Below are 49,015 nucleotides of genomic sequence, written 5' to 3' on the forward strand. Positions count from 1 at the left end.
ACAGGAACGGGTGGTCGTAGACGAACTCGCCCGGCTTGCTGTAGTCGCCGTAGCGCTCAGTCTCGGCGCGCATCGGGCGGATCATCTGCGAGTGGCAGCCGACGCAGCCCTCGCGAATGTACAGGTCTCGGCCCTCGAGTTCGAGCGGCGTGTAGGGGTGCACGGTGGCGATCGTCGGGATGTTGGCCCGGATCAGCGCCGTGGGGATGTACTCCACTGCGCCGCCGATGATCACCGCCACCAGAGAGAGCACCGCAAACTGGGTCGGGCGTCCTTCCAGGGCACGATGCCACGCGGCGCCGGCCTTCTCGGGATCAGCCGACAGCGGAGCGGCCTTGGCTTCCTCGCCGGGCTGGAACACGCCCGACTTCGCGGTCTTGTACAGGTTGAAGAGCGCGAGCAGCGCGCCAACGAGGAAGATCGTGCCGCCGCCGATGCGCAGCCAGTACATCGGCAGGATGCGGACGACGGTCTCGAGGAAGTTGCCGTAGCGCAGGGCGCCGTCGGCCGTGAACTCCTTCCACATCAGCGCCTGCGTGATGCCCGCGATGTAGAGCGGGATCGCGTAGAACAGCACGCCGAGCGTCGCCAGCCAGAAGTGCGTGTTGGCCAGTTTCACCGAGTAGAGCGTCGTGCCGTAGATGCGCGGCACGATGTAATAGAGCATCGCGAACGAGAGGCCGCCGTTCCAGCCGAGCGCCCCCACGTGCACGTGGCCGATGACGTAGTCGGTGTAGTGGGTGATGGCGTTGACGTTCTTGAGCGACATCATCGGCCCCTCGAACGTCGACATGCCGTAGGCGGTGACGCCGACGACCAGGAACTTCAGCACCGGATCCTCGCGCACGCGATCCCAGGCGCCGCGCAGCGTCAGCAGGCCGTTCACCATGCCGCCCCACGAGGGTGCGATGAGCATGAAGGAGAAGACCGTGCCGAGCGTCTGGGCCCAGTCGGGCAGCGCCGTGTACAGCAGGTGGTGCGGGCCCGCCCAGATGTAGATGAAGATCAGCGCCCAGAAGTGGACGATCGACAGCCGGTACGAGAAGATCGGGCGGTTGGCGGCCTTCGGGATGAAGTAGTACATGATCCCGAGGAACGGCGTGGTCAGGAAGAACGCGACCGCGTTGTGCCCGTACCACCACTGCACCAGCGCGTCCTGCACCCCGGCGTAGAACGAGTAGCTCTTGAGGAACGACACCGGCAACTCGAACGAGTTGACCACGTGCAGCAGTGCCACGGTGATGAACGTGGACAGGTAGAACCACACCGCCACGTACATGTGCCGCTCGCGCCGCTTGTAGACGGTGCCGAGCATGTTGATGCCGAACACCACCCACACCAGCGTGATGGCGATGTCGATCGGCCACTCGAGCTCGGCGTACTCCTTGCTCGTCGTGAAGCCGAACGGCAGGGTGAGCGCCGCCGACACGATGATCAGCTGCCAGCCCCAGAAGTGGATCGTGGAGAGCAGGTCGCTGAACATGCGCGCCTTGCACAGGCGCTGCAGCGAGTAGTACACGCCCACGAAGATCGCGTTGCCCGCGAAGGCGAAGATCACCGCGTTGGTGTGCAGCGGCCGCAAGCGGCCGTACGACAGCTGCGGGATGAAGTTCAGGAACTCCGGCATCACGAGCTTCAGGGCGACGATCAGCCCCACGAGGAAGCCGACCACGCCCCAGATCGAGGTCGCGATGATGAAGTTCCTGACGATCGCGTTGTCGTACGCGAAGGTCTCGACGGCAGCGCCGCTCGGCGCGTTGGGCCCGGCACCGGGCGACTGATTCACATCATGCATGGATTGGAACCCTTCACTTCGGTTGAGGGGCGGACCGGCCTGGCTCGTCGAGGATCACCCTGACAGCCGGCGTGGTGGTGTCGTCGAACTGCCCTGACCGCACGGCCCAGACGAAGGCGGCCAGGAAGCCGCCGGCGACCACGGCGCCGGCAGCGATGAGGAAGAAGATCACGTTCATCGCGCTGCCCCTCCCGGGGCCCTGAACCGCATCAGACCCACGCCCACCCCCACGACGGTCATGGAGCTGACCGGCATCAGGATGGCCGTGGCGAGCGGGGTAAGCCGGCCGGTGAGCGCGAGCCACAGGCCGAACACGTTGTAGAGCACCGATACCCAGAAACTGAGGAGAATCGCCAGCCGCGCCCGTCGGGCGTAGGCCAGCACCTCGGGCAGGAGCGCCAGTCGGTCGCCGCGGATCACGGCGTCGCACGCCGGAACCAGGCAGGCCGTCTCGTCGCTCACGGCCATGCCGACGTCGGCCGCCGCCAACGCGCCCGCGTCGTTGAGGCCATCGCCCACCATCAGCACGTGCCGCCCGGCCGCCTGCCGTTCCCGCACGGCCGCCAGCTTGTCGTCCGGGGCCTGCCGGTACCGCATGCGATCGCCGAACACGACGCGCCACCGCGCCGCCTCGCCGTCGTGATCGCCCGACAGCAGCCACGTCTCGTACGAACGGGCCAGGCGCGCGGCAACCGAGGTCATGCCAGAACGCTCGGGCGTCTCGTGCGTGAGCCAGCCGACGCGACCATCCACGACCACCCACGTCCGCCCCGGCTCGGTGCCGGCCTCGGTCCCCACCCCGGTCCCGGCGACGCGTGACACGAACGAGGCGGCGCCGAGCGCCACCCGCGCGCCATCCACCGTGCCCTCGATGCCCTCGCCGACGCGCTCGAGCACGTCGTGCACCGTGCCCTCGACAGGGGCGCGTCCCGCCAGGGCGCGGCTGACCGGGTGGACCGACTCGGCCGCGAGCCGCCGCACGCGCGCCCAGTCCACCGCATCGAGCCCGTGCAGGTCGACCGACGCCGCAGCCTCGGCCGTCGTGAGCGTGCCCGTCTTGTCGAAGGCCACCGTGTCGATGCGACTCAGGTCGAGCGCCACGGCGCCCTGCTTCAGGTACACGCCGGCCTCGCCCAGCTTGCCGAGGGCCGTGCCGAGCGTGATCGGCGCGGCGAGCGTGAGGGCGCAGGGACACGCGATGATGAGCACCGCCGTCGCGACCTGGGCGGCCATGCGGGCATCGGGCCACCAGGCCCAGAACCCGATCGCGGCCAGCGCCACGGCGCCAATCGTGAACCAGTGCCCGAAGCGGGCCGACACGTCGGTGAGCCAGTGCGCGTCGCGCGCCGCAAACACCGGGTTGTTCCACAACTCCGCCAGCCGGCTGTGCGACACGCGGCGAAGCACGCGCAGGTGCAGCGCCTCGCCGACCACGCGCCCGCCCGCACCGATGGTGTCACCGGCATGCACCGCCACCGGCTCCTGCTCGCCCGTGACGAACGCCAGGTCGATGCGCCCGCGCGCGTCGAGCAGGCACGCATCGGCGGGCACGACCTCCTGCGGTCGCAGGACGATCTCGTCGCCGGGCGCGAGTTCCTCGATCCGTCGCATGGTCATCGTGCCGTCCGTGACCACTCGCACCGACAGGGGCAGGAACGACTTGACCGTGCGATCGAACGCGATCCGGTCGAACGCCACCTGCTGGAAGAGCCGGCCGATCAACAGGAAGAAGACCAGCCCGGCAAACGAGTCCAGGAAACCTTCCCCGCTGCCGGTGACGATGTCGTGGAGGCTGCGGCCGAACAGCACCGAGAGGCCCATGGCCACCGGCACGTCGAGCGTGATCGCCCGCATGCGCAGGCTGTGCCAGGCCGAGCGGAAGAAGTCCGACGCGCTGTACAGCAGCACCGGGATCGCGAACAGCACGTTCAGCGTGTCGAACAGCCGCTGGAAGGCCGGCTCGAGCGGCGCGCCGTTGGCGTAGCGCGGGATGCTGAACAGCATCATGTTGCCGACCGCGAAACCGGCGATCCCGAGCTTCAGCAGCAGGTCGCGGCGGGCGGCAGGCATCCGGCCGGCGGCGCGCTCGGCGTCGATCACGGGCTCGTAGCCGAGCGAGGCCAGGCGCTCGGCCACCGCGCGCAGCGTCGTGTGCCCCGGCCGGAACGCCACACGCACCGTACGGCGCATCAGGTCGGCCTCGCTGCGGCCGACCCCCTCGTCGAAGCGCCACAACTGCTCGAGCAACCAGAGACACGAGGCGCAATGCAGCGACGGGACCGAGAAGGTGGCGTGCGCCCACGTGCCGTCGTCGGCGTCGATGAAGCGCTGGGCGATGAGCGGGTCGTCGAGCGGGGCAAAGCGTGCCGCATCGCGCGACGTCGCCGCCCGCTGCGACAGGCCGGCGCCCGTATCGCAGGCGTAGAACTGCGTCAGGCCGTGCGTCTGCAACAGGGTGAACACCGACTCGCAGCCGGTGCAGCAGAACGTCCCGGCCGGGGTCCGCACGCCGGCGTCGGCGCACGTGTCTCCGCAGTGGCGGCAGAGCACGGGCGCCTCGGGCAGGGCTCCGGTGCAGTCGAGGGTGGTGGAAGACGCAGTCGTCACGCAGGGAACCCACGCGGGAGGGCGCGGGTACGACTGCAGGAGGCAACATCCGGGCCAGACGTGACAACGCGATTGCAGGCGACCTTACGCACGGAGTTGCCGGCAGGGCGCCGCAAGCCCGGCATTATTCCCCACCGACTGCCGAAAATTCGGCGGATCGATTGCGCTGGAGCGTCACCACCCTTCGATAGTCCCTGCCGGTGGTCAGCGTGCGACGGTCCCATGCACCCGCGCCAGCCCGATCCCGGAAAGCGCCGACGCGCTACAGTGGTCCAGCAGCCGCCCGTTCGAGGGCGGCAGGGAGTCGCTCATGCCAGGCCTCAAGCTGGACCCCCGCGGCCTCATCACCTCGTGCCCATCGTGCGGTGCGGCCAACCGCCTCCCCTTCGCGCACCTCGGCCAGCCCACCCGGTGCGGCAAGTGCCACACCGACCTCGGCCCGCCGGCCAAGCCGGTCGACGTCCCCTCGGCCGCCCTCTTCGATGCCCTCGTCTCGTCGTCGGCGCTGCCGGTGCTCGTGGACTTCTGGGCCGAGTGGTGCGGGCCGTGCCGGATGGTCGCGCCGCAGGTGGCGATGGTGGCGCAGCGCAATGCGGGGCGCCTCGTGGTGGCCAAGGTGGACACGGACGCGTTGCAGGACCTCTCGGGTCGGCTCGGCATCCGGTCGATCCCCACGCTGGCCGTGTTCGACCGGGGCGACCTCGTGAGCCGCACCGCCGGCGCGATGTCGGCCGAGCAGATCGAGGCGTTCGTCAGGGGCGCGGTCGCCGACGGCGACTGAGGCGCACGACCGGTCAGGGCTGCGAGAGGGCCCTGGCCAGTTCGAGCATCTTCTCGCGCGGCACCTTGTAGGTGATCCTTCGCACCACGCCGGCGGCCCGCTTGATGACGAGGTAGAACGCAGCGTCGCCAGCCGAGGTGGTCGCGGCCTTGATGCCGATGGCCGGGCCGACGGCGCGGTTGGACACCGCTACTTCGGGGGACCGAGCGGGCTCGGGGTGCACCCCTCCCGCTCCATGGTGTAACTGCCGCCCGTGAGCTTCCAGCCGTCGGCAGCCTTCACCAGTTCGAAGCTGTCGATGCCGCAGTGGCTGAACGCACCGTTCAGCCAGAAATCGTAGGGAGTCCACACCGTGGCGATGCCCTTGTGCACCCGCACCTGCGGTGTCCACATCCGCTCGAGCATCTTGCGGCCGCACTTGCCGAAACTCGTCGCGAACTCGTCGAGCGTCACGCTGCGCATGGGCGTGTCGGCGCCGACGCTGACCCGATAGAGCCGGCCCTCCGGCACCGTGATCGCGCGAATGGCAGCCTCGTCGCAGGACGCCATCGCGTCGAACAGCTTCTGGATCGTCGCCACGACCTCTCGCTCGTCGGGCGAGGGTGCCTGGGCGCGGGCAGGCAGCGACACGGCGAGGACGCCGACCCCGATCAGGGCCAGGCGCCCGAGGCGCAGGAGCAGGCTGGACATCGTGCGGAGATTGTACGTTGTGAGCGGCCGGCTGGCGGTCGTCACCGCGGAGACGGTGGACGCGAAGGCCGGGTTGGAAAGGTAGGGCGCGGCGGGACACCGCGCCCTACCCGTGTCATCCCGCTACTGCAACTTCGTCGCGAGCGCGTTGGTGCCGGCGGCCCAGTTCACCCCGCCCGCATCGGAGTACATGGCCCGTTCGACCACGATCTGCGCCGGCGTGCCGCCGATGCTCTCGATCAGCATGCCGAACCGCTTGCCGCGCGTCTCCGGGAAGAACTCGTCGGCCGCGGGCGCGATGTTGAACCGTGCGCTGGCGCCAATCGCGTACTCGCGGGTCACTGCCGGCGTGCCGTCCTCGAAGAGCACCGTGGCCCTGATGGTGCCGGCAAACGGCGAGGTATTCGCGATCAGCACGTAGGTGTCGGTATCGCGCGGTCCTCCGCTCTCCCCTTCGGCCATGGCCCAGCGCGTGCCGGTGGTCGTCTCGCCCGGGCTGTTGTGTGCTTCCTGCCAGGTCGCCGACGTCGGGCCCGGCCACCACATCGAGCGCTCGACGATGATCGGGACGCCGTTGGTCGAGCGGACGCGCGTGGACACGGCCACGTCGGCCAGTCCGGGCTCCTGGTCCACCCAGATGTTGAAGCGGCTGTTGCCGGGCACCGTGTACGACCGGGTGATCACCTGTCCGGTGGTCAGCAGGTAGTCGGCTTCGATGGTCGCCGGCGTGGGGTTCGGGTTGGCGATCAGGATGAACAGGTCGAAGTAGCTGCCCGTGGAGCCCTCCGCGAGGAACCACTGCGTGGCCGGCGCGGTCACGCCGGCGCTCTCGTGGCCGGCCCCGAGCGCCCGTCCCGGCTGGTCGAGGTACATGGCCCGCTCGGCGATGATGGGCACGCCATTGGTCGACTCGATGATGGCCGAGAGCTCCGCGTTGGCCAGGGCCGCGAGCGCGGGGTCGGTCACGCCCTCGTTGTCGACCCAGATGTTGAAGCGGCTCTGTGCCGCCACGGTGTAGGTCTTGGTCAGCGGCGCGCCCGTCCCGAGCAGGTACGTCACCCGCAGCTGCGCGGGTGTCGCGTTGGGGTTCTGCACCAGGTAGAACAGGTTGAAGGGCCCGAACGTCGCACCCTCGGCGAAGTACCAGCGGGTGGCGGTCCGCGTGAGGATCCCCCGTTCCGCGTGGCTGCCGTAGCCGTTGCCATCCCAGCTCATGGTCCTGTCGGCCACCACCTGGACGTCGGCCTCGACCAGGGTCGAGAACTCGGCGCCTTCGAGGCCCGCCAGCGTCTCCACATCGATGGTCGAGCGGCTGAACGGCGGGATCACGCGATAGTCGCTGATCGTGGTGCCGTCGCCCTTCTGGAACCGTGTGAGCACCAGGGCCTGCGTGCCCGTCGGGTTCGCGATCGCGAGGCGCGTGTCGAAGAAGCCGCCCGTCGCGCCCTCGGCCAGGAAGGTGATCACGAAGCCGCGCGGGTGCGTGCCTTCGGCCTGCTCCTGCGCGTTGGTCTTGCCGTCGCCGTCCGGGTCGCCCGCGGCGCCCTCGCCCGGGCTGTTGTTGAGCCCGTTGAGTCCGAACTTCTGCTCGAACCCGTTGCTGAGACCATCGCCATCAGCGTCTCCCGCCGCGTTGGTCAGCGTCGGCGCGCCGTTGCCGACGTTGCCCGTGTTGTTGCCGGGGTTCGGATCGGTCGAGCCGTTGTGGGCGACAGTGGCGGTGTTGGTCCAGACCTGTCCCGGACCGACACCGGCCGCGACCGTCGTCGCGATGGTGATGGTCGCCGAGGCACCCGACGCGAGCGACGGGATCGTGATCGTGCGGTTGTTGCCCGATCCGCTGCACACGCCGCCCGCCGTCGAGGCGCACGACACGAAGACCACTTCGGCCGGCAGGTTGTCGGTGACCACCACGTTGCGCACCGTGTCGCCGGTGGCGTTGTTCACCACCAGGGTGTAGGTCATCGACTCGCCGGGCAGCACGGTGACCTGGGGGTACGGCTTGTCGACGGACTTGGTGAGGGTCAGGTCCGCCTGCAGGCCGATGCGCTGCAGCGTCGCATCGGCATCGCCGCCGCCGTAGCTGGCCTGGAAGGGCGTCACGACCGCCAGGCGGTCGGTGCCCCCGGACGAGGACCCGCCCACCCACACCTCGTCACTGCCGGTCACGGCCACGCCGACGGGCCCGCCCCGACCGCCGCGGCCGCCGATCGGCGACGACATCAGCAGTGCCGTGCCTGCGGCGTTCAACTGCACGATCATCTGGTGCTGGCCGTTGCCCGATCGCGTGTTCTGGACCGGATTGACGACCGGGAAGTCCTGCGCGGCATTGGGCGTGGGCGACAGCGACCCGCTGTTGACGCCGACCCAGGGCTGGTTCTGCGAGTCCAGCGCGATGTCGTAGCCCGTGTCGGTGTAGAACCCGTTGATGCGCGCCGCGAACACGAGGCTGGCGGCGCTCGACACGGCCGGGTTGAACTTCGCGACGACCACGTCGGTGCCGCTCGGCGCGACCGACCCTGGCACGGTGACCGCCTGCGGGAACGTCGCGCTCGAGGAACTGGTCGATCCGGCGACATACACGTTGTCGCTGGCATCGAGCGCCATGGACGCGACGGTCTCCTCGCCGGTGCCTCCGAAGTAGGTGCCGTAGGTCGCCTGGGCGGCGCCGGTCAGCGCAAGATTGAGCCGGAGGACGAATCCGTCGCGGCTCCCCGAGTTGCTCGACGGCAAGGCCGGCGTCAGCCCACCGGGAAACAGGTTCGTGCTGCGGGTGTCTCCGACGACATAGACCACGTTCGGCGTGGTGCGCGACACCCGCACGTCGGTCGAGTCCTGCGCCTCGCTCGAGGATCCGCCGATGTAGGTGCCGTAGGTCAGCTGGCCGGCGGCGCTGAACCGCAGCAGGAACGCCTCCGTGTTCTGGAGCGTCGTGTCGAAGGCATCACCGGTCAGCGTGAAGCCCCCGACGGACGGGTCGGCGGTGGTCGTCGACGACGTCTCGCCGACGATGTAGGCGTTGCCGGCGGCATCGACGTCGATCCCGTGCGGTTGATCGTTAGCGCGCCCGCCGAAGTAGGTGCCGTAGAGCAGGGCGCCCGTCGACGAGAGCTTCACGTAGAAGCCGTCGGCGACGTTGCTGGGCCGCGGATCGCTGTTGTAGGTCGTGTCGAAGGCCCCCGTCGTCGTCGGGAAGTCGCCCGACTGCGTCGTGCCCGTCACATGGATGTTGCCCGCCGTGTCGAGGGCAAGGCCCCCCTCGTAGTTGTAGGCGTCGAACAACTCGTAGTCGCTGCCACCCAGCAGCGTCGAGAACAGCAGCGTGGTGCCAGACGGATTGAACTTCGTGACGAACACGTCGAAGTCGAACGCACCGTTGCGCGTCCGCTTCACGGCACCGTCGGTCGTCGGGAAGTCGACCAGGACCGCGGCGTCCTGCACGAAGCCGAAGAGGACGAGGTTGCCTGCGCCATCGATGGCGATGTCGAGGATGCCTTCCTCGCTCTGTCCGCCGAGCCAGGAGGCGTACGCGACCACCGGGTCGATGACCAGGGCGCGTGCACGGTCGTACTCGCCGACCTCGAACCGCACCCGCGTGCCCTCGAGCACGAAGCGGCTCGACACCTCGCGGCGCTGCCCGTCGACCACCTGGTAGGTGTAGGGCGCCGCCTGCTCGAGGACCCGACCTCCCGCGGCCATCTGCAACTGCCCGTCGTCTCCGAGCGACACACGCTCGGCGCCCTCGACCCGGAAGGCGACCTGCGCGGGATCGGCCCCGGGGGCGACGATGAAGTCGTACTGCAAGCGCTGCTGGTTGCCGTAGTAGACGACGTCGACGCCATCGAACACGTTGGCGTACCGCACACGCGCGTGGGTCGTGGCGCCCACCTGCCACGCGGCGGGGTCGTTGCCACGGTAGTAGGACGTCGTCCCCGGCAGCGTGTCGAGCGGCTCGGCCACGAGGCCGGTCCTGGCGCCCTCGAGCGCGAAGCGGAAGGTGCCAGAGACGCGGTCGCGGTCGGTCAGCACGACGGTCGCGCTGCCCGACGACAGGCCCACGCGGTAGCCGGCGCCGGTGGCCACGAAGTCGAGGTCCTGGCCGGCCTGCCCGATGTTCCGCTCGAAGTGGAGCGGCACGCCGGCGATGCGATCCAGGGCGCGCGACCTTTCGCCCGGCGAGAGCCGGCGCACGGCGCCCTGGTCGGTCGGCAGCGATGCCGGGGGAGCCGTGGCGCCGACGTCGCCCGCGCGGGGCGTCTGCCACCACGTCGGCACCGTGATGGCCAGCGCGAGGCTGAGGAGCGCGTGCGCGAGGAACGATCGACGAACGAAGGCGACTGACGCCACATGACCTCCTGAAGGGACCGCGGTTGCCGGATTGAGCCGTGGAGAGGTGGCTGCCAGCACGGGAAACGTGACAGGCCTTCGCCCTCCAGCCATCGGCGGACTCCGCCCTGGGGGACCGGGCCGGCCGAGCCCCTCCCTCCGGGCGTCGTCGGGACAGCAGCCCTTCCACGCGCCCTTGCGGCACTTCGGCATCGCGGCATCGCGGCATTGCACGAGGCGGCGCCCCGCCGCCTCGCGGATATACTTCGCCGCACTCGATGAGCAGCGCGCCCCCCACCCCGCATCCCGGCCAGACGCACGGCCTCGTGCGCCAGTTCGGCCTCCTGCAGGCCACGGCGCTGAACATGTCGAACATGATCGGGATCGGGCCGTTCATCACGATCCCGCTCCTGATGACGGCGCTGGGCGGGCCGCAGGCACTGCTCGGGTGGCTGGTGGCGCTGGTCATCGTGATTGCCGACGGGCTCATCTGGAGCGAACTCGGCGCGGCGATGCCGGGGTCCGGCGGCACCTACCAGTACCTGCGCGAAGGCTTCGGGCGCGAGAAGCTGGGCCGCCTGATGGCGTTCCTGTTCATCTGGCAGTTCATCCTGTCGGGGCCGCTCGAGATCGCCTCGGGCTACATCGGCTTCGCGCAGTACGCGCGCTACTTCTGGCCGGAGATGCCTCGCACCTGGGTGGTGGCGCTGGCGATGGCCGTCGGCGTGGTCAACATCGCGCTGCTGTACCGACGCATCGACTCGGTGGGCCGGCTCACGGTCACGTTGTGGGTGGGCACGCTGCTGACGACCCTGGCCGTGATCGTGAGCGGGGCGCTGTTCTTCCAGTCGTCGGTGGCCTTCGACTTCCCGCCCGGGGCCTTCAACTTCTCGATCGGGTTCCTGCTCGGCCTGGGCGGCGCGGCCCGCGTCGGCATCTACGACTACCTCGGCTACTACAACATCTGCTACATCGGCGACGAGGTGCGCGAGCCGGGCTACGTGATCCCGCGGTCGATCATCTTCAGCGTCTTCGCCGTCGCGCTGATCTACATCGCGATCAACCTGTCGATCATCGGCGTCGTCTCGTGGCGCGAGTTCGTGCCGGCCTCGGCCAACCCGAAGTCGGACTTCATCGTGTCGGTGTTCATGGAGCGGCTGTACGGCACCTCCGTCGCGAGCGTGTTCACGCTGCTGGTGCTCTGGACGGCGTTCGGCTCGGTGTTCGCGCTGCTGCTCGGCTATTCGCGCATCCCGTATGCGGCAGCGCTCGACGGCACGTTCTTCCCGGTGTTCGGGCGCCTGCACCCGACGCAGCACTTCCCGCACGTGGCACTGCTCACCGTCGGCGTGCTCGCGATGATCGGCAGCACGCTCAGCCTCGGCATCGTCATCGATGCCCTGGTGACGATGCGCATCCTCGTGCAGTTCATCGGACAGATGGCCGCGCTCGTGCTGCTGCGCCGCCAGCAGCCGGACCTGCCCCGCCCGTTCCGCGTGTGGCTCTATCCCGTGCCGCTGGTCGTCGCGCTCTTCGGCTGGCTCTTCCTGTTCGCGACGACCGACCCGTTCGTCATCCTGTTCGGCCTCGCGCTGCTGGCTGCGGGTGGCGTGGCGTTCCTGGTCTGGTCGAAGCAGACGCGGCGCTGGCCCTTCGCCGTCGCGTAGGCCTGGGCCGGGCTGGGACAGCCGGCCCTACCTTTTGTCCTTTGTCCTTTGTCCTTTGTCCTTTGTCCTTTCGTCCTTGCCCCTTAGGCATGAGACATGAGGCATGAGGCATGAGGGGCCCCGCCCTGCCCCTTCGGCATTCGGCCTCGCGGCATTCGGCATTACACTGCGGCCATCCCGGAGTTCCGCATGCCAGTCACGCCTCCTCCCGCTCCCGTTCCCGGCCTGCCGGTCCTGGCTGGCCTGTGCTCGATCCCCCAGGCCACCGCGCCCGGCCTGAGCGTGGATGCCACGGTGGCGCGCCTCAAGCGCCTGCACGGCACGGCGCGCGCGGCACACGGCACGCTGGTCTCCCGCCTCACGGCGGAACCGCAGTACGAACTGAAGATGCTGTACAGCCACCACGCGTGGCTGCTGGCCGACCTGGTCGCCGCCATCCGGAGCCGTGTGGGCGAGATGCGCGAGCCGCCGCTGGGCCTCGACGACCCGCTCGATCCGGCGCTGCAGCTCGCGCTGGACGAGGTGCGACATGCGCCCGACGGCACGCATCTCTGCGCCGGGCTCTACACCGTGTTGCTGCCGGCGCTCGACGAGGCCTGCGCCGCCCTGCACGCCGATGCGCACCCGCTTGCGGATGCGCCGACGCGCCACCTGCTGCGGCACGCACGACTCGACCTTGCCGACCTGCTGGCCTCCGGACAACAGGCGGCTGCGGCCCTTGCGGCCGTCGACGCACCTGAGGCGACGTGGCTCGAGGCCCTGCGCACGACCCTGGCGGCCGCGCACGGCCTCGACGGCACGGCCGAGGACGCGCCAGACACGCCAGCGCCCCGCTTCTCGGCCACGCCACGCGCCTTCGACCCCGTGCCGCAGCGCGATGCCCGGTTCCCCGATCCCTACAACATGGCGGTGAACGCGGAGGCCTTCATCTACGACACGTCGTTCCCGCCCGAGCCGAAGCTCCTCATGCTGGCCTACAAGCGCCTGCGCGAGATCGACGTCCCCGAGATGATGGCCAGCATCATCGTCGAGACGCCTGGCAAGCCGTGGGGCTACGTGCGCGACATGACGCGGCAGCTGTGGGACGAGGCGCGCCACGCGATGATGGGCGAGGTGCTGTTTGCCGAGCTCGGCGTCGACTGGCCCGCGCTCGTGAAGGTGAACTTCACGTGGTCGCTCGGGCTCAACACGCAGATCGACGCGCTCGACCGTCACGCGGTGCTGTACTTCATCGAGCAGGGCCTGATGCCCCGCCACGGCAAGCGGTACGAGTGGGAGATCGCGCAAGCCGCGGGCTCGCCACTGGCGGCGACCTTCCAGGACTACGACTGGGCCGACGAGGTGCTGCACGCCCGCATCGGCAAGCAGTGGTACGTGGGGGCGATGCCGAGCCAGCAGGAAGCGCTCCGCGCCGGCGACCGCGCCTGGTCGCGCGTGTTGATGGACTGGGGCGCCTGGAAGCGCGACGGATTCACGAACCACGACAACTGGTGGCCGGCGCTCTACGCCGATGCGTGCCGCCGCCTGGGCTGGACGCACGACCCGCGCGTGGCCGCCTTCGACACGTCTTACGCGGAACAACGCGCCGATCTCAAGTCGGTGAGCCACTCTGGATAGCGACCACCATGCGTGAAGCCCTCGCGGAATTCCTCGGCACGGCCCTCCTCCTCACCTTCGGCCTCGGCGTCGTCGCACAGACGGTCACCAGCGCCAATGCCGCAGGCAGTCCGCTCGCCATCCACCTGTGCTGGGGCCTGGCCGTGATCCTCGCCGTGTATGCCTCGGCCGGCGTGAGCGGCGCGCACCTCAATCCGGCGGTCACCCTGGCGCTCGCCGTGCGACGCGGCTTCCCGTGGAGCAAGGTGCCGGTCTATCTCGTCGCGCAGGTGCTCGGCGCCTTCGTCGGCGCCGCGGTCGTGTACCTCACGTATCGCGAGGCGATTGCCGCCTTCGACGGCGGCGTGCGACAGGTGCTCGGCGCGCAAGGCACGGCCGGCATCTTCGCAACCTACCCTGCGTCGTACACCACCCTCCTCGGCGGCTTCATCGACCAGGTGGTGGGCACGGCCCTGCTCGTGGCGATGGTGTTCGCCATCGGCGACGAGCGCAACGCGCCGCCCGCGGCCTCGCTCGCGCCCGTGTTCGTCGGCCTCACCGTGATGGCCATCGGCATGGGCTTCGGCGTCAACGCCGGCTACGCGATCAACCCGGCGCGCGACTTCGGCCCGCGGCTCTTCACGGCCGTGGCCGGCTGGGGCGGCGGCGTCTTCACGGCCGCCAACGGCTGGTGGTGGGTGCCGATCATCGGGCCGTGCGTCGGCGGCGTGCTCGGCGGCACCGTGTACGACATGTGCATCCGCGCGCATCACCCCGCGGAGACCACCCGCGTCGCCGCTCCGATCCGCCGCGTCGAGTAGCAGCGCCCCTTCGAGACGGTGGGGCCCATTCTCCCGGCGTGGCCCTGACCGCAGGCCGGGCTCGGAGAGCCTGCCCTACCCTGACCAGCCATTCCCGACTCCCGACTCCCGACTCCCGACTCCCGACTCCCGACTCCCGATTCCCGATTCCCGATTCCCGATTCCCGATTCCCGATGTCCTACATCCTCGCGCTCGATCAAGGCACCACGTCCAGCCGCGCCATCGTCTTCGGCAGGGACGGTCGCGTCGTCGCCTCGGCCCAACAGGAGTTCCCGCAGATCTTCCCGGGACCGGCGCTCGTCGAGCACGACCCCGAGGCGATCTGGTCGTCGCAGATCGCCGTGGCGAAGGAGGCGATCGCGAAGGCCGGGCTGACGGCCGCCGACATCGCCGCGATCGGCATCGCCAATCAGCGCGAGACGACGGTGCTGTGGGAGAAGGCCACCGGGACGCCCGTGGCCAACGCCATCGTGTGGCAGAGCCGCGTCAGCGCGGGCATCTGCGATCGCCTGAAGCAGCAGGGTCACGAGGCGGCCATCCGCCAGAAGACCGGCCTGGTCGTCGACGCCTACTTCTCGGGCACCAAGGTCAAGCACCTGCTCGACACGCACGATGGCCTGCGCGCACGGGCGGCCAGGGGCGAGGTGCTGTTCGGCACGATCGAGACGTTCCTGCTGTGGCGCCTGACGGGCGGCGCGGTGCACGTCACCGATGTGAGCAACGCCTCGCGCACGCTGCTGTTCAACATCCACACGCTCGACTGGGACGACGAGCTGCTGGCGATGATGGACGTGCCGAGGGCGATGCTGCCCGCCATCCGGAGCAACAGCGAGGTGTACGGCCACACGGTGCCCGAGATCTTCGGCAGCGCCATCCCGATCGCGGGCGCGGCCGGCGACCAGCAGGCGGCCCTCTTCGGCCAGGCGTGCTTCGAGCCCGGCAGCGCCAAGAACACGTACGGCACCGGCTGCTTCCTGTTGATGAACACCGGCGCCACGCCCAAGCCGTCGAGCCATGGCCTGCTGACCACGGTGGGCTGGCAACGCAACGGCGAGGTCACCTACGCCCTCGAGGGCGCGGTGTTCATCGCCGGCGCCGTGGTGCAGTGGCTGCGCGACGGGCTGAAGCTGATTCCGACCTCGGCCGACGTCGAGCGCCTGATGCTGGAGTCGACCGACGCCGACGGCGTGCTGCTCGTGCCGGCGTTCGTCGGCCTCGGTGCACCGTACTGGGATCAGTACGCGCGCGGCCTGATCATCGGCCTCACCCGCAACACCACCGCGTCGCACCTGGCTCGCGCCGCGGTCGAGTCGATGGCGTACCAGACGCGTGACGTGCTCGACGCCATGCAGCAGGACTCCGGCATCACGCTGTCGAGCCTCAAGGTCGACGGTGGCGCGACGGTGAACACGCACCTGCTCGACTTCCAGGCGGATCTGCTCGGCGTCCCGGTGCGTCGACCGGCCGTTGGCGAGACCACCGCCCTCGGCGCTGCGTACCTGGCCGGCCTCGCCGTCGGCTACTGGAACGACCTCGACGACGTGCGGCGCAACTGGGCGCTCGATCGCGAGTTCGCCCCGAGGATCGACCAGCACGAGCGTGACCGACGGTACAAGCGCTGGACGCGCGCCGTCGCGCGCGCCCGCGACTGGGCCCGCGACGACGCGTAAGGCGATCGCCGTCGTTCGGTCTGGCCGCGCCTGGCGATCGGACGGATGAGGCGTGCTAGCCTGAACGAGCGGCATGCCTGTTGTCCTGTCGGCCTCCCGGGAAGCCGCCCGGCGCCTCGTCGCCGGGTGTGCGCTGACGCTCGCCGCGAGCGTCGGCCTGGGCGACGACGTGCGGAGCGCCCCCGATGCGCGCCTCGGCGCGCGGGTGGTCCGCCTCGACCTGCCGCACCTGGGCACCACCGAGGTGCAGGTGCCCCGTGCCACGCCGACCGGCGTGGTGCTCCTGTTCCATCGCGGCGCGACCACGGCCGAGCGCGCGGCGCTCGCCGAGGCCGTGCCCTGGCATGTGCTGCTCGTGGAGGTGGATGCCGAGCGCCTCGAAGGCACGCGCGCGCTCACCTGCCGCCGGCTCGGCGAGCAGCTCGAGGACATCTCGCGCCGGGCCCAGCGCGATGCGGGCTTGACCGCGTACCTGCGCCCGGTGGTCGTCAGCACGGCGGACGCGCTCCCCATGGCCCGCGCGGCCGTCGCCGCCGTGCCGCTCCAGGCCGTGCCTGCGGCGGTCTCGATCGGGCTGGAGGCCGCCAGCGCGCCGGCGTCCTGCGAGGCGCTCGACAGGCACGGGGAGCCGCCGGCGGCCTGGGCCTTTGCCGACACGCCGCGCAACCTGCGCGCGCCCCTCGAGGCGGCCCTCGCGACGGCGACGCAGGAACCGCCGCACGAGATCACGCCCATCCAGCGCTGGCTGCAGCACTTCGACCTGCCGCTGACGGCCGCCTGGTCGTCGCAGCCGAGGGCGATGCTGGTGCTGGTGTCGTCGGCGCGCGGGTGGCGGCAGCCCGAGGAGGCGCTGGCCCATCGGCTGGCCGACGCCGGCGTCCACGTGGTGGGCATCGATGCGCTGCGGGCGTTCTGGCAGCGCCGGTCACCGCGCGACGTCGCGCTCGAGCTGCAGCGCCTGACCGATGCCCTGGCCAGCGCCGGCCTGCCGGTCTACATCGGCGGGCGGGAGTTCGGCGCCGAGACCATCGCCGTGGCCGGGGATCGGATGGCACCGACGCGACGCATCGCCGGGGTGGTGCTCGTGGACCCCGGGCCGACGGCCTTCTTCGAGGTGGAACCGCCGGCGTTGCCATTGCGGGCGATGAGCCCGTCTGACTGGTCGACGCAGGCCGCCGTGGCCGAGCTCGACAAGCCGACGCTGTGTGTGACGCACGCGGCGGGCGCGGACGCCGGCGGCGTCTGCCGGTCGCTGTCTGCCGACAACGGTACGCGCGTGGTGGATACGGGCGCCGATCCCGAGGCCCTGGCCACGCAGATCGCCACGTTCGTGAAGACCCGCCGCCACTGAGCCGCGGGCACGCAAGGACGTTGGGGCCGGGTTGAGACAACCGGCCCTATCTTCCTCGCAGGAGCCCGACCTTCGAATTTGTCCGACCTTTCACCTTGTCGGACCTTCGGCCTTCCCGCTCTGCCTTCTACTCTTCTACTCTTCCGTTCCTTCAGTCGATGAACGGGAGGGCGCGGCCGCGGGCCTCGTGGGGCACCGCCAGCACCGGTACGGGTGAGGCGCACAGCACGCGATACGCCACGGCGCCGACACGCGCCCCGAGCAGGCCGGGCTCGCCGCGCAGGCCGAGCACGATGAGGTCGACGTCGGCGCGATCGGCCACGCGGGCGATCTGCTCCGCGGCCGGCCCCTCGACCACTTCGAGCGTCGGCCCCGGCGTCCCGCCCAGCGCCTCGGCCAGCCGCTCGAGCGCCGCCTGCGCGCTCTCCGCCTGCCGGGCACGGCTGCCCCCGAGGGCCTCCTCGAACTGCGCGGCGATCGACTGCCGCAGCACCGTCCAGCGACTCGCATCGCCGCCGCCGATCACGTGCAGCAGGCGCAACCGGGCGTGGCTGGCCCGCGCCACGCGATGCGCCAGCCGCGCGTCGGCCTCGGCATGCTCGTGGAAGTCGATCGGGGCGAGCACTTCCTGCATCGCGCCCAGCGTGCGCATGGGGCCGTCGGCGACGGCCGGCGGCACGACGAGCACCGGCCGCGGACTCGTGCGCAGCACGCGCTCGGCCACCGACCCGAACACGAACTTCGCCACGCCGCTCGCCCCCTGCGTGGCCAGCACGACGAGGTCGGCGTCGAGGGCGTCGGCGTGCGCGAGAATCTGGCCCGCGGGATCGCCCACCGGGACGACAAGGTCGTAGCGGGCCGACGCGCCGGCGCCGAGGGTCTCGTCCACGAACTCGGCCAGGACGCCGGTGAGCACGGCCAACGGGTCGGAGCCGGACTGCATCTGCTCGGCCGCCGCCAGCAGCGGATCGGCGACGGTCAGGATCGTGAGGGGTTGCCGGAACGTGGTCGCGATGCGGGACGCGGCCGTGAGTGCGAGGGCGGACGGCGACGAGAAGTCGACCGCGCAGAGGATCGCCATGCGAGGAGCGTCCTCCAATGGCACGAGCGCGTCAAGTAACGGGGTGCCGGGTACCGGGTACCGGGTACCCGCTGCCGGGTACGCGAGCTAGCGTTGGAGGAGGGCGCGTAGTTGCGACCAGCGCCGACGGGCCTGCGCCCCGCGGACGGCGATGCCCAGCGCGCGTGGCTGCCCCACCAGCACCACCAGCCGCTTGCCGCGCGTGACGCCGGTGTAGAGCAGGTGGCGCTGCAGCATCGGGTAGTGCTGTGTCGTCACCGGGATCACGACGGCCGGGTACTCCGAACCCTGTGACTTGTGCACCGTGGTCGCGTAGGCGAGCACGAGGCGATCGAGATCGCCGAAGTCGAACGTCACGGCTCGACCATCGAACTCCACCGTCATCGTCTCGTCGTCGACGGCGATGGCACGGACGACGCCGAGGTCGCCGTTGTAGACCTCCTTGTCGTAGTCGTTCTCGATCTGCATGACCTTGTCGCCAACGGCGAAGCGCTGGCCGTAGCGCTCGATCACCGGCGCGCCGTGGGGGTTCAACAGGCGCTGCAGGTCCTGGTTGAGCGCCTGCGCGCCGAGGCCGCCGCGGTTCATCGGGCAGAGCACCTGTACGTCGCGCACGGGGTCGAGGCCGAACCGCTGCGGGATGCGCTCGGACACGACCTGCAACAGCCGCTGCCTCGCCTGCTCCGGATCGGCCGCCTCCACGAAGAAACAGTCGCCCTGGCCGGCCTGGCTGAAGGCGGGCATCGTGCCGGCGTTGATCGCGTGCGCCGCGATGACGATGCGGCTCTCGGCCGACTGGCGGTGAATCTCCGTCAAGCGCGCCACGGGCACGCGGCCCGATCCGATCACGTCGGCGAGCACCTGGCCCGGGCCGACCGAGGGCAACTGGTCCACGTCGCCCACCAGCAGCAGGCCCATCGTCTCCGGCACGGCCTGCAGCAGGTGCGCCATCAGGACAACGTCCACCATCGACGACTCGTCGACCACCAGCAGGTCGCCCTCGAGCGGGTTGCCGGGCCGGCGGCGGAAGCGCCCATCCTGTGGGTTGATCTCCAGCAGCCGGTGGATCGTCTTCGCCTCGAGCCCCGTGGCCTCGGTCATGCGCTTGGCGGCGCGCCCCGTCGGTGCCGCCAGCAACGGGCGCACGCCCTTGGCCATGAGGATGCCGAGGATGGCGCGCAGCACGGTGGTCTTGCCGACACCCGGCCCTCCCGTGAGCACCAGCAGTCGAGACTCCAGGGCCTGCGTCACCGCGACGCGCTGGCTGGCCGACAGCGCGAGGCCGAGCCGCCCCTCGATCCAGGGCACGGCCCGCTCGGCATCGATGTCGGGCCACGGACGCGGACGCCCCGCGAGCGACTGCAGGCGCGCCGCCACGGTGCGCTCCGACGCGTCGAGCGAGGCCAGGGCGTGCGCCGGGGCGCCGTCGAGGTCCACGGGCACCAGCGAGCCGGCCTCGACCTCGAGCACCAGCGCCTCGTCGATGGAGGGCGGCGTCAGCTCGACCAGCGCGGCCGTGCGGTCGCGGAGTTCCGTGGTCGGCAGCGCGCAATGGCCTTGATCGACCGCCTCGCCGAGCACGTGCTGCAGCGCGGCCCGGCGGCGGCTCATGGCGTCGGCAGGCACGCCGACCTTGCGCGCGATCTGGTCGGCGGTGAGGAACCCGATGCCCCGGATGTCGCGCGCCAGCCGATACGGGTCCTCGGTGAGCACCTGGACCGCCTCGGCGCCGTACGTGCGGTGGATGCGCACGGCACGGCTGGTGCTCACGCCGTGCGTGTGCAGGAAGACCATGATCTCCCGCACGGCCCGCTGGCCCTGCCAGTTGTCGACGATGCGGCGTGCGCGCACGCGCCCGATCCCCGGGATGTCGAGCAGGCGGTCCGGCTCCCGATCGATGACGTCGAACACCCCCGTGCCGAACGCCTCGACGAGTTGCCGCGCCAGGTGCGGACCGACGCCCTTGATCAGGCCGGAGCCGAGGTACCGCTCGATGCCCTCGGGCGAGTCGGGCGGGGAGAGGCGGATCCAGTCGGCCTTGAACTGCTGGCCGTGCGTGCGGTCGTGGACCCACGCGCCCGTCGCATGGATGTGTTCACCCACCGCGACCTGTGCGGCGTGCCCGACCACGGTCGCCGGCTCGCGTCGACCGCGCAGCGCCACGCGGAGCACGCAGAAACCGCCCTCGGGATCGTGGAACGTGATGCGCTCCACCTGGCCCGAGACGTATTCTGCCTTGTCCTGGAGGCCCTCGATCATCGGCGACCGAAGGGGTCCTGTATCATGACTCCGACTCATGCGTGACGAACTCGCTCGTGTTGCCGGGGCGCCCCTGCGTGTCGTGGCCGCACTGTACTTCCTGTCGGGCATCAGCGGCCTCATGTACCAGGTGCTCTGGCTGCGCCTGCTGTCGGTGGTCTTCGGCGTCACCGCCTATGCCGCGAGCACGGTGCTGGCCAGCTTCATGGGCGGGCTGGCGCTCGGGAGCCTCATCGGCGGGCGCCTGGCCGACCGCGCCCGTCGTCCGCTGCGATGGTTTGCCGCAATCGAGGCCGGCATCGGCGTCAGCGCCCTGCTGACCCCGTGGCTGCTCGACGCCGCCCAGGGCCTCTATGCCGGCGTGGCGCGGTCCGTCCCAGACACGACGCTGGCGCTGACGCTCGCGCGACTGGCCTGCTCTGCCGTGATCCTGCTCCTGCCGACGGCACTCATGGGCGCCACGCTGCCCTTCGTCGTGAGGTCGGTGGCCACCCGCGGCGACATGGGCCCGCGCGTCGGCCTGCTGTACGCGGTCAACGCCGGGGGCGCCATCACGGGCGCGATCCTGGCCGGATTCTATCTGATTGGCGGCATCGGCCTGCGCGGCACCTTCCTCGTCGCCGCCAGCCTGAACCTGTTGGTGGCCGTCGGCGCGTGGGGGCTGTCGTCGCGCGCCACGCCGGATGCCGCCACGACCGGCACCGGCGATGCGGCGTTGCCCGGCGTCACCGGGGCCCGCTCCGTGCATGCCCCCGTGTCGGGCCTGACCGCCCGGCTGGTGCTGCTCTTCTTCCTGCTGTCGGGGCTGGCCTCGCTGGCGCTCGAGGTCATCTGGTTCCGGATGCTGGTGCTGATCCTGCCGGCCACGACCTACGCCTTCACCACGATGCTCGCCACCGTGCTGGGCGGCATCTCCGCGGGGAGCGCGATCGCCACGCGGATGCTGCGGCGCGAGCGGGACTGGGTTGCCACGCTCGTACGGCTCAACGTCGGGACGGCCATCGCGGTCCTGGCCTCGCGCCTGATCCTGACGACGACGTATGGGCTCGGCTGGCGCACGTCTGGCACGATCCAGGCGTCGGTGGTCGCCATCCTCCCGAGCGCCCTGCTGATGGGGCTCGCCTTCCCGATTGCGCTCCGCGCCTGGTCGGGCAGCGGCGATCCGGACGACCCGGCCCTGGCACGCCGCATCGGCGTGGCGTACGCCGTGAACATGGCGGGGGCCATCGCCGGTGCCATCCTCGGCGGCTTCGTGCTGCTGCCCCTGCTGGGCAGTCAGGTCAGCCTGGAGCTCATGGCTGCGGTGTACATCGCCAGTGGCCTGATGCTGGCCACCCGCGTCGCCGCGCCGCGCCGGGTCCTGCTGTCGGTGGCCGCGGCCGTCGTGCTGTGCGCCGTGCTGGGCCGGATGCAACAGGACCTGTTCGACGTCACCATCGGTCGCCGCTACCCGCATGGCGAGCGTGTGCTCTGGCGCGAGGAGGGGGTGCAGACGACCGTCTCGGTGAACCGGGCGCCCGGTGGCACGCAGGTCATGTACCTCGACGGCCTGCACCAGGCCAACGACTCGTTCTCGATGGTGCAGGTGCACTCGCAGATCGGCCTGTTCCCGCTGGCGCTGCATCCGTCGCCACGCGAGGTGCTCGTGATCGGCCTGGGCGGTGGGGTGACGGCGGGCGCCGTGAGCCGGCACGGCGGCGTGGACGTCGACGTGGTCGAGCTGTCGGACAGCGTGGTGAAGGGCGCGGCCAGGTTCGCCCATGTCAACAACGACGTGCTCCGCCAGCCCCGGGTGCACATGCGCGTGTCCGACGGCCGCAACTATCTCGCCCTGACCGACCGGCGCTACGACGTGATCACCGCCGACATCATCCAGCCGCAGCACGCGGGCGCCGGCCTCGTGTATTCACGCGAGTACTTCGAGCTCGCGCGCGCCGCGCTCAAGGACGACGGGATCATGCTGCAGTGGATCGGCCATCGCGCGAAGGTCGAGTACGACCTGATCATGCGGACGTTCCTCGAGGTGTTCCCCGACGCCACGCTGTGGAACGGCGGCACGCTGATGGCCGGGACGCGGCGGCCGCTCACGGTGAGCCGCGCCGCCTTCGACCGCAAGCGCGCCGATCCCGCCACCGCCGCGGCGCTCGACAGCGTCGGCCTCGGCACCTACGAGGCGCTGATCGGCCAGTTCAGCGGCGATGCAGCGGCGATGCGGGCCTTCGTCGGCCCGGGCCCGCTGCTCACCGACGATCGCCCGCGCATCGAGTACCACAAGTCGCTGCCGGACCGCAGCCAGATGGTCGATCTCTCGGCGTTCCGAGGCGAAGGACGCCAGCGCGTCGAAGCACCTTAGTCATGTCTCATGAGTCATGACTCATGACTCATGACTCATGCAACAGCAGCAGGCCGGCCACGGGCGTTACACCTCGACGGTGTTGCCGCTGCGGGCGGCCTTGAGGAGTGCGGTCAGGGTCTCGACGTGGTCGAGGCTCTCGTCGAGGGTCACCAGCGGCGGGCGCCCCTCGCGCGCCGCGGCGCGCACGTCGTCGACCTCGCCCTGATAGAGCGCCGGCCCCTCGACGGTGACGATCGTCGTCTCCCGTGCCGTCATCACCTCGATCGTCTCGGACATCTCGGGCTTGAAGGGGTGCCGGACGAGCAGGCGGCCCTCGCTGCCGATGATCTCCATCTCGGTCTTGAACGGCGACTCGAAGCTGCTGTGGACGTGGGCGACCACGTCGTCGGGAAACAGGATCTGGCCGAAGAACGAGAGGTCGATCTTCGCGGGTGACCAGTTGGCAGCGGCCTGCACCGACAGGGGACGCGTGCCGACGATGGTGCGCGCGAAGGAGACGGGATAGCAGCCGACGTCCCAGAGGCTGCCGCCGCCGTACTCGGGATCGAGCCGGGTGTCGCCCGGGCGATCGAGGGCGAACGAGAAGGTGCCGCGCACCCCCTGCAGGCGGCCGATGGTGCCGTCGTGCGCCAGTTCGCGCACCTTGGCCACCAGCGGATGGTGGCGATACATGAAGGCTTCGGTGATCACGACGTCGTGGCCGCGGGCCGCCGACTGCAGCGTGCGCACGCCCGAGCCTTCGAGGGCGATCGGCTTCTCCACGAGGACGTGCTTGCGTGCCTCGGCCGCCTTCACGGCCCACTCGACGTGCAGCGAGTGCGGCAGCGGGATGTACACCGCGTCGATGTCGGGATCGGCCAGCAGTTCCTCGTAGCTGCCGTAGGCGCGCGGGATGCCCTGCACCTCCGCGTACGTCTTCGCACGCGCGAGGCTGCGCGAGGCGATCGCGAGCAACTGGTGGCCGTTGGAGGCGAGCGGCCCGACGAGGGAACGGTTGATGCGGGCGACCCCGAGGATCCCCCAGCGGAACGGCGTGGCAGTGTCGGTCACAGGAAGGATGGTACCCAGAAATGCCGCGATGCTGGGTATGCCGGAATGCCGGGAGGCTGCTCAGCGCTCGACAGGCAAGGCGAAGGACTGAAGGCTGGGCGGGCCGATCCATAATCGCGGCATGGAACGGGTCCCCGGAACACCGGGCGCGCGGCCGACACGGGTGCAGTTGCTGGTCACCTGCCTCGTCGACCACTTCTCCCCCGACACCGCCGAGGCCGTGGTGCGGATCCTCGAGGCTGAGGGCGTGGAGGTGATCGTGCCCGCCGACCAGACATGCTGCGGCCAACCCGCCGCCAACGCCGGGGCGCGCCCCGACGCGGCGGCCATGGCGCGGCATACGATTGCGCTGCTCGAGCGCGATCCCGCGCCGGTCGTGGTGCCTTCCGGGTCCTGCACGGACATGCTGGTCCACCAGGCGCCCGCCCTGCTGGCCGACGATCCCGCGTGGGCGGCCCGCGCCGCGGCGGTCGCCGCGCGCACCTACGAGTTCACGCAGTTCCTCGTCGACGTGCTGGGCGTCTCGCGGCCTTCGCTGGGCAAGGTCGCAGGGGTGCCCGGCCAGGCCGAAGGCGCGCTCGCCTACCATGCGTGTTGCCACGGCCTGCGAGGCATCGGCGTCGACGCGCAGCCGCGCGCGCTGCTCGAGGGGATCGATGGCGCCGCCGTGGTCCCGCTGCCCGAGCACGACACGTGCTGCGGGTTCGGCGGGCTCTTCGCGGTGAAGCTGCCCGACATCTCGGGCGCCATGCTCGACCGCAAGTGCCGCCAGATTGCGGCGTGCGGCGCCGACACGATCGTGGTCACCGACATCAGTTGCGCGATGCACATGCAGGGTGGCCTGGACCGCAAGGGCCAGCCGGTCGCCGTGCGCCATATCGCCGACGTGCTCGCCGGGAGCCGGCGATGAGCCACGTCTCTCCCCTGCCCTTCTACACGCGGGCACGCCAGGCGCTGGCCGACCCGCAGTTGCAGACGGCCCTGGATCGCGCCACGCCGCGCATGGTCACGGCACGCCGTCAGGCCATCGCGACCATCCCCGACGGCGAGGCCGCACGCGATCATGCCCGGCTCGTCCGGGCACACACCATCGCCCACCTCGACCGGTACCTGACGCAGTTCGTCGACGCGGCGCGCGCCAACGGCACGCACGTGCACTTCGCGACCGACGCCGCCGAGGCGACGCGCCTGGTCGTCGACATCGCCCGTCGCCACGAGGCCCGGCGCGTCGTCAAGGGCAAGTCGATGGTCTCGGAGGAGATCGAGCTGAACGCGGCGCTCGAGGCCGCGGGCATGCGCGTCGTCGAGACCGACCTCGGCGAGTACGTGATCCAGCTCGATCACGACGTGCCGTCGCACATCATCGCGCCCATCATCCACAAGACGAAGGAGCAGGTGGCGGCCACCTTCCGCCGTGAGCTCGGCGCCAGCGAGGCCGAGGTGGCCGACATCCCGCAGATGACCGCCTTCGCGCGCCGCATGCTGCGCGCGGAGTTCCTGGCGGCCGACCTCGGCATCAGCGGCGTCAACTTCGCCGTGGCCGACAGCGGCAGCCTCTGCCTCGTCGAGAACGAGGGCAACGGCCGGCTCTCGACCACGGTGCCGCGCGTGCACGTGGCGCTGATGGGCATCGAACGGATCGTGCCCACCGCGGCCGACCTGGCCGTCTCGCTGCGGGTGCTCGCACGCAGTGGCACCGGACAGGCGCTGACGGTCTACACCAACGTGATCACCGGCCCGCGCCGCGAGGGCGACCCCGACGGGCCGTCCGAACTGCACGTGGTGATCGTCGACAACGGGCGCTCGCAGATGCTGCGGACGGAGCTCGAGGAAATCCTCTACTGCATCCGCTGCGGGGCCTGCCTGAACGTGTGCCCGGTGTACCAGGAGATCGGCGGCCACGCCTACGGGAGCGTCTATCCCGGCCCGGTGGGCGCCGTGTACACGCCGGGCGCCTTCGGTCTCGAACCGTGGGCCGACCTGCCGCAGGCCAGCAGCCTGTGCGGCGCCTGCAAGGACGCGTGCCCGGTCCGCATCGACATCCCGCGGATGCTGCTCGCGTTGCGGGCCCGCGCCGAGGAAGGCGGGCACACGCCGCGCTGGGTCGGCGACGGCCTGCGCCTGTTCCGCTTCATGGCCACCCGCCCGCGCCTGTTCCGGATCGCGTCGTCGATCGCCCGGCGCGTCTCGGGATGGGCCGGGCCGCGCGGCTTCGATCGGCTGCCGGGGCCGCTGGCGGGATGGACGCGCCACCGGCACTTCCCGCCCATGGCTGCCGAGACCTTCACCGAGCGCCGACGCCGCCGGACCCGGACATGACACACGATCTCTTCCCGCGCGGCTGGCTCGAGCGCCTCGCCCCGACGCGGGAGGTGCCACATCCGGGCGCCTTCCCCACCGCGCCGTTGCCTGACGGTCCGGACGCCGTCATCGCGCAGTTCACCGCGGCGATCGAGGCGGTGGGCGGGCGCGTGTCGCGCGCGGCGTCGACGGCCGAGGCCGCCGACGTGGTCCTCGGCTACCTCGACGCCCCGGAGTGGCGCACGCACGATCAGCAGGAACCCGGTCCGTTCGTCGCGTGGGATGCCGCGCATCTCCCGCTGCCCGACGTCGCCGGATACGTGGAGGCGCGCGGGGCGCGCAGGCTCGACGCCGGCGTGGGGGCCAGCCAGGCCGATCGCGACGAGGACTACCGCCGCCTCGATGCCGCCATCGTCGGGCTGACGGGCGCGCACGCGGCCCTGGCCGATACGGGGTCGGTCGTGCTGGTCCACGGCGAGGGACGAGGCCGCATCGTCTCCCTCCTGCCTCCGGTGCACGTCGCGCTCGTCGACGTGGCACGCCTGCACGCGACGCTCGGCGCCCTCTGGGCCGCCGAGCCTGACCTGCTGCGACAGGCGGCCAACCTGGTCGTGGTGACCGGGCCCAGCCGCACGGCCGACATCGAGATGACCCTGACACGCGGCGTGCACGGGCCACGCATCGTCCACGTGGTGTTCGTCGGATGAGCAGGCCGGACGAGCGTCGGGAATCGATCATCCGCGGCGTGGGCCTCGCGTGCAGCACGGCGGCGATGGCCGCGCTCGCCTGGCTGTTCGTGCACCAGCCCGAGAGCCTCGAGCAGTTGACCGGCGGCGTGGCCGCGGCCGTGGGCGTGTACGAGATCGATCAGGTCGCCTTCGATCAGGGCCGCGAGTTCTTCCGACAGGACAGGTTCGAGGAAGCGCGCGCCGCGTTCCAGCGGGCCGATCCGGCCACGCGGCACGCGCTGACGCAGTTCTACGTCGCCTACAGCTTCTACCGGCAGGGCTGGGGACGCGTCTACAGCGACGACGCCCTGTTCGCGCAAGGCGTCGCCGCGGTCGACAGGGCGATCGCGCTGGCGCCCGGCGGGGCCGTGCGCGTGGACGATCCGGCGCTCGACATGCACACGACCGACGAGTTGAAGGCCGAACTCGAACAGGGCCTCCGCCGCGACGCCTCCGACTTCAATCCCCTGCGCGTGCTGCGCCAGCGCCGATGACCACGCCCGTCGCGCGCCTCGTCACGCGTGAGGCCCTCCTCCTGCCCCTGTTGCTGACGGCGGTCGCGGCCGGCGGCGGCTTCCGATCGGATGTGCTGACCGGCGCCTGGCGCTTCCTCCCGCCCTCGCCGATGGCGCTGGTGCTGGGTGTGCTGCAGGTCGGCATCCTGATCCGCACCGGCGTGCTGGCGCCGTGGGCGCTGATCGGTCCGCACCGGAGCGGCCTGGCCAACGCCAACGGCGCGATGGTGCTCCTCACGCTGTTGATCGCCTCCGCGCAGGTGTTCACCGCGCTGTCACCGGAACGCGGCCTGCTGCACGTGCTCGCGACGGTGTTCTTCCTGCTCATGCTGGTGAACACGCTCGCGGCGGTGCCGACGCGCGCCCGCGCGATGCAGAGCCTCGGCGTGGTGCTGCTCTCGGCCTTCGTGCTGAAGCACGTGGTGCTGGACGCGCTGTACGCACCGGAAGGCAGCCTGGCGCGCAAGGTGGTGACGACGCTGCTCGAGGGCGTGTCGCTGGGGGCGCTGGGTTACACGGCGCACGGGCCAGCGACGGCCTACGTGGCCTTCGTGGTGATCGCCGCGTACCTGTTCGCGCTGGTGCTGCTGCCGGGCGACATCGACGCCGGCCTGGCGGTCGCGCCCCCGCGGACCAGTCGCGATCGGCGGATCGAGGACGAGACGCCGGCCGTGGCGGCGGTACTGCCGGCGACGCCCTCGAAGCGCTCGCTCACGACGACGAGCCTGACGCCCTCCAGCGACGCACGAGCGGGACGGCCAGATCCGGACGATCGGTAATCACGCCGCGCACGCCCCAGCCGAGCAGGCGCTCCATGGCCACGGGGTCGTCAACGGTCCAGACCGCCACCGGCAGGCCCGCGCGACGGGCCGCACGCACGAACCTGCGCGAGACCACGCGCGTCGGCCCCGACGTCTCCGGCACCTGGAAGGCGCGATAGGCCGTCTCACGCGGTGCCAGGCCCACCCACGAGCGGTAGAGGAACCAGCGGATCTCCTCGCGCGCGGCGCTCGTCGTGACGTCGGCGCCGGTCTCCCGCGCCGCCCGCACGACCGCGTCGGTGAATCCGCCGAAGCACACGCGCGACAGTGCGCCAGCCTCGCGCACGGCGGCCGCCGCGACACGCCCGACCTCGGGATCGGTCCCCTTGAGCTCGATGATGCAGGGGCACGCCGGATAGCGCGCGAGGACCTCGGTGAGGCGCGGGATGCGCGCGCCACGGCCGCGCCACGCGACGCCGTCGAGGTCGAGGAAGTGATGGCCGGCGTCGAGGCCCTGCAGGGCGTCGGCCGTGAGGCGCGACAACGGCCCTGTGCCGCTCGTGGTGCGATCGAGGGTCTCGTCGTGATGCACCATCGGCACACCGTCGCTGGACAGGCGCACGTCGAACTCGAGGCCATCGGCCCCGAGCGCGAGGCCGTGGTCGAAGGCGACGGTGGTGTTCTCGGGCCGGAGCCGCGATCCGCCGCGGTGCGCGAAGACGAGAGGCGCGTCGAGCGACAGGACGGGATGAGGCGCGTCGTGCGGAGCAACCATGCGGGCCGTGTGGGAGTCCTAGGGAGAGGTCGCTGCCGCGTTCGCGCGGCGTCGAGCCATCCCGGCTCGACTGGAATCGACCTGATACTATCGCCCCATGTCCCGACCGACAACGCTGGGTGCACTCAGGCAGGCGATTGCGGCCGGACAGGTCGCGCGTCGTCCGGTACGCACCGAACTCCGCGAGAACCTCCTGGCCCGCCTCAAGGAGGGCGGCCCGATCTTCCCGGGCGTGCTCGGCTACGACGACACGGTCGTGCCCCAGGTGGTCAACGCGATCCTGGCGCGGCACCACTTCATCCTGCTCGGCCTGCGCGGCCAGGCCAAGAGCCGCCTGCTCCGCGCGCTCACCACGCTCCTGGACGAGGCGATTCCGGTGATCCCGGGGTCCGAGATCAACGACGACCCGATCGCGCCCCTCAGCGCCTTCGGTCGGCAGCGCGTGGCCGAGGCGGGCGATGACCTGCCCATCGAATGGCTGTCGCGCGATCGTCGCTACGTCGAGAAGCTCGCGACGCCCGACGTGACCATCGCGGACATGATCGGCGACATCGATCCGATCAAGGCGGCGCGGAGTGGCCTCGCGCTCGGCGACGAGCTGACGATGCACTACGGGCTGCTGCCGCGCGCCAACCGCAGCATCTTCGCCATCAACGAACTGCCCGACCTCGCCGGGCGCATCCAGGTGGGCCTGTTCAACATCCTCCAGGAGGGGGATGTGCAGATCAAGGGCTTCCCCGTGCGCCTGCCGCTCGACATCCTGCTGGTGTTCAGCGCCAATCCCGAGGACTACACGGCGCGCGGCAAGATCATCACGCCGCTCAAGGACCGCATCGGCTCCGAGATCCGCACGCACTATCCGGCGACGCTCGCCGAGGGCGTGGCGATCACGGAGCAGGAAGCGTGGACGGCGCGCGAGATCCCCGGGGGCCACAAGATCGACGTGCCACGGTACGTGCGCGAGGTGGTCGAGGAAGTGGCCTTCCAGGCGCGCAAGGAGCCGAAGGTCGACAAGCGGTCGGGCGTGAGCCAGCGCCTGCCGATCACCGTGCTCGAGCACGTGGTCTCCAATGCCGAGCGTCGTGCCGTGCTCAACGCCGAGGGCATCGCGGTGCCGCGCGTCTCCGACGTGCATGCCGCCCTGCCGGCGATCACGGGCAAGCTCGAACTCGAGTACGAGGGCGAGCTGAAGGGCGCCGACAAGGTCGCCGCCGACATCATCAGGGCTGCGGTGGCCCAGGTGTTCGAGGCGCACCTCGGCTCGGCCAACGTCCGGCAGGTGGTCGAGTGGTTCGACATGGGCGGATCGCTGCAACTCGACGACACGGCCTCGGCCCGCACCCTGCTCGACGCCACGCGCAAGGTGCAGGGGCTCACCGACCTGGTCGAGGAGCTCGGCATTCCGGGCGGCGCGCCGGCCCCGGTGGTGGCCTCCGCCCTCGACTTCATCCTCGAGGGCCTGCACGCCCAGAAGCGCATCAGCCGCAGCGAGTCCGGCAAGTACACCGCCGGTGAGGAACCGGTCAGGCGCGGTGGCAAGGCCGACAAGCGGCGCGAACGCCAGATGCGCGAGGACGATGACGACGACAGCGGGTTCGGCGGCGGGGGCGGGGGGCGGTATTACAACTGATTCTTGTAATGCCGTGATGCTGCGATGCAGCAATGCCGAAGGTCGAAGGTAGAAGGTAGAAGGTAGAAGGTAGAAGGTAGAAGGTCGAAGGTCGAAGGTCGAAGGTCGAAGGCGGCAGCGTACACGCAACTCGTCCGCCGTAGCTCGGCGGCCACAAGCACAGACGGTGGCGAAGGCGGATGAAGTACAAGTACACGAAGTTCATCCCGGACGACCTCGAGGGCATCGACCTCGAGCAGCTGTTGTCGAAGCTGTCCGACCTGCTGCTGTCGAGCGGGTTCGAGAACCCGTACGAGCCCGACCCGAACGCGCATGGCCACACGCGCGACGAGTTGCGCGACGCGATCATGGAGGCCCTGCTCACCAACGGGCTCCTGTCGCCCGAGCAGATGGAGCGGCTCCTCGGTGAACCCGCCGACGGCGACAGTACGTCGGGCCTCGAGCAGTTGCTCGACAAGCTGATCGACCGCATGGGCCAGCAGGGGTACCTCACGCCGCAGCCCGAACAGGGCACGCTGAGCGGGGGCCAGCAGGGCAAGGACCTGCCGCCAGTGAAGTTCGAGGTCACCGACAAGGGGATCGACTTCCTCGGGTACCGCGCGCTACGCGACCTGCTCGGGTCGCTCGGGCGCAGCAGCGCCGGCCGGCACGACACGCGCGACATGGCGACGGGCATCGACGCCGGCGGGGCGATCAAGCCCTACGAGTTCGGCGACACGCTCAACCTCGACCCGGCCGCCACCCTGCTCAGCGCGGTGGGTCGGAACGGGCTGCCACGACCGGGCGAGGGCTTCGATCTCGACTACCAGGACCTGCACGTGACCCAGGGCGAGTACCAGAGCTCCTGCGCCACCGTGGTGATGCTCGACTGCAGCCACAGCATGATCCTCTACGGCGAGGACCGGTTCACGCCCGCCAAGCGCGTCGCCCTGGCCCTGGCCAATCTGATCCGCCACCAGTACCCCGGCGATGCGTTGAATGCCGTGCTGTTCCACGACTCGGCCGAGGAGGTCCCCGTCGAGCAGCTCGCGCGCGTCCGGGTGGGGCCGTACTACACCAACACGCGCGAGGGCCTGCGCCTGGCGCGCCGGATTCTCGAGCGCCAGAAGAAGGACATGCGGCAGATCGTGATGATCACCGACGGCAAGCCGTCGGCGATCACGCGCCCCGACGGGCAGATCTACCGCAATGCCTTCGGCCTCGACCCGTACATCGTGTCGGAGACGTTCGCGGAGGTCGCGGCCTGCCGCAAGGCGGGCATCATGATCAACACGTTCATGCTCGCGCGCGACTACGAGCTGATGGCGTTCGTGCGGCGCGTCGCCCAGATCTGTCACGGCAAGGCGTACTTCACCACGCCGATGACGCTGGGGCAGTACGTGCTGACCGACTACATGAACAACAAGACGCGCACGGTGCATTGAACCTGGTCCCGAGTACCGGGTGCCGGGTGCCGGCTGTCAACGTGGTGCGGTGTGATGACCCTCCCAGACGAGATTCCCCTCTTCCCGCTCTCCAACGTCGTGCTGTTTCCCGACGTGTTCCTGCCGCTCCACATCTTCGAGGAGCGCTACCGCGCCATGACACGCGAGGCCCTCGCCAGTCAGGGCCTGATCGGCATGACGGTGCTGCGCGAGGGCTGGCAGCAGGAGTACGAGGGCACGCCGCCGATCTACGCCACGGGCTGCGCGGGCACGATCGTCCACCACGAGCGACTCGACGATGGACGCTACAACCTGGTGTTGCAGGGCGTGGCGCGCTTCGAGGTGGAGCAGGAGCGCGACGCCGGTACGCCATACCGACTGGCGCGGGTGCGCTGGCACCGCGAGCCCGATGCCGACGGCCATCGCCCGACCGTGACGCGCCTGCGCAGGCAGGTGGAGACGCTGCTGCTGCCGGCCGTGGCCCGCGGCGAGGTGCGCCTGCCGGCCGGCCTGACCGACCAGGCACTCGTGAACGCCGTCTGCCAGGCGCTCGACGTCCCCATCGTCGAGAAGCTGGCGTTGCTGGAGAAGCCCGATGTCGTGACGCGCGGGCAGGCCCTGCTGCCGATCCTCGAACGCCTGCTGATCAGGCTGTCGGGGTCGGGACAGGTACATTAGCCATTCAGAGTTCAAGATTCAGAATGAAGCGCAGCTCGACGCGCCGCCACGCTGCGCGGGAGTCACGATTGCCGACCGGAGCCCAGACCCGCGGGCTGCCGGGAAACGTTCTCGGCAGATGGCGGTGCGGGCCGCGCGCTTCATTCTGAACTCTGAATTCTGAATGACTACGTGCGCTGGATGAGCTGGAGGAACTCCCCGCGGGTGCGGGCGTCGCTGCGGAACGTGCCGAGCATGGCGCTGGTGACCGTCGCCGAGTTCTGCTTCTCCACGCCGCGCATGGCCATGCACAGGTGCGTGCCCTGCATCACCACGGCGACGCCGAGCGGGTCGATGGCCTCGCGGACGCATTCGGCGATCTCGTTGGTCAGGCGTTCCTGCACCTGCAGGCGCCGGCTGAAGACGTCGACCAACCGGGGGATCTTGCTGAGGCCGATGACCTGCGTCCTGGGCATGTAGGCGACGTGGCACTTGCCGAAGAACGGCAGCAGGTGATGCTCGCACAGGCTGTAGAAATCGATATCCCTGACGATCACCATCTCGCTGTAGTCGACGGTGAACAGGGCGCCGTTCAGGATCTGGTCGATGTCGGCGGCATAGCCGCTCGTGAGGAACTTCATCGACTTCTCGACGCGTTCCGGGGTCTTGAGCAATCCCTCCCTGCTAGGATCTTCTCCCAGTTGCTCCAGCAGGGACCGGATGAGAGTCTGCATCACGTCAGTCTACCTTCTTGCGGCCGCCATGGCCCTCTGTGTGGACGCCACCCTCGTGGCGCAGGTTCCGGCGTCGGCCGACGCGCTGTTTGCGCGGCGTGAGGATCCCGTCGCCGCACGGCAGGCGGCCGACCAGTACCAGGCGCAGCACCGTGCCGCACCGCGCGACTTCGTGGCCGCGTGGAAGCTGGCGCGCGCCAGCTACTACCTCGGGACGCAGGGGCCGGCGCCCGAGCGCCGCATGTGGCTGGAGACCGGACTGGCGGCGGCCACCGATGCCGTCTCGTTGAATGAGGTGCGCCCCGAGGGGCACTTCTGGCTGGCGGCCAACATGGGGGCGCTGGCCGAGTCGTACGGCCTGCGGCAGGGACTCAAGTACCGGACACGCATCCGCCAGGCCCTCGAGCGGGTGCTCGGCATCGATCCGGCCTTCATGGAAGGGTCGGCGGACCGCGCACTCGGCCGGTGGTACCACAAGGTGCCGGGACTGTTCGGGGGCAGCGCCGCGAAGGCCGAACAGCACCTGCGCCGCAGCCTGACCTACAACCCGCAGTCGACGGTGAGCCTGTTCTTCCTCGCGGAGTTGTATGCCGACGAGGGGCGCCCGGCGGAGGCGCGACGCCTGCTCCAGCAGGTACTCGAGACGCCGGTGCACAAGGAGTACGCGGCGGAGGACCGCGCCTACAAGGCGCAGGCCCTCGAACGCCTGCGTGGCCTCAGCTCACGACGTTGACCCGCCCGGCTCGGGCTGCCACAACTGCCGGACCTCCTCGATGGCCGAGCGCCGGCGCTGCTCGTGCTCGAGATCGGCTTCGATGAAGCGCAGGCCTTCGAGCACCCAGCGGGCCATGTCGGGGTTCACCAGGCGGTAGTACACGTGCCGGCCTTCGCGTCGCTCGGCCACCAGGCGGTGGGCGCGGAGAATGGCGAGGTTCTGGGACGTCCGGGAGTGGGTGGTGTCGAGCGCCGCCTGCAGGGCGTTGACGTCGCGCTCGCCGTCGCGCAACTCCTCGACGATGCGGATGCGGTCGGGATGGCTGAAGACGCTGAAGAGCTGCCCCAGTTCCTTGGCGACCAGTTGGCGGTGTGGCATGGCTCAGAGTTGCTCACATGCAGACATTTGCATGTGAGGACACAAACGAGCGTACGCCTCCGGCTGGGCCGGGGTCAAGGCGCGGGGCCCCGCTGGAGGGCCAACGACATGACCTTGGCGTCTGAGGTTATGCATAGGAAGGACGGGAATGGCGACCAAAAATGGTTGACATGCGTCCTACATGTCACGTATGTCTGTATGTGCAAATGTTTGCACATTACGACACCTAGCCATGAGTGACCTGATGCCCACCCCCACCGCCTTCGACCCGGCCGCGTGGCGCGCGCTCGTGCGCTGGATGCTCGAGACCCATCACGTGGAGGCCTCGCCCGAGCACCTCGACGCGGCCGTCCGTCGCCTCGAGTCCAGGGCTGCCGACGCGCCCGTCGACCAGATGGTGTGGGTCCTGCAGCGGGTCGGCCTCGACGGCATCCTCGTCGATCGCCCCTTCGACGAGGTCGTCCGCGACGCCGAACCCACGCACCCCTGGGTCACCTTCGGGGCCCGTCACGACCGCCTCGCGCCCGTCGCCGTCCTCGGTGCCGCGCGCGGCGGACGCGTGACCGTCGTCGACCCGATGAACTCGCCGCGGCCGCGCACCGTGCGCATCCAGGACCTGGCCGCGCAGCTCGGGCTGCCGGACATGAGCGCGCACGTCCGCTGGATGGTGGCCGAGTCGGTCGCCCCGCTGGCGGCGATGCGGTCGCGTGGCGATACGCCGATGGACCCGATCGCGCGGCTGAAGGCCCTGCTCCAGGGCGAGCGCCAGACGCTGTGGGTCGCCGTCGTCTACTCGGTGGTCATCGGCCTGCTGTCGCTGGTGGTGCCCATCGCCGTGCAGTCGCTGGTGAACACCATCGCCTTCGGCTCGGCGACGCAGCCGCTGGTGGTGCTGACGCTGCTCGTGGCGGTCGGTCTCGGCTTCTCGGCGGCCATCAACGCGCTGCGCGCCGGCGTGGTCGAGATCATCCAGCGCAGCCTGTTCGCGCGCACCGCCATCGACGTCACGCACCGCCTGCTGCGCGTGCGGGCCGAGGCCTTCGACCGCTATCACGGGCCCGAGCTGGTCAACCGCTTCTTCGACGTGGTGACGGTCCAGAAGTCGGCCGCGCTGCTGCTCATCGACGGCCTGAGCGTCGTCATGCAGACCGTGATCGGCATGGTGCTGCTGGCGCTCTACCACCCCTGGCTGCTGGCCTTCGACGTCCTGATGGTGCTCGCGATGCTCGTCATCGTCTTCGTGCTCGGGCGCGGCGCCATCTACACGAGCATCGGCGAGTCCAAGGCCAAGTACGCCCTGGAGGCGTGGCTCGAGCAGATTGCCTCGCACCTGGTGACCTTCAAGTCGAAGGGCGGCGCGGAGTACGCGACGCGCAAGTCGCAGGCGCTGCTCGAGGACTACCTCATCTATCGCGCCAAGCACTTCAAGATCCTGCTGCGGCAGATCATCGGCTCGTTCGCGCTGCAGGCGGTGGCCAGTTCGGCGCTGCTCGGCATCGGCGGCTGGCTCGTGATCGAGCGACAGCTCACCCTGGGCCAGCTGGTGGCCAGTGAGCTCATCGTGGCGCTGATGGTCAGTGCGTTCACCAAGTTCGGCAAGCAGCTGGAGGTCTTCTACGACCTGGCGGCGGCGATCGACAAGCTGGGCGCGCTGGTCGACCTGCCGCTCGAGCGCACCGGCGGCGAGGCGACGCTGGCGCCATCGGGCCCGGCATCCCTGTCGCTGCAGGGCGTGCAGGTGCGCTACCCCGACAGCGACGTCGCCGCCCTCAGCGTGGCACGCCTCGACGTGGCGGCCGGCGAGCGCCTCGGTGTGGCCGGCCCGATCGGCTCGGGCAAGAGCACGCTGGCCGACATCCTGTTCGGCCTGCGGGCGCCGGCGCGGGGTACGCTGCTGCTCGACGGCTACGACACGCGCGACATCCCGCTGGCCGACCTCCGCCAGTGCGTGTCGCTGGTGCGCGGCATCGAGGTCTTCCCGGGCTCGGTCATCGACAACGTACGGCTCGGGCGCGAAGATCTGAGCCTGGCCGACGTCAACGATGCCCTCGGCCGCGTCGGCCTGCTCGACGAACTGCAGTCGCTCCCCGAGGGGCTGGCGACCAAGCTGCACCCCACGGCCCGGCCGCTGTCGTCGCGGCAGGCGTGGCGGCTGATGGTGGCGCGCGCCATCGCCGGCCAGCCGCGGCTGCTCGTCGTGGACGGCGTGCTCGACCAGATCGACTATTCCGATGACCGCGAGCGGTTGATGCAGATTCTGTTCGGCGCCGATGCGCCGTGGACGTTGGTGTGCATCACCGACGGGCCCGATCTGCTGGCCCGCTGTTCGCGTGTGGTGACCCTGCAGGGCGGCCAGGTCCGTGAAGGCCGCCCCGACATGGGGGAGGTGGACGCATGAAGCCCGTGACGACCTCGCACCAGTGGCGCACCGAAGGCCGCGTCGCGCTGCAGGCGCTGCACGCGCCCCGCGCCTCGCGCGTGCTGGCGCGCCTGCTGCTCCTGCTCATCGGGTTGGGGGCGTTGCTGCTGGTGGTGACCCCCTGGCAGCAGAACATCCCGGGCACGGGCCGCGTGCTCGCCTACAACCCCGAGGAGCGCCCGCAGAACGTGCAGGCGCCCATCGATGGCCGGATTGCGCAGTGGTATGTCGTGGAAGGCACGCCGGTGAAGAAGGGCGACCCGCTCGTCGACCTCACCGACAACGACCCGGCAATCATGCAGCGCCTCGGCGAGGAACGCGAGTCGCTCGAGCGCAGCATCACCGAGACCGAGCGGCGCATGCGCGCGATCGAGCAGCGCGTCTCTGGCCTGAAGGACACGCAGGTGACCGGCGTCGAAGCCGCGGACCTGCGCGTGCGCATGGCCCGCGAGCGCGTCTCGGCGGCCGACCAGGCGTTGTCGGCCGCGAAGGCCGCCAAGCTCACCGCCGACCTGAACCTGGAGCGCCAGCGGGCGCTCGCGAAGAAGGGCCTCACCTCCACGCGCTTCGTGGAACTGGCCGAGCTCGAGACGGCAACGCGCGTGGCCGATGTGGATCGCGCCGTCGCGGCGCTCAATGCCGCCCGCGCCGAGCAGAGCTCGCTGGATCAGGAACGGCTGCGTACGGGTGCCGATGCCGGCACCCGCATCGACGAAGCGTGGGCGTCGCACGCCTCGGCCGCGAGCGACCTGGCCAAGGCCCGGGCCGACCTGACGCGGCTCGACGTCCGCGTCGCGCGACAGTCGACCCAGAAGGTCTCCGCCCCGGTCGACGGCACCGTGTGGCGCGTCGTGGCGCGACAGAACGGCGAGTTCCTCAAGGCGGGCGCCACGCTCGTGGTCATCGTGCCGACGACCACGCGCACGGTGGTCGAGCTCTACCTGAACGGCAACGACGTGCCCATGGTCAGCGCCGGCCGCACGGTGCGGCTGCAGTTCGAGGGCTGGCCCGCGCTGCAGTTCAGCGGCTGGCCGTCGGTCGCCGTCGGGACGTTCGGCGGGCGCGTGCTGCTGGTGGACGCGACCGACGATGGGAAGGGCAAGTTCCGGGTGCTGGTGGAGCCCGATCCGGCCGACGACCCGTGGCCGGCGGCCCAGTACCTCCGCCAGGGCGTGCGCGCCAACGGCTGGGTGCTGCTCGACGTCGTGTCGCTCGGCTACGAGCTGTGGCGGCAGTTCAACGGCTTCCCGCCCGTCGTCGCGATGGAGGAGTACGGCGACGGCAAGGACAGCGACGGCAACGTCGTGAAGGTCAAGGGCGCCAAGTGATGCGCGTGTTCGTGATGGCCGCCCTGCTGGCGGCCGTGGTGGGCGCCTCGCGCCCCGCGGGGGCGCAGTCGCCCCTGACGGTCGAGGAAGTGCTGGCGGCCGTGGACCGCGCCTACCCGCTGCTCGACGCGGCGCGGCAGGAGCAGGAAGCCGCGGCGGGCGAGGCCACGGCGGCCCAGGGCGCGTTCGACCTGCGCCTGCTGGCCGGCGGCGACATGTTCCGCGGGAACGTGTACGACAACGAGAGTGCGTCGGTGAATCTGTACCAGCCACTCACGTTCGCGGGCGCCAACGTGTTCGGCGGGTACCGCATCGGCCGGGGCACCTACGCGCCCTACGATGGCAAGTCGCAGACCCTGACCGACGGCGAGTGGAAGGCCGGGGTCTCGCTGCCGCTGTTGCGCAACCGCGCCATCGACAGCCGGCGCGGCGCGCTCGAGCGCACCGAGCTCGGCCGCCAGCTCGCCGACCAGCGCGTGGCCGCCTCGCGGCTGCGCTTCCTCGGCGAGGCCGCCGTCCGGTACTGGGACTGGGTCGCCGCGGGGCGCCAGCAGGCGGTGGCCACCCAGCTGCTCCAGATCGCGGAGGTGCGCGACCGCGACCTGGCCGACGCCATCGACCTCGGCTCGGTCGCCCCCGTGGAACGCATCGACAATCGCCGGGCCATCCTGCAGCGCCAGAGCGGCGTGGTGTCGGCCCGCCGAAGCACCGAGCGCCAGGCCATCAACGTGTCGCTGTACTACCGGGCGATCGACGGCACCATGGTGCAGCCGACCGAGACCCGCCTGCCGACGGCCATGGCCCCGCCGCCGCCGCGCCTGACGCGCGAGCAGGTGGACGCCGACATCCGCCAGGCGCTGGAGTCGCGACCTGATGTGCGGGCGATTGTGCTCAGCCGCCAGCAGCAGGAGGTCACCCTCGAACTGGCGCGCAACGAGCTGTTGCCGACCTTCGACGTCTTTGCCGAGGTCTCGCGGGACGTGGGGGACGGGTCGCGGACTCTCCAGGGCACCGAACTCGATGCCGGCGCCACCTTCCAACTGCCGATCCAGCGACGGCAGGGCAAAGGTCAGACCCGCGTGGCGTTGGCGGCGCTGGGTCGGCTCGATGCCGAACTGCGCTTCGCCCGCGACCGGGTGCGGGCGGAGGTCGAGGACGCGGCCAGCGCGCTGGCGGCGGCGCTGGAGGTGGTCGAGGTGGTGCGCATGGAGGTCGGCGTCGCACGGGAACTGGAACAGGCCGAACGCGACAAGTTCACGCTAGGTGATTCGACCCAGTTCCTGGTCAACCTCCGTGAACTGGCGACCGCCGATGCCGCCTTCCGGGAGATCAGCGCCACGGCCGAGGCACACAAGGCCCGCGTCGCCTACGACGTGGCCACCGCTCGTCTCGGACTGCTGGTGGGGCGCCCCTGACACAGGCCGCCCTGTCCCTGCAGAGCGCCACCTCACCCCGCCCTTGGTTCAACAATTTGAATACCCGTCATCCATCATCATGGATCTGATGAACTGATCCCGCCGGAATATCGCAAATAGTCACGTTTCCATCACATCGGCGATCCGGTACACACCGTGCAACTGCCTTTCCGTCCCACGGAAGGGACGAGCCGGCACATAAGTTCCATTCGGCTTCCTTTCCCTTGCGGACGTCGCCCCCACATTAGGTGGGGTCGCGGACTTCAGGAGGGTAGGACATGATTCGTCGCGCACTCTGGGTGCTGCTTGCCGCGGTGCTCTGCGCAACCCCGGCGCTCGCCCAGGAAACCACGGGCCGCATCGAGGGTACGGTGGTCGACACCTCAAATGCGGCCATCCCCGGCGCCACCGTCAAGATCGAGGGTGGGGCGGTCAACCAAATGGCCGTGACCGACGGGGAGGGTAAGTTCTCCTTCGCCGCGCTGCCCCCGGGTACGTACCGGCTCACGACCACACTGCAGGGCTTCAAGACGTCGGTGGTTGACGACCTGCAGGTCGCGATCGGCAAGTCCTCCATGCTCAATGTGTCGCTGAGCGTGGGCGGCGTGGCCGAACAGGTGACGGTCGAGGCGTCGGCGGTCCGCGTGGACACGGCGCAGACCACCATCCAGACCAACGTGACGGCGGCGGCCATCGAGAACCTGCCCAAGGGCACCAACATGGGCAGCCTGCTGAAGCTCTCGCCGGCAGCCCGCGCTGAACCCCTCAGCGGGCAGTACCAGATCGACGGCGCCAGCGGCTCCGAGAACTCGTTCGTGATCGACGGGCTCGAGACCAGCAACTTCCGGACGGGCGTGTTGAACGTCAACAACAACCTCCCGTTCGAGTTCATCCAGGAGATGTCGATCAAGACGTCCGGCTTCAACGCCGAATTCGGCGGGGCGACGGGCGGCGTGATCAGCGTGGTCACCAAGAGCGGCACGAACCAGTTCCGTGGCATGGCCGGCGTGGAAATCGAGACCGATGGCCTGAACGGTGACCCGCGCGGCCGCCTCAACCGCTTCCGCAGCGGCACGGGCGCCAACTTCGTCCAGGTGAACGAGTACCTGAACGACAAGACGGACAAGTACAGCAACTACTACCCGGCGTTCGGCCTCGGCGGTCCGATCCTGCGCGACAAGGCCTGGTTCTTCGCCAGCTATTCGCCGCAGATCTTCAACGAGGAGCGCACGACCGAGTACTTCACGTCCGATCCCCGCACGCGCACCAAGACGAGCGAGACGACCTACGAGCGTCAGCGCAAGGCCGAGTACTTCCAGGGCCGCGTCGACGCACAGCCGCTCAACACGCTGCGCCTGACCGGTACCTACACCTACAACCCGTACATCGAGGACGGCCTCTTCCCGCACAGCCAGATCTCGCTGGGCAACTCGGCGCCGTCGGTCAACTTCGGCGGCTCGACGGGCATCCTCACGGGCAATGACCTCACCTCGAAGCAGGGCGGCAAGCAGGACGGCAACAACTTCTCGGTGGGCGCCACCTGGACGCCGGGCAGCCGCGTGGTGTTGAGCTCGCGCGTCGCGCGGGGCTACCTCAACGAGCGCCTGAACTCGCAGATGATCCCTAACGAGACGCGCTTCCGCTGCGTGGGCGCCGCCCCGCCGACCGGCGCGGGCTGCTCGCTCGGCTTCGACAACCTGCCGTCGGGCAATTCGCAGGTGACCGAGGACAGCTCGGAGCGCTGGACCGTGGACTCGAGCGCGGCGTTCTTGGTGGACGGCTTTGCCGGCCGTCACGAGTTCAAGGTCGGCCACCAGTACTCGCGCGTGGCCAACGACGTCAACCGCGGCTACGCAGACCTCGGCCGCATCGACATGTACTACGGCTACTCGATCAACGACCTGACGGGTCGTGACGACCCGGACACGCCGGGCGCCATCGGTGCCGGCCTCGCGCTCCGCTTCGGCACGGTCGGTGCGGCCGCCAACACGGCCAACTCGATCTACTTCCAGGACCGCTGGCAGCCGACCAACCGCCTGACGATCAACGCAGGTGTGCGCATGGAGAAGGAAGACCTGCCGTCCTTCAACGGCTACGCGCCGCCGATCAACTTCGGCTGGGGCGACAAGGTGGTGCCGCGCCTCGGCGTGGCCTATGACCTGACCGGTGACGGCCGCACGAAGCTGTTCGGCTCGTTCAACCGCTTCCAGGACCGCCTGAAGTTCGAGCTGCCGCGCGGCTCGTTCGGTGGTGACTTCTACCGGGTCGACTACTTCGAGATCTTCCCGCAGAACGCCAACTACAACTACTACACGCTGAGCCGCGTGCTGGGGAACAACACGGACGTCATGGGCGGCAAGTGCCCGATCGTCGGTGGCTCTGGACTCTCGCGCTGCCAGTACGACTACCGCATCGCGTCCAACGACCCGAACGCCGACATCTACACGGGCAAGGTGGACCCGGATCTCGAGCCCTTCACGCAGACCGAGTACACCGCAGGTCTCGAGCGCGAGCTCTTCAGCTCCTACCTGGTGAGCGTCCGCTACACGCGCAAGACGGTGGACAACGCCATCGAGGACGCCGGCTTCCCCACGGCCGAGGGCTCCGAGGCGTACATCATCGGCAACCCGGGCCGGGGCCTGCACGCCTCCACGGCGCAGCAGTTCGGCTACGCCAAGACGACGACGCCCGAGCGCATCTACGACGCGCTCGAGACGCGCCTCGAGCGCCGGTTCGCCAACAACTTCCAGTTCACGGCGGCCTACACCTACAGCAAGCTCCAGGGCAACTACTCGGGTCTCGCGAGTTCGGACGAGAACGGCCGCACCTCACCCGGTGTGAACCGCTTCTTCGACCTGCCGCACCTGGGCTTCACCACGTCGGGCGCCCCGGACAACGGCGTGCTGGCGACGGACCGTCCGCACGTGCTGAACCTGTTCGGCTCGTACCTGTTCAACTGGGGCGGCAGCCAGTCGACCAACATCGCGGCCTTCACGACGTTCCAGTCGGGCACGCCGCAGACGACCTTCTACACGTTCTACGCCGCGGCAGTCGCCTACGGTCGTAACGACATGGGCCGCACGCCCATGTTCACGAACACGGACCTGATGCTCTCGCACCGGATGCGCTTCGGCAGCCGCTCGGTGTCGCTCGAGCTCAACATCCTCAACCTGTTCAACGAGGCCAACGTGCTCGGCTTCTACAGCAACAACGCAGGCGTGAACCCGTCGCTCGGCACCCTCGGCCTCCCGGCCAACATCGACGACGAACCGAAGGCGCTGAACTACCTCCTGACCAACGGCATCACGGATCAGTACAACGCCTACCTGAACAACCCGGCGGCGCCCCAGCGCAAGGACACGGCCTACGGCATGGCCAACTCCTTCCAGGGCATCCGCACGGTGCGGTTCGGCCTGAAGTTCCAGTTCTAGCCCGCCTCCGGTCGCTCCGCGACCTCGGCTGGCAACGCTCACTGCCGAACGTCCTCACGGACGTTCGGCAGAGTTCTAGTCAGGACACACACGAAGGGCCCGGTGGGAACTCCCGCCGGGCCCTTTCTGTTTCATGTTCGGCCGTCGTCCTTCGTCCTTCGGCATGAGGCATGAGGCATGAGGCATGACTCATGAGGAATGTGCCCCCTACACCTGCTCCGTGTCCATCTGCGCGCGCTGCAGCTTGCCGCTGAAGTCGACGTAGATCGACTTCCACTCGCTGAACACGTCGAGCGCCGCGCCGCCCGCCTCACGGTGCCCGTTGCCGGTCGCCTTCACGCCGCCGAACGGCAGGTGCACCTCCGCGCCGATGGTCGGGGCGTTCACGTAGAAGAGGCCCGTGTAGACATCGCGCATCGCCGTGAAGGCGTTGTTGATGTCCTGCGTGTAGATGGCCGCCGAGAGGCCGTAGGCCACGTCGTTGGCCACGGCAATCGCCTCGTCGAGCGAGCCGACCTTGATCACCGACACGACGGGCCCGAAGATCTCCTCCTTGGCAATCCGCATCGACGGCGTGACGTCGGCAAAGATCGTCGGCTCGTGGAAGCACCCGCGCGCGTGGGCGCCCTCCGCGAGCCGTGAGCCGCCGAGCACGAGCCGCGCCCCCTCGGCGCTGCCGATGGCGACGTACTCCATCACCTTCGCGAGCTGGTCCTCGTGGATGGACGGCCCCATCTGCACGCCGTCCTGCCGGCCGTCGCCCACCACGAGTTGCCGCGCCCGCGCCACGAAGCGCTCGAGGAACTGGTCGTACACCTTCTCGTGGACCACCACGCGACTCGCCGCCGTGCAGCGCTGCCCCGTCGTGCCGAACCCGCCCCACACCGCCCCATCTACCGCCAGCTCGAGCTTCGCGTCGTCCATCACCAGGATGACGTTCTTGCCGCCCATCTCGAGGTGGACCTTCTTGAACGTGCGCGCACAGGTCTCGTTGATGCGGCGCCCGGTCTCGGTGGACCCCGTGAACGACACGACCGACACGTCCGGGTGCTCGACGATGGGCGCGGCGGCGCCGGGGCCGTCGCCCATGACCAGGTTGACCACGCCCGGCGGCAGGCCGGCGTCGATCAGCGTCTGCACGAAGTTGATCGCCGTGAGCGGCGCTTCCTCGGCCGGCTTGAACACGACCGTGTTGCCGCAGACCAGCGCCGGGAGGATCTTCCAGGAGGGTACGGCCATCGGGAAGTTCCAGGCGGTGATCATCCCGCACACACCGATGGGCTGCCGGACCGACATGGCGAACTTGTTGCGCAGCTCCGACGGGGTGGTCTGGCCGAACAGCCGGCGCCCCTCCCCCGCCATGAGGTAGCTCATGTCGATGGCTTCCTGGACGTCGCCGGCCGTCTCGGCCAGGACCTTCCCCATCTCGCGGGTCATGTCGTCCGAGAACCGGTCCTTGCGCTCCTTGAAGAGCTGGGCGGCCCGGTACAGGATCTCCGCCCGCCCGGGCGCAGGGACCAGCCGCCACGACGCGAACGCCTTCTTCGCGGCGGCCACCGCCGCGGCGACGTCCTCGGCCCCGGACTGGGGAAACAGGCCGATCAGGTCGTCCCTGTCGGCCGGATTGCGGTTCTCGTAGGTCGCGCCGGAGCGGGCCGGGACCCATTGGCCGTCGATGTAGTTGGTGAAGGTGTGCGCCACGGCGCTATTCTAGGCTGCAGCCCGGTCATCCGCCTGCCGATTCCCGGCAATGAGCGGGTGCCCCCGGCCGCCGCCTCCGACGCCTCATGTCCATCGAACAGCGCCAGCGCCCCCGCATCCCCCTGCCCAACGGCCTCAGCGGCGAAGTGACCGTGTATCGGCCGCTGTCGGTGAGCGACCTGTCGGCGTTCGGCGCCCGAGTCGAGACGCCCGAGCCGCTCCGCGTCAACTCGGTGCGGGCGTTCCGGCTCAACCTGGGCGAGCAGACGGTGGTCCTCAAGGGTCGGGTGTGCCACGCCAGCGTGCGCGCCCTCGACGACCACCTGGTGGTCTACACCTCGGGCATCGAGTTCCTGGACGTGCCACCGATGGCGCGCCTGGCCATCGAGCGCTTCCTCGAGCGCGTCGGCGGCCAGGTGATCACCGCCGAGCACGGCGAGATTCACTAGGGGCCGGGTCCCGGGTACAGGGTACCGGGTACGGCACAGCTCCTCTCAACCAAAGATCGCCTGTCGCCGGCCGCCTGTGGCCCTCGGCGGCTTCGGGCAGCTGCATGGCACGCCATCGACCGCCTGGCTCCTCCGTTCCCGGACGTGGCGATGTGCGCCCCGCGCTTCATTCTGAACTTCGAATTCCGAATTACTGCTTCGTCCTGATTTCGACCTTCCCTCGCGGCGGATTGACGTAGGCGGCCACCAGGCTCTCGTGGCCGGCGGGGCCGACGGCCGCCACGCCGAAGACGTGATCGTCGATGGACACATCGGGCAGGACGATCTCGGTCACGTTGCCCACGTGGCGCTCGAACTGCCACTCGCCGGCGCCGGCGTCTCGCCAGAAGATCCGGTAGCCGGCTGCGCCGGCCGACGCCTTCCAGCGAAGGCGCGCGTCGTAGCCGCTCGGGTTGCGGTCGAGCATCGGGGCGCCGCGCTCGGTCGTCACCACGGGCGCTGCGGGCGCAATCGCGAGGGCGGCCACCCCGGCGATGTTCACCCGCGTGTTCCGGGCCAGGTACACGGGGTCGACGCCGTCCGGCGTGTCGGCGACGAGGTGCTGGCGGCTGTAGTCCTCGTTGGCCTCACTGAAACGCACGCCCGTATACCCGCGCTGGTTGAACGCGGTATGGTCGCCACCCCGCCCGAACCGGTCGTGCCGCGCGATCAGCCGCACCGTGTGCGACGGCACGTACCGCGCCGCCGTCCGCTTGATGTAGCGCGCCAGCTGCCGCGACCCGGAGTCCTCCGGCCCTTCGGCGAACACGCGCACCGACTCTGCATCGACGATCCCGTTGCCGCCCCGCGAGTTGCCGACGATGTCGTTGTTGAAGACGGCGTCGATGGCCACGCGCTCGGCGAGGGCCTTCTGCGCGTGCAGGTGCGCGCCGATCAGGCCCTGCTCCTCGCCGGCGAACGCCACGAACACGAGCGTCGCGTCGAACTCGAGCCCGCTCTGCGCCAGCACCCGCGCCGCCTCCATCGCCACCGCCGTTCCGCTGCCATCGTCGTTGGCGCCGGGGGCCGGGAGGTCGCCGTTGGCCCAGTCGAACCCACCATTGGCCGACGCCGGACGCGGGCTGCCCGACGCCGGGGCCGGCGCGGCCGCCGGGCGCTCGGGCCGGGCCACGGAGTCGTAGTGCCCGCTCACGTAGACCCTCCGGGGCGACGTCCCAGGCAGGATCGCCACGACGTTGCGGATGCGTACGTCGCGCAGGATCCGGTCGCCCTGGGCCGGGATCTCGTAGTCGTCGAAGGCGACCTGCAAGCGCGGGCTGGCGGCCACCAACTGGTCGTGAATCCACTGCGCTGCCGCGCCAATCCCGCGAGCCGGGTCGGTCTGGCTCGAGAGCGTATGGCGCGTGCCGAAGGACGCGAGCTTCTCGACGATGGCCTTCAGCCGGTCGGGGGACACCTGCGCGACCACGCGCTCGATGCGGGGATCGGCGTCCTGGGCGGCGGCGGGCAGGGCGGAGGCGAGCGTCAGGCACGACGCCAGAAGAGCAAGGCGAACACGCATGTCGGCAAGCTTACCCATAGAGACCGGGTACCGGGTACGGGGTACCGGGTACGGGGTACCGGGTATCGGGTATCGGGTATCGGGTATCGGGTATCGGGTATCGGGGAGCGGGCGTGGTGCGCCGGGTCCCGCCGACTCGAGGTCGACGGTCAGACGGTCAGACGGTCGCGCGAGGCGCTGCGGGGGTCAGCGGGCGCGGACGTGCTGCAGGTAGTCGCCAGACGGGACGCGCTGTGCGCCGCCGAGGGGGGCGTTGTAGAAGTACACCCACGCCTCGAGCGTCTCGCCTGAATCGAGCTGCACCGGCGACAGGTGGCGGGTGTAGAGGCTCTGCTCGGGATGGCCTTCCCGGTAGCCCTCGATCTCGTCGAGCGCTGCCAGCACGCCTGCGGGGTCGTCCATGTCGTACACCTCGCCCCACACACAGCCGTCGGGATCGGGGATGGCGGCTGGATAGATGCCGAGGTCGTACAGGGAGGCGCGGATCCAGCCGCGGCGGCGGTGGCGCAGCTTGCCCTCGATGCCTGCCCGGCGGCGACGGTCGAAGCCCGTCATGAGGGTGCCGTAGAAGAACGCAGCCGTGCTCACGATGCCTGGTTCCCGGAGGGGGGTGCGAGCGAGGGAAGGCCGCTTGCAGCCGCGTATGGCATGTCCGGGAATCTCGAAGTCTAGCAGAAAAGCTACGGGCCGGGCCGAGGTTGCCCTCGGGCCGGCCCGCGTGTGTGTGGCGTGCGTGGACGCGCGCTCAGTTCTCGGCGGTGCGGTGCTTGTCGTGCAGCTGCTTGAGGTGCTCGCCGTGCACGGCCGAGGCCTGCTTCACGATGACGTCGAGCATCTCCGCGGGCAGGGTCATGTGGACCGCGACGCCGCTGCCGGTGCCCTCGACGCTGACCGTGTTGAGCAGCGGCTTGAACTCGGGCTTGGACTCGAGCTGGAGGCGGGCCAGCGCCAGCACGCCCTGGACCACATCGCGCATGTTCTTGCCGGCCTCGTCGTCCTTGCCCTCGGCGCGGATGGTGGCCGTGAGGCCGCCGTTGAGGTGGCCAGAGGCGGCGAACCACTTCACCTCGGGCATCTGCTGGCCGAGCACCTGGACGCCGGGGTCTGCCCCGACAGAGGCGCCGAGCACCTGCGGGCGACCGATGGCCCAGACCGTCGAGTTCTGGTCGACGCTCTCGAGCATCCGGACGAACTCGCCGTCGCTCGTGATGCTGGCCGTGCCCTCGCCCGCGTTGCGGTCGATGGCGGCCTTGACGGCCGAGTCGGACCCGACGATCACCAGGCCGGCGTTGACCAGCGCGATGCGGGGCGACTCGCCCTTGTCTTCGGGGGCCACGAGCAGCCGGGCACCCTTGTAGTCGGTGAGCTGACCGCCCTTGCTGGTGACGAGCGCCTCGATCTTCGCGATGTCGAACCGGCCGCGGAGGGCCACAAAGCCGCTGCCGTGCCCGGTGGCGCCCTCGGCGCCGGGGCTCATGGCGGCAATCACGGCGTCGATGTCGCGCTCGACGTCGATGCCGGTCTGCTCCTGGAACTCCTGGCGGCCCTTGCCCTCGTTGTCCATGAGGGTGTTGAGGCGCTGGCGGAACTCCGAGGTCATCACGCCCTGCACGTTGGCGTAGGCGACCATCGCCGCGCCGGCAGGGACGAGCGACAGCTCATCGGGTCCCGTGTTGCTGGCGAGCGCGCGGGGCATGCCGCCCATGTAGGCGACGGTGCCGGCGGCGAGGCCCGCGGTGAGAATGGCGGCCGAACCGAAGAGGAAGTAGCGGGTCTTTGCGGTGCTCATCGGAGGATCAACTCCCTGTATAGCCACTGTAACGTACCCGGCTCCCCCGAGGTTCCATGGACGGGGTGGTGGGGTGGGACGAACCGCACGGGCGGGGTACCGGGTAGCGGGGAGCGGGTATCGGGTAGCGGGTAGCGGGTAGCGGGTAGCGGGGTGGCGGGTGGCGGGCGGTATCACCTTGGATAGTCCACCGCCGACACTCCAGCCCTTCCCGTGACCCGCTCCCCGCTCCCCGTCCCGGTTACTGTTCCAG

General features: G+C 70.1%; 37 protein-coding genes. 21 read left to right on the forward strand and 16 right to left on the reverse strand.

Annotation, left to right across the window (positions count from 1 at the left end; genetic code table 11):
• The 3 genes from ccoN to ACIRDX_RS05715 all read right to left on the reverse strand — a co-directional run.
• On the reverse strand, positions 1–1,795 hold a 1,795-nt coding region (ccoN, locus tag ACIRDX_RS05705), incomplete at its 3' end, for a cytochrome-c oxidase, cbb3-type subunit I (protein WP_396624442.1).
• A 13-nt stretch (positions 1,796–1,808) separates the two neighbouring features.
• Positions 1,809–1,973, reverse strand: coding sequence for a cbb3-type cytochrome oxidase assembly protein CcoS (gene ccoS / locus ACIRDX_RS05710; RefSeq protein WP_396624443.1), 165 nt, complete (start codon positions 1,971–1,973; stop codon positions 1,809–1,811).
• Positions 1,970–4,402 carry a heavy metal translocating P-type ATPase gene (locus ACIRDX_RS05715; RefSeq protein WP_396624444.1) on the reverse strand — a complete coding sequence of 811 codons (2,433 nt, stop codon included), beginning with the start codon at positions 4,400–4,402 and terminating at the stop codon, positions 1,970–1,972. The genes ccoS and ACIRDX_RS05715 overlap by 4 nt, the downstream gene beginning before the upstream one ends.
• A 310-nt stretch (positions 4,403–4,712) precedes the next feature.
• Between ACIRDX_RS05715 and trxA the strand changes: the two genes are divergently transcribed.
• On the forward strand, positions 4,713–5,183 hold the full coding sequence (trxA, locus tag ACIRDX_RS05720; RefSeq protein WP_396624445.1) for a thioredoxin: 471 nt from the start codon (positions 4,713–4,715) through the stop codon (positions 5,181–5,183).
• Positions 5,184–5,196: 13 nt separating this feature from the next.
• Here trxA and ACIRDX_RS05725 read toward each other — a convergent pair whose 3' ends face one another.
• The 3 genes from ACIRDX_RS05725 to ACIRDX_RS05735 form a co-directional block, all read right to left on the reverse strand.
• On the reverse strand, positions 5,197–5,370 hold the full coding sequence (locus ACIRDX_RS05725) for a hypothetical protein (protein WP_396624446.1): 174 nt from the start codon (positions 5,368–5,370) through the stop codon (positions 5,197–5,199).
• A 2-nt stretch (positions 5,371–5,372) separates the two neighbouring features.
• A complete protein-coding gene (locus tag ACIRDX_RS05730) occupies positions 5,373–5,873 on the reverse strand; it encodes a hypothetical protein (protein WP_396624447.1) in 501 nt (166 codons plus the stop codon).
• 123 nt (positions 5,874–5,996) lie between these two features.
• Positions 5,997–10,220, reverse strand: a complete 4,224-nt coding sequence (locus ACIRDX_RS05735; RefSeq protein WP_396624448.1) for an SBBP repeat-containing protein — start codon at positions 10,218–10,220, stop codon at positions 5,997–5,999.
• Positions 10,221–10,477: 257 nt separating this feature from the next.
• On the opposite strand from ACIRDX_RS05735, the gene ACIRDX_RS05740 reads away from it, so the two are divergent.
• From ACIRDX_RS05740 to ACIRDX_RS05760, 5 genes are all read left to right on the forward strand, one after another.
• On the forward strand, positions 10,478–11,866 hold the full coding sequence (locus ACIRDX_RS05740; protein WP_396624449.1) for an APC family permease: 1,389 nt from the start codon (positions 10,478–10,480) through the stop codon (positions 11,864–11,866).
• A gap of 189 nt (positions 11,867–12,055) precedes the next feature.
• Positions 12,056–13,483 (forward strand): hypothetical protein, encoded by a 1,428-nt coding sequence (locus ACIRDX_RS05745; RefSeq protein ID WP_396624450.1) that lies wholly within the window; start codon positions 12,056–12,058, stop codon positions 13,481–13,483.
• 8 nt (positions 13,484–13,491) lie between these two features.
• The gene (locus ACIRDX_RS05750) at positions 13,492–14,283 is read left to right on the forward strand and encodes an MIP family channel protein (protein ID WP_396624451.1); all 792 of its coding nucleotides are present in this window, start codon (positions 13,492–13,494) and stop codon (positions 14,281–14,283) included.
• Positions 14,284–14,457: 174 nt separating this feature from the next.
• On the forward strand, positions 14,458–15,954 hold the full coding sequence (gene glpK, locus ACIRDX_RS05755; protein WP_396624452.1) for a glycerol kinase GlpK: 1,497 nt from the start codon (positions 14,458–14,460) through the stop codon (positions 15,952–15,954).
• A gap of 73 nt (positions 15,955–16,027) precedes the next feature.
• Positions 16,028–17,305 (forward strand): AcvB/VirJ family lysyl-phosphatidylglycerol hydrolase, encoded by a 1,278-nt coding sequence (locus ACIRDX_RS05760; protein WP_396624453.1) that lies wholly within the window; start codon positions 16,028–16,030, stop codon positions 17,303–17,305.
• Between the two features lie 151 nt (positions 17,306–17,456).
• On the opposite strand, the gene ACIRDX_RS05765 is transcribed toward ACIRDX_RS05760, so the two are convergent.
• On the reverse strand, positions 17,457–18,386 hold the full coding sequence (locus tag ACIRDX_RS05765) for a universal stress protein (protein WP_396624454.1): 930 nt from the start codon (positions 18,384–18,386) through the stop codon (positions 17,457–17,459).
• A gap of 87 nt (positions 18,387–18,473) precedes the next feature.
• On the reverse strand, positions 18,474–20,645 hold the full coding sequence (locus tag ACIRDX_RS05770; protein ID WP_396624455.1) for an ATP-dependent RecD-like DNA helicase: 2,172 nt from the start codon (positions 20,643–20,645) through the stop codon (positions 18,474–18,476).
• A 37-nt stretch (positions 20,646–20,682) separates the two neighbouring features.
• Here ACIRDX_RS05770 and ACIRDX_RS05775 point away from each other — a divergent pair, with 37 nt between their 5' ends.
• The gene (locus ACIRDX_RS05775) at positions 20,683–22,998 is read left to right on the forward strand and encodes a fused MFS/spermidine synthase (protein ID WP_396624456.1); all 2,316 of its coding nucleotides are present in this window, start codon (positions 20,683–20,685) and stop codon (positions 22,996–22,998) included.
• A gap of 66 nt (positions 22,999–23,064) precedes the next feature.
• On the opposite strand, the gene ACIRDX_RS05780 is transcribed toward ACIRDX_RS05775, so the two are convergent.
• Positions 23,065–24,051 (reverse strand): Gfo/Idh/MocA family protein, encoded by a 987-nt coding sequence (locus ACIRDX_RS05780; RefSeq protein WP_396624457.1) that lies wholly within the window; start codon positions 24,049–24,051, stop codon positions 23,065–23,067.
• Positions 24,052–24,172: 121 nt separating this feature from the next.
• Here ACIRDX_RS05780 and ACIRDX_RS05785 point away from each other — a divergent pair, with 121 nt between their 5' ends.
• The 5 genes from ACIRDX_RS05785 to ACIRDX_RS05805 are packed head-to-tail and all read left to right on the forward strand — an operon-like array spanning position 24,173 to position 28,374.
• A complete protein-coding gene (locus ACIRDX_RS05785; RefSeq protein WP_396624458.1) occupies positions 24,173–24,961 on the forward strand; it encodes a (Fe-S)-binding protein in 789 nt (262 codons plus the stop codon).
• A complete protein-coding gene (locus tag ACIRDX_RS05790) occupies positions 24,958–26,370 on the forward strand; it encodes a LutB/LldF family L-lactate oxidation iron-sulfur protein (RefSeq protein WP_396624459.1) in 1,413 nt (470 codons plus the stop codon). The genes ACIRDX_RS05785 and ACIRDX_RS05790 overlap by 4 nt, the downstream gene beginning before the upstream one ends.
• Positions 26,367–27,059: a lactate utilization protein C gene (locus ACIRDX_RS05795; protein ID WP_396624460.1), complete on the forward strand. Its 693-nt coding sequence runs from the start codon at positions 26,367–26,369 to the stop codon at positions 27,057–27,059. The genes ACIRDX_RS05790 and ACIRDX_RS05795 overlap by 4 nt, the downstream gene beginning before the upstream one ends.
• Positions 27,056–27,574: a hypothetical protein gene (locus ACIRDX_RS05800; protein WP_396624461.1), complete on the forward strand. Its 519-nt coding sequence runs from the start codon at positions 27,056–27,058 to the stop codon at positions 27,572–27,574. The genes ACIRDX_RS05795 and ACIRDX_RS05800 overlap by 4 nt, the downstream gene beginning before the upstream one ends.
• A complete protein-coding gene (locus ACIRDX_RS05805; RefSeq protein ID WP_396624462.1) occupies positions 27,571–28,374 on the forward strand; it encodes a hypothetical protein in 804 nt (267 codons plus the stop codon). The genes ACIRDX_RS05800 and ACIRDX_RS05805 overlap by 4 nt, the downstream gene beginning before the upstream one ends.
• On the opposite strand, the gene ACIRDX_RS05810 is transcribed toward ACIRDX_RS05805, so the two are convergent.
• Positions 28,307–29,131, reverse strand: a complete 825-nt coding sequence (locus tag ACIRDX_RS05810) for a glycerophosphodiester phosphodiesterase (protein ID WP_396624463.1) — start codon at positions 29,129–29,131, stop codon at positions 28,307–28,309. The genes ACIRDX_RS05805 and ACIRDX_RS05810 overlap by 68 nt on opposite strands.
• A gap of 97 nt (positions 29,132–29,228) precedes the next feature.
• On the opposite strand from ACIRDX_RS05810, the gene ACIRDX_RS05815 reads away from it, so the two are divergent.
• The 3 genes from ACIRDX_RS05815 to ACIRDX_RS05825 all read left to right on the forward strand — a co-directional run bounded on the left by ACIRDX_RS05815 (position 29,229) and on the right by ACIRDX_RS05825 (position 32,863).
• Positions 29,229–30,761 carry a magnesium chelatase gene (locus ACIRDX_RS05815; RefSeq protein WP_396624464.1) on the forward strand — a complete coding sequence of 511 codons (1,533 nt, stop codon included), beginning with the start codon at positions 29,229–29,231 and terminating at the stop codon, positions 30,759–30,761.
• A 179-nt stretch (positions 30,762–30,940) separates the two neighbouring features.
• A complete protein-coding gene (locus tag ACIRDX_RS05820; RefSeq protein ID WP_396624465.1) occupies positions 30,941–32,185 on the forward strand; it encodes a VWA domain-containing protein in 1,245 nt (414 codons plus the stop codon).
• A 54-nt stretch (positions 32,186–32,239) separates the two neighbouring features.
• Positions 32,240–32,863, forward strand: a complete 624-nt coding sequence (locus ACIRDX_RS05825; RefSeq protein WP_396624466.1) for an LON peptidase substrate-binding domain-containing protein — start codon at positions 32,240–32,242, stop codon at positions 32,861–32,863.
• A 167-nt stretch (positions 32,864–33,030) separates the two neighbouring features.
• Here ACIRDX_RS05825 and folE read toward each other — a convergent pair whose 3' ends face one another.
• Positions 33,031–33,576, reverse strand: coding sequence for a GTP cyclohydrolase I FolE (gene folE / locus ACIRDX_RS05830; RefSeq protein ID WP_396624467.1), 546 nt, complete (start codon positions 33,574–33,576; stop codon positions 33,031–33,033).
• 40 nt (positions 33,577–33,616) lie between these two features.
• Here folE and ACIRDX_RS05835 point away from each other — a divergent pair, with 40 nt between their 5' ends.
• The gene (locus ACIRDX_RS05835) at positions 33,617–34,309 is read left to right on the forward strand and encodes a TRAP transporter TatT component family protein (RefSeq protein WP_396624468.1); all 693 of its coding nucleotides are present in this window, start codon (positions 33,617–33,619) and stop codon (positions 34,307–34,309) included.
• On the opposite strand, the gene ACIRDX_RS05840 is transcribed toward ACIRDX_RS05835, so the two are convergent.
• On the reverse strand, positions 34,298–34,669 hold the full coding sequence (locus ACIRDX_RS05840) for an ArsR/SmtB family transcription factor (protein WP_396624469.1): 372 nt from the start codon (positions 34,667–34,669) through the stop codon (positions 34,298–34,300). The two genes, ACIRDX_RS05835 and ACIRDX_RS05840, sit on opposite strands and share 12 nt — an antisense overlap.
• Before the next feature lie 244 nt (positions 34,670–34,913).
• Between ACIRDX_RS05840 and ACIRDX_RS05845 the strand changes: the two genes are divergently transcribed.
• The 4 genes from ACIRDX_RS05845 (at position 34,914) to ACIRDX_RS05860 (ending at position 43,262) form a co-directional block, all read left to right on the forward strand.
• The gene (locus ACIRDX_RS05845) at positions 34,914–37,067 is read left to right on the forward strand and encodes a peptidase domain-containing ABC transporter (RefSeq protein ID WP_396624470.1); all 2,154 of its coding nucleotides are present in this window, start codon (positions 34,914–34,916) and stop codon (positions 37,065–37,067) included.
• Positions 37,064–38,416 carry an HlyD family secretion protein gene (locus ACIRDX_RS05850; protein WP_396624471.1) on the forward strand — a complete coding sequence of 451 codons (1,353 nt, stop codon included), beginning with the start codon at positions 37,064–37,066 and terminating at the stop codon, positions 38,414–38,416. The genes ACIRDX_RS05845 and ACIRDX_RS05850 overlap by 4 nt, the downstream gene beginning before the upstream one ends.
• A complete protein-coding gene (locus ACIRDX_RS05855) occupies positions 38,416–39,831 on the forward strand; it encodes a TolC family protein (RefSeq protein ID WP_396624472.1) in 1,416 nt (471 codons plus the stop codon). Before ACIRDX_RS05850 ends, ACIRDX_RS05855 begins: the two co-directional genes overlap by 1 nt.
• A 278-nt stretch (positions 39,832–40,109) precedes the next feature.
• A complete protein-coding gene (locus ACIRDX_RS05860; protein WP_396624473.1) occupies positions 40,110–43,262 on the forward strand; it encodes a TonB-dependent receptor domain-containing protein in 3,153 nt (1,050 codons plus the stop codon).
• 207 nt (positions 43,263–43,469) lie between these two features.
• On the opposite strand, the gene ACIRDX_RS05865 is transcribed toward ACIRDX_RS05860, so the two are convergent.
• Positions 43,470–44,963, reverse strand: a complete 1,494-nt coding sequence (locus ACIRDX_RS05865) for an aldehyde dehydrogenase family protein (RefSeq protein ID WP_396624474.1) — start codon at positions 44,961–44,963, stop codon at positions 43,470–43,472.
• 86 nt (positions 44,964–45,049) lie between these two features.
• Here ACIRDX_RS05865 and ACIRDX_RS05870 point away from each other — a divergent pair, with 86 nt between their 5' ends.
• Positions 45,050–45,412 carry a PilZ domain-containing protein gene (locus ACIRDX_RS05870; protein WP_396624475.1) on the forward strand — a complete coding sequence of 121 codons (363 nt, stop codon included), beginning with the start codon at positions 45,050–45,052 and terminating at the stop codon, positions 45,410–45,412.
• A 190-nt stretch (positions 45,413–45,602) separates the two neighbouring features.
• Here the strand turns inward: ACIRDX_RS05870 and ACIRDX_RS05875 are convergent, their stop codons facing one another.
• From ACIRDX_RS05875 to ACIRDX_RS05885, 3 genes are all read right to left on the reverse strand, one after another.
• Positions 45,603–46,973: a M20/M25/M40 family metallo-hydrolase gene (locus tag ACIRDX_RS05875; RefSeq protein WP_396624476.1), complete on the reverse strand. Its 1,371-nt coding sequence runs from the start codon at positions 46,971–46,973 to the stop codon at positions 45,603–45,605.
• 186 nt (positions 46,974–47,159) lie between these two features.
• Positions 47,160–47,561: a gamma-glutamylcyclotransferase gene (locus tag ACIRDX_RS05880; protein WP_396624477.1), complete on the reverse strand. Its 402-nt coding sequence runs from the start codon at positions 47,559–47,561 to the stop codon at positions 47,160–47,162.
• 157 nt (positions 47,562–47,718) lie between these two features.
• Positions 47,719–48,762, reverse strand: coding sequence for a hypothetical protein (locus ACIRDX_RS05885; RefSeq protein ID WP_396624478.1), 1,044 nt, complete (start codon positions 48,760–48,762; stop codon positions 47,719–47,721).
• Positions 48,763–49,015 lie beyond the last annotated feature (253 nt).

This window comes from Luteitalea sp. (assembly GCF_044337415.1).
In the GTDB taxonomy this organism is placed as follows: Bacteria; Acidobacteriota; Vicinamibacteria; order Vicinamibacterales; family Vicinamibacteraceae; genus Luteitalea.

What these genes read in the sequence shown, in the direction of transcription:
- ACIRDX_RS05785 (WP_396624458.1), top strand. Translation starts at nt 24,173, where the DNA reads ATGGAACGGGTCCCCGGAACACCGGGCGCGCGGCCGACACGGGTGCAG.
- ACIRDX_RS05875 (WP_396624476.1), bottom strand. Translation starts at nt 46,973, where the DNA reads ATGCGTGTTCGCCTTGCTCTTCTGGCGTCGTGCCTGACGCTCGCCTCC.
- ACIRDX_RS05855 (WP_396624472.1), top strand. Translation starts at nt 38,416, where the DNA reads ATGCGCGTGTTCGTGATGGCCGCCCTGCTGGCGGCCGTGGTGGGCGCC.
- ACIRDX_RS05805 (WP_396624462.1), top strand. Translation starts at nt 27,571, where the DNA reads ATGACCACGCCCGTCGCGCGCCTCGTCACGCGTGAGGCCCTCCTCCTG.
- ACIRDX_RS05825 (WP_396624466.1), top strand. Translation starts at nt 32,240, where the DNA reads ATGACCCTCCCAGACGAGATTCCCCTCTTCCCGCTCTCCAACGTCGTG.
- ACIRDX_RS05740 (WP_396624449.1), top strand. Translation starts at nt 10,478, where the DNA reads ATGAGCAGCGCGCCCCCCACCCCGCATCCCGGCCAGACGCACGGCCTC.
- ACIRDX_RS05860 (WP_396624473.1), top strand. Translation starts at nt 40,110, where the DNA reads ATGATTCGTCGCGCACTCTGGGTGCTGCTTGCCGCGGTGCTCTGCGCA.
- ACIRDX_RS05810 (WP_396624463.1), bottom strand. Translation starts at nt 29,131, where the DNA reads ATGGTTGCTCCGCACGACGCGCCTCATCCCGTCCTGTCGCTCGACGCG.
- ACIRDX_RS05840 (WP_396624469.1), bottom strand. Translation starts at nt 34,669, where the DNA reads ATGCCACACCGCCAACTGGTCGCCAAGGAACTGGGGCAGCTCTTCAGC.
- ACIRDX_RS05775 (WP_396624456.1), top strand. Translation starts at nt 20,683, where the DNA reads ATGCGTGACGAACTCGCTCGTGTTGCCGGGGCGCCCCTGCGTGTCGTG.
- ACIRDX_RS05760 (WP_396624453.1), top strand. Translation starts at nt 16,028, where the DNA reads ATGCCTGTTGTCCTGTCGGCCTCCCGGGAAGCCGCCCGGCGCCTCGTC.
- ACIRDX_RS05870 (WP_396624475.1), top strand. Translation starts at nt 45,050, where the DNA reads ATGTCCATCGAACAGCGCCAGCGCCCCCGCATCCCCCTGCCCAACGGC.
- ACIRDX_RS05815 (WP_396624464.1), top strand. Translation starts at nt 29,229, where the DNA reads ATGTCCCGACCGACAACGCTGGGTGCACTCAGGCAGGCGATTGCGGCC.
- ACIRDX_RS05790 (WP_396624459.1), top strand. Translation starts at nt 24,958, where the DNA reads ATGAGCCACGTCTCTCCCCTGCCCTTCTACACGCGGGCACGCCAGGCG.
- ACIRDX_RS05745 (WP_396624450.1), top strand. Translation starts at nt 12,056, where the DNA reads ATGCCAGTCACGCCTCCTCCCGCTCCCGTTCCCGGCCTGCCGGTCCTG.
- ACIRDX_RS05750 (WP_396624451.1), top strand. Translation starts at nt 13,492, where the DNA reads ATGCGTGAAGCCCTCGCGGAATTCCTCGGCACGGCCCTCCTCCTCACC.
- ACIRDX_RS05795 (WP_396624460.1), top strand. Translation starts at nt 26,367, where the DNA reads ATGACACACGATCTCTTCCCGCGCGGCTGGCTCGAGCGCCTCGCCCCG.
- ACIRDX_RS05770 (WP_396624455.1), bottom strand. Translation starts at nt 20,645, where the DNA reads ATGATCGAGGGCCTCCAGGACAAGGCAGAATACGTCTCGGGCCAGGTG.
- ACIRDX_RS05800 (WP_396624461.1), top strand. Translation starts at nt 27,056, where the DNA reads ATGAGCAGGCCGGACGAGCGTCGGGAATCGATCATCCGCGGCGTGGGC.
- ccoS (WP_396624443.1), bottom strand. Translation starts at nt 1,973, where the DNA reads ATGAACGTGATCTTCTTCCTCATCGCTGCCGGCGCCGTGGTCGCCGGC.
- trxA (WP_396624445.1), top strand. Translation starts at nt 4,713, where the DNA reads ATGCCAGGCCTCAAGCTGGACCCCCGCGGCCTCATCACCTCGTGCCCA.
- ACIRDX_RS05850 (WP_396624471.1), top strand. Translation starts at nt 37,064, where the DNA reads ATGAAGCCCGTGACGACCTCGCACCAGTGGCGCACCGAAGGCCGCGTC.
- ACIRDX_RS05845 (WP_396624470.1), top strand. Translation starts at nt 34,914, where the DNA reads ATGCCCACCCCCACCGCCTTCGACCCGGCCGCGTGGCGCGCGCTCGTG.
- ACIRDX_RS05820 (WP_396624465.1), top strand. Translation starts at nt 30,941, where the DNA reads ATGAAGTACAAGTACACGAAGTTCATCCCGGACGACCTCGAGGGCATC.
- ACIRDX_RS05885 (WP_396624478.1), bottom strand. Translation starts at nt 48,762, where the DNA reads ATGAGCACCGCAAAGACCCGCTACTTCCTCTTCGGTTCGGCCGCCATT.
- folE (WP_396624467.1), bottom strand. Translation starts at nt 33,576, where the DNA reads ATGCAGACTCTCATCCGGTCCCTGCTGGAGCAACTGGGAGAAGATCCT.
- ACIRDX_RS05730 (WP_396624447.1), bottom strand. Translation starts at nt 5,873, where the DNA reads ATGTCCAGCCTGCTCCTGCGCCTCGGGCGCCTGGCCCTGATCGGGGTC.
- ACIRDX_RS05765 (WP_396624454.1), bottom strand. Translation starts at nt 18,386, where the DNA reads ATGGCGATCCTCTGCGCGGTCGACTTCTCGTCGCCGTCCGCCCTCGCA.
- glpK (WP_396624452.1), top strand. Translation starts at nt 14,458, where the DNA reads ATGTCCTACATCCTCGCGCTCGATCAAGGCACCACGTCCAGCCGCGCC.